This window comes from Mesorhizobium sp. M0968, assembly GCF_040319065.1.
Taxonomy (GTDB): Bacteria; Pseudomonadota; Alphaproteobacteria; order Rhizobiales; family Rhizobiaceae; genus Mesorhizobium.
Genome location: NZ_JAMYNL010000025.1, coordinates 1 through 54,230, shown reverse-complemented (window position 1 = coordinate 54,230; position 54,230 = coordinate 1). Strand labels below are relative to the sequence as shown.

At 63.1% G+C, this 54,230-nt stretch carries 59 protein-coding genes and 2 tRNA genes (1 of these 61 running past the window's edge); 29 read left to right on the top strand and 32 right to left on the bottom strand.

Annotation, left to right across the window (positions count from 1 at the left end; genetic code table 11):
* From NKH67_RS28155 to NKH67_RS28145, 3 genes are all read left to right on the top strand, one after another.
* Positions 1-384, top strand: partial view of a molybdenum cofactor biosynthesis protein MoaE gene (locus tag NKH67_RS28155; RefSeq protein WP_352501868.1) — the 3' portion only. Its footprint begins 96 nt before the window's first position; the window shows 384 of its 480 coding nt (coding positions 97-480); its start codon lies beyond the left edge, outside the window; its stop codon occupies positions 382-384.
* 65 nt (positions 385-449) lie between these two features.
* Positions 450-1,217, top strand: coding sequence for a YbaY family lipoprotein (locus NKH67_RS28150; RefSeq protein ID WP_352501869.1), 768 nt, complete (start codon positions 450-452; stop codon positions 1,215-1,217).
* A gap of 193 nt (positions 1,218-1,410) precedes the next feature.
* A complete protein-coding gene (locus NKH67_RS28145; protein ID WP_352501870.1) occupies positions 1,411-1,680 on the top strand; it encodes a hypothetical protein in 270 nt (89 codons plus the stop codon).
* 75 nt (positions 1,681-1,755) lie between these two features.
* On the opposite strand, the gene NKH67_RS28140 is transcribed toward NKH67_RS28145, so the two are convergent.
* The 5 genes from NKH67_RS28140 to NKH67_RS28120 form a co-directional block, all read right to left on the bottom strand.
* Positions 1,756-2,364: a class I SAM-dependent methyltransferase gene (locus tag NKH67_RS28140; protein ID WP_352472603.1), complete on the bottom strand. Its 609-nt coding sequence runs from the start codon at positions 2,362-2,364 to the stop codon at positions 1,756-1,758.
* A gap of 257 nt (positions 2,365-2,621) precedes the next feature.
* The gene (gene ndk / locus NKH67_RS28135) at positions 2,622-3,044 is read right to left on the bottom strand and encodes a nucleoside-diphosphate kinase (protein WP_023677669.1); all 423 of its coding nucleotides are present in this window, start codon (positions 3,042-3,044) and stop codon (positions 2,622-2,624) included.
* Between the two features lie 244 nt (positions 3,045-3,288).
* Positions 3,289-3,585, bottom strand: a complete 297-nt coding sequence (locus NKH67_RS28130; RefSeq protein ID WP_352472604.1) for a DUF1905 domain-containing protein — start codon at positions 3,583-3,585, stop codon at positions 3,289-3,291.
* 157 nt (positions 3,586-3,742) lie between these two features.
* Positions 3,743-4,378 carry a 5,6-dimethylbenzimidazole synthase gene (bluB, locus tag NKH67_RS28125; protein ID WP_352501871.1) on the bottom strand — a complete coding sequence of 212 codons (636 nt, stop codon included), beginning with the start codon at positions 4,376-4,378 and terminating at the stop codon, positions 3,743-3,745.
* Positions 4,379-4,690: 312 nt separating this feature from the next.
* Positions 4,691-5,401, bottom strand: coding sequence for a glutathione S-transferase family protein (locus NKH67_RS28120; protein WP_352501872.1), 711 nt, complete (start codon positions 5,399-5,401; stop codon positions 4,691-4,693).
* 73 nt (positions 5,402-5,474) lie between these two features.
* Between NKH67_RS28120 and NKH67_RS28115 the strand changes: the two genes are divergently transcribed.
* From NKH67_RS28115 to NKH67_RS28105, 3 genes are all read left to right on the top strand, one after another.
* Positions 5,475-5,987 carry a DinB family protein gene (locus NKH67_RS28115; protein WP_352472607.1) on the top strand — a complete coding sequence of 171 codons (513 nt, stop codon included), beginning with the start codon at positions 5,475-5,477 and terminating at the stop codon, positions 5,985-5,987.
* 14 nt (positions 5,988-6,001) lie between these two features.
* Positions 6,002-6,301 carry a hypothetical protein gene (locus tag NKH67_RS28110; RefSeq protein WP_352452962.1) on the top strand — a complete coding sequence of 100 codons (300 nt, stop codon included), beginning with the start codon at positions 6,002-6,004 and terminating at the stop codon, positions 6,299-6,301.
* Between the two features lie 130 nt (positions 6,302-6,431).
* Positions 6,432-7,220: a GGDEF domain-containing protein gene (locus tag NKH67_RS28105; protein ID WP_352501873.1), complete on the top strand. Its 789-nt coding sequence runs from the start codon at positions 6,432-6,434 to the stop codon at positions 7,218-7,220.
* A 12-nt stretch (positions 7,221-7,232) separates the two neighbouring features.
* Here the strand turns inward: NKH67_RS28105 and NKH67_RS28100 are convergent, their stop codons facing one another.
* From NKH67_RS28100 to NKH67_RS28090, 3 genes are all read right to left on the bottom strand, one after another.
* Positions 7,233-7,535 (bottom strand): DUF982 domain-containing protein, encoded by a 303-nt coding sequence (locus NKH67_RS28100; RefSeq protein ID WP_023677662.1) that lies wholly within the window; start codon positions 7,533-7,535, stop codon positions 7,233-7,235.
* 164 nt (positions 7,536-7,699) lie between these two features.
* Positions 7,700-9,781: an ATP-dependent helicase gene (locus tag NKH67_RS28095; protein ID WP_352501874.1), complete on the bottom strand. Its 2,082-nt coding sequence runs from the start codon at positions 9,779-9,781 to the stop codon at positions 7,700-7,702.
* Between the two features lie 94 nt (positions 9,782-9,875).
* Positions 9,876-10,049 carry a hypothetical protein gene (locus NKH67_RS28090; RefSeq protein ID WP_023677660.1) on the bottom strand — a complete coding sequence of 58 codons (174 nt, stop codon included), beginning with the start codon at positions 10,047-10,049 and terminating at the stop codon, positions 9,876-9,878.
* A 132-nt stretch (positions 10,050-10,181) separates the two neighbouring features.
* On the opposite strand from NKH67_RS28090, the gene NKH67_RS28085 reads away from it, so the two are divergent.
* From NKH67_RS28085 to NKH67_RS28050, 8 genes are all read left to right on the top strand, one after another.
* Positions 10,182-10,361 carry a hypothetical protein gene (locus NKH67_RS28085; RefSeq protein WP_023677659.1) on the top strand — a complete coding sequence of 60 codons (180 nt, stop codon included), beginning with the start codon at positions 10,182-10,184 and terminating at the stop codon, positions 10,359-10,361.
* A 454-nt stretch (positions 10,362-10,815) separates the two neighbouring features.
* Positions 10,816-12,693, top strand: a complete 1,878-nt coding sequence (locus tag NKH67_RS28080) for an ABC-F family ATP-binding cassette domain-containing protein (RefSeq protein WP_352501875.1) — start codon at positions 10,816-10,818, stop codon at positions 12,691-12,693.
* Between the two features lie 4 nt (positions 12,694-12,697).
* Entirely contained in the window at positions 12,698-12,895 is a 198-nt protein-coding gene (locus NKH67_RS28075; protein ID WP_352501876.1) for a hypothetical protein, read from the top strand.
* 42 nt (positions 12,896-12,937) lie between these two features.
* Entirely contained in the window at positions 12,938-15,046 is a 2,109-nt protein-coding gene (locus tag NKH67_RS28070) for a molybdopterin-containing oxidoreductase family protein (RefSeq protein WP_352501877.1), read from the top strand.
* A gap of 56 nt (positions 15,047-15,102) precedes the next feature.
* On the top strand, positions 15,103-15,801 hold the full coding sequence (locus NKH67_RS28065; protein WP_352472615.1) for a DUF2270 domain-containing protein: 699 nt from the start codon (positions 15,103-15,105) through the stop codon (positions 15,799-15,801).
* A gap of 190 nt (positions 15,802-15,991) precedes the next feature.
* Positions 15,992-18,214, top strand: coding sequence for a cation:proton antiporter domain-containing protein (locus NKH67_RS28060; protein WP_502893816.1), 2,223 nt, complete (start codon positions 15,992-15,994; stop codon positions 18,212-18,214).
* 378 nt (positions 18,215-18,592) lie between these two features.
* Complete coding sequence (locus tag NKH67_RS28055; protein WP_352472617.1) at positions 18,593-18,826, top strand: DUF680 domain-containing protein; 234 nt, start codon at positions 18,593-18,595, stop codon at positions 18,824-18,826.
* Between the two features lie 276 nt (positions 18,827-19,102).
* A complete protein-coding gene (locus NKH67_RS28050; RefSeq protein WP_353032246.1) occupies positions 19,103-19,375 on the top strand; it encodes a DUF680 domain-containing protein in 273 nt (90 codons plus the stop codon).
* 110 nt (positions 19,376-19,485) lie between these two features.
* Here NKH67_RS28050 and NKH67_RS28045 read toward each other — a convergent pair whose 3' ends face one another.
* The 8 genes from NKH67_RS28045 to NKH67_RS28010 all read right to left on the bottom strand — a co-directional run bounded on the left by NKH67_RS28045 (position 19,486) and on the right by NKH67_RS28010 (position 24,439).
* Entirely contained in the window at positions 19,486-20,001 is a 516-nt protein-coding gene (locus NKH67_RS28045) for a SixA phosphatase family protein (protein ID WP_352472619.1), read from the bottom strand.
* A gap of 4 nt (positions 20,002-20,005) precedes the next feature.
* A complete protein-coding gene (locus NKH67_RS28040; protein WP_352472620.1) occupies positions 20,006-20,299 on the bottom strand; it encodes a type II toxin-antitoxin system RelE/ParE family toxin in 294 nt (97 codons plus the stop codon).
* The gene (locus NKH67_RS28035) at positions 20,292-20,579 is read right to left on the bottom strand and encodes a type II toxin-antitoxin system ParD family antitoxin (RefSeq protein WP_352472621.1); all 288 of its coding nucleotides are present in this window, start codon (positions 20,577-20,579) and stop codon (positions 20,292-20,294) included. Before NKH67_RS28035 ends, NKH67_RS28040 begins: the two co-directional genes overlap by 8 nt.
* 59 nt (positions 20,580-20,638) lie before the next feature.
* Positions 20,639-21,343, bottom strand: coding sequence for a phosphoribosylglycinamide formyltransferase (gene purN / locus NKH67_RS28030; RefSeq protein ID WP_352501881.1), 705 nt, complete (start codon positions 21,341-21,343; stop codon positions 20,639-20,641).
* A complete protein-coding gene (gene purM, locus NKH67_RS28025; RefSeq protein WP_352501882.1) occupies positions 21,340-22,404 on the bottom strand; it encodes a phosphoribosylformylglycinamidine cyclo-ligase in 1,065 nt (354 codons plus the stop codon). Before purM ends, purN begins: the two co-directional genes overlap by 4 nt.
* Positions 22,405-22,515: 111 nt before the next feature.
* The gene (locus NKH67_RS28020) at positions 22,516-22,923 is read right to left on the bottom strand and encodes a hypothetical protein (protein ID WP_352472624.1); all 408 of its coding nucleotides are present in this window, start codon (positions 22,921-22,923) and stop codon (positions 22,516-22,518) included.
* Positions 22,924-23,016: 93 nt separating this feature from the next.
* Positions 23,017-23,682 (bottom strand): Imm52 family immunity protein, encoded by a 666-nt coding sequence (locus NKH67_RS28015; protein WP_352472625.1) that lies wholly within the window; start codon positions 23,680-23,682, stop codon positions 23,017-23,019.
* Between the two features lie 112 nt (positions 23,683-23,794).
* Positions 23,795-24,439, bottom strand: coding sequence for a glutathione S-transferase family protein (locus tag NKH67_RS28010; protein ID WP_352501883.1), 645 nt, complete (start codon positions 24,437-24,439; stop codon positions 23,795-23,797).
* 201 nt (positions 24,440-24,640) lie between these two features.
* Here NKH67_RS28010 and NKH67_RS28005 point away from each other — a divergent pair, with 201 nt between their 5' ends.
* The 3 genes from NKH67_RS28005 to hdaA are packed head-to-tail and all read left to right on the top strand — an operon-like array spanning position 24,641 to position 27,073.
* Positions 24,641-25,198, top strand: a complete 558-nt coding sequence (locus NKH67_RS28005) for a CDP-alcohol phosphatidyltransferase family protein (RefSeq protein ID WP_352469229.1) — start codon at positions 24,641-24,643, stop codon at positions 25,196-25,198.
* Positions 25,170-26,366 (top strand): AI-2E family transporter, encoded by a 1,197-nt coding sequence (locus NKH67_RS28000; protein WP_352501884.1) that lies wholly within the window; start codon positions 25,170-25,172, stop codon positions 26,364-26,366. Before NKH67_RS28005 ends, NKH67_RS28000 begins: the two co-directional genes overlap by 29 nt.
* Positions 26,367-26,371: 5 nt before the next feature.
* Positions 26,372-27,073 carry a DnaA regulatory inactivator HdaA gene (gene hdaA / locus NKH67_RS27995; RefSeq protein WP_352472673.1) on the top strand — a complete coding sequence of 234 codons (702 nt, stop codon included), beginning with the start codon at positions 26,372-26,374 and terminating at the stop codon, positions 27,071-27,073.
* A gap of 200 nt (positions 27,074-27,273) precedes the next feature.
* On the opposite strand, the gene NKH67_RS27990 is transcribed toward hdaA, so the two are convergent.
* Complete coding sequence (locus tag NKH67_RS27990; protein ID WP_352501885.1) at positions 27,274-28,275, bottom strand: GlxA family transcriptional regulator; 1,002 nt, start codon at positions 28,273-28,275, stop codon at positions 27,274-27,276.
* A gap of 130 nt (positions 28,276-28,405) precedes the next feature.
* Between NKH67_RS27990 and NKH67_RS27985 the strand changes: the two genes are divergently transcribed.
* Entirely contained in the window at positions 28,406-29,233 is an 828-nt protein-coding gene (locus NKH67_RS27985) for an alpha/beta fold hydrolase (protein ID WP_352501886.1), read from the top strand.
* A gap of 124 nt (positions 29,234-29,357) precedes the next feature.
* Here NKH67_RS27985 and NKH67_RS27980 read toward each other — a convergent pair.
* Positions 29,358-29,434 (bottom strand) — tRNA-Pro (locus NKH67_RS27980).
* A gap of 160 nt (positions 29,435-29,594) precedes the next feature.
* Between NKH67_RS27980 and NKH67_RS27975 the strand changes: the two genes are divergently transcribed.
* The 3 genes from NKH67_RS27975 (at position 29,595) to NKH67_RS27965 (ending at position 31,307) form a co-directional block, all read left to right on the top strand.
* Positions 29,595-29,900: an ETC complex I subunit gene (locus tag NKH67_RS27975; RefSeq protein WP_023677641.1), complete on the top strand. Its 306-nt coding sequence runs from the start codon at positions 29,595-29,597 to the stop codon at positions 29,898-29,900.
* Between the two features lie 50 nt (positions 29,901-29,950).
* A tRNA-Arg gene (locus NKH67_RS27970) sits at positions 29,951-30,027 on the top strand.
* 59 nt (positions 30,028-30,086) lie between these two features.
* Positions 30,087-31,307 (top strand): anion transporter, encoded by a 1,221-nt coding sequence (locus tag NKH67_RS27965; RefSeq protein WP_352501887.1) that lies wholly within the window; start codon positions 30,087-30,089, stop codon positions 31,305-31,307.
* A gap of 107 nt (positions 31,308-31,414) precedes the next feature.
* Here NKH67_RS27965 and NKH67_RS27960 read toward each other — a convergent pair whose 3' ends face one another.
* From NKH67_RS27960 to NKH67_RS27945, 4 genes are all read right to left on the bottom strand, one after another.
* Positions 31,415-31,729 (bottom strand): cupredoxin domain-containing protein, encoded by a 315-nt coding sequence (locus NKH67_RS27960; protein WP_352501888.1) that lies wholly within the window; start codon positions 31,727-31,729, stop codon positions 31,415-31,417.
* An 11-nt stretch (positions 31,730-31,740) separates the two neighbouring features.
* On the bottom strand, positions 31,741-32,265 hold the full coding sequence (locus NKH67_RS27955) for a DUF4142 domain-containing protein (protein WP_352501889.1): 525 nt from the start codon (positions 32,263-32,265) through the stop codon (positions 31,741-31,743).
* Positions 32,266-32,368: 103 nt separating this feature from the next.
* Positions 32,369-33,040: an RNA polymerase sigma factor gene (locus NKH67_RS27950; protein WP_352501890.1), complete on the bottom strand. Its 672-nt coding sequence runs from the start codon at positions 33,038-33,040 to the stop codon at positions 32,369-32,371.
* 253 nt (positions 33,041-33,293) lie between these two features.
* Positions 33,294-34,463 carry a cystathionine beta-lyase gene (locus tag NKH67_RS27945; protein ID WP_352501891.1) on the bottom strand — a complete coding sequence of 390 codons (1,170 nt, stop codon included), beginning with the start codon at positions 34,461-34,463 and terminating at the stop codon, positions 33,294-33,296.
* A 427-nt stretch (positions 34,464-34,890) separates the two neighbouring features.
* On the opposite strand from NKH67_RS27945, the gene NKH67_RS27940 reads away from it, so the two are divergent.
* From NKH67_RS27940 to NKH67_RS27920, 5 genes are all read left to right on the top strand, one after another.
* Entirely contained in the window at positions 34,891-35,919 is a 1,029-nt protein-coding gene (locus NKH67_RS27940) for an amino acid ABC transporter substrate-binding protein (RefSeq protein ID WP_254820740.1), read from the top strand.
* 63 nt (positions 35,920-35,982) lie between these two features.
* Positions 35,983-37,170 carry an amino acid ABC transporter permease gene (locus NKH67_RS27935; RefSeq protein ID WP_352501892.1) on the top strand — a complete coding sequence of 396 codons (1,188 nt, stop codon included), beginning with the start codon at positions 35,983-35,985 and terminating at the stop codon, positions 37,168-37,170.
* Between the two features lie 4 nt (positions 37,171-37,174).
* Complete coding sequence (locus NKH67_RS27930; protein WP_352820255.1) at positions 37,175-38,332, top strand: amino acid ABC transporter permease; 1,158 nt, start codon at positions 37,175-37,177, stop codon at positions 38,330-38,332.
* Positions 38,333-38,401: 69 nt separating this feature from the next.
* Complete coding sequence (locus NKH67_RS27925) at positions 38,402-39,151, top strand: amino acid ABC transporter ATP-binding protein (protein ID WP_031212005.1); 750 nt, start codon at positions 38,402-38,404, stop codon at positions 39,149-39,151.
* 255 nt (positions 39,152-39,406) lie between these two features.
* Positions 39,407-41,323, top strand: coding sequence for a multicopper oxidase domain-containing protein (locus NKH67_RS27920; RefSeq protein ID WP_352501894.1), 1,917 nt, complete (start codon positions 39,407-39,409; stop codon positions 41,321-41,323).
* Positions 41,324-41,397: 74 nt separating this feature from the next.
* Here the strand turns inward: NKH67_RS27920 and NKH67_RS27915 are convergent, their stop codons facing one another.
* Genes NKH67_RS27915 through NKH67_RS27905 form a run of 3 tightly spaced genes read right to left on the bottom strand, consistent with a single transcriptional unit; the run spans position 41,398 to position 43,424 of the window.
* Positions 41,398-42,111: a HoxN/HupN/NixA family nickel/cobalt transporter gene (locus NKH67_RS27915; RefSeq protein WP_352501895.1), complete on the bottom strand. Its 714-nt coding sequence runs from the start codon at positions 42,109-42,111 to the stop codon at positions 41,398-41,400.
* Positions 42,112-42,141: 30 nt separating this feature from the next.
* The gene (locus tag NKH67_RS27910) at positions 42,142-43,164 is read right to left on the bottom strand and encodes a cation diffusion facilitator family transporter (protein ID WP_502893815.1); all 1,023 of its coding nucleotides are present in this window, start codon (positions 43,162-43,164) and stop codon (positions 42,142-42,144) included.
* Positions 43,161-43,424: a metal-sensing transcriptional repressor gene (locus NKH67_RS27905; protein WP_352501896.1), complete on the bottom strand. Its 264-nt coding sequence runs from the start codon at positions 43,422-43,424 to the stop codon at positions 43,161-43,163. The genes NKH67_RS27910 and NKH67_RS27905 overlap by 4 nt, the downstream gene beginning before the upstream one ends.
* Positions 43,425-43,528: 104 nt before the next feature.
* Here NKH67_RS27905 and NKH67_RS27900 point away from each other — a divergent pair, with 104 nt between their 5' ends.
* A complete protein-coding gene (locus NKH67_RS27900) occupies positions 43,529-44,200 on the top strand; it encodes a TIGR02117 family protein (RefSeq protein ID WP_352501897.1) in 672 nt (223 codons plus the stop codon).
* 27 nt (positions 44,201-44,227) lie between these two features.
* On the opposite strand, the gene NKH67_RS27895 is transcribed toward NKH67_RS27900, so the two are convergent.
* Positions 44,228-45,442, bottom strand: coding sequence for an FAD-dependent monooxygenase (locus NKH67_RS27895; RefSeq protein ID WP_353032240.1), 1,215 nt, complete (start codon positions 45,440-45,442; stop codon positions 44,228-44,230).
* Positions 45,443-45,461: 19 nt separating this feature from the next.
* Positions 45,462-45,707, bottom strand: a complete 246-nt coding sequence (locus NKH67_RS27890; protein ID WP_352501899.1) for a zinc-finger domain-containing protein — start codon at positions 45,705-45,707, stop codon at positions 45,462-45,464.
* 149 nt (positions 45,708-45,856) lie between these two features.
* Between NKH67_RS27890 and NKH67_RS27885 the strand changes: the two genes are divergently transcribed.
* Positions 45,857-48,058: an RNA degradosome polyphosphate kinase gene (locus NKH67_RS27885; protein ID WP_352501900.1), complete on the top strand. Its 2,202-nt coding sequence runs from the start codon at positions 45,857-45,859 to the stop codon at positions 48,056-48,058.
* A complete protein-coding gene (gene ppx / locus NKH67_RS27880; RefSeq protein WP_352501901.1) occupies positions 48,058-49,590 on the top strand; it encodes an exopolyphosphatase in 1,533 nt (510 codons plus the stop codon). Before NKH67_RS27885 ends, ppx begins: the two co-directional genes overlap by 1 nt.
* 245 nt (positions 49,591-49,835) lie before the next feature.
* Here the strand turns inward: ppx and NKH67_RS27875 are convergent, their stop codons facing one another.
* From NKH67_RS27875 to betI, 5 genes are all read right to left on the bottom strand, one after another.
* Entirely contained in the window at positions 49,836-50,267 is a 432-nt protein-coding gene (locus tag NKH67_RS27875) for a DoxX family protein (protein ID WP_352472645.1), read from the bottom strand.
* Positions 50,268-50,407: 140 nt separating this feature from the next.
* Entirely contained in the window at positions 50,408-50,842 is a 435-nt protein-coding gene (locus NKH67_RS27870; RefSeq protein WP_352501902.1) for a DoxX family protein, read from the bottom strand.
* A gap of 159 nt (positions 50,843-51,001) precedes the next feature.
* Entirely contained in the window at positions 51,002-52,399 is a 1,398-nt protein-coding gene (gene fumC, locus NKH67_RS27865; protein WP_352501903.1) for a class II fumarate hydratase, read from the bottom strand.
* Between the two features lie 267 nt (positions 52,400-52,666).
* Positions 52,667-53,425: an SDR family NAD(P)-dependent oxidoreductase gene (locus NKH67_RS27860; protein WP_352472648.1), complete on the bottom strand. Its 759-nt coding sequence runs from the start codon at positions 53,423-53,425 to the stop codon at positions 52,667-52,669.
* A gap of 112 nt (positions 53,426-53,537) precedes the next feature.
* Positions 53,538-54,140 carry a choline-binding transcriptional repressor BetI gene (gene betI, locus NKH67_RS27855; RefSeq protein WP_352501904.1) on the bottom strand — a complete coding sequence of 201 codons (603 nt, stop codon included), beginning with the start codon at positions 54,138-54,140 and terminating at the stop codon, positions 53,538-53,540.
* Positions 54,141-54,230: the final 90 nt, after the last annotated feature.

Below are 54,230 nucleotides of genomic sequence, written 5' to 3'. Positions count from 1 at the left end.
GCTGTGGTGACCTTCTCCGGCCTTTGCCGCGACGAGCAAGGCAGGCTCTCGGCGCTCGAGCTCGAACATTATCCCGGCATGGCGGAAGCCGAGATATCCCGCATCGCCGGCGAGGCAATCGAGCGCTGGCCGCTGCAGGGGCTCACCGCGATCCATCGCCACGGCAAGATCGCGCCCGGCGAAAACATCGTGCTGGTAGTGGCGGCTTCCGCCCACCGGCAGGCGGCGTTCGAGGCCGCGAATTTCCTGATGGACTATTTGAAATCACGGGCGCCGTTCTGGAAAAAGGAACACCATAGCGACGGTTCCGAGGGCGGCTGGGTCGATGCCAAGGATGCCGACGACAAGGCGGCGAGCCGCTGGAAGCAGCCGCCGTCCGAATAAATCCCGCGACAGCCATTCATTGACCGTAATCCTGCGAGACCCTTTGCCGGAAGGGGAGCAGGATCATGCTGGACAGGATCGCCGAGTTCTTCATCTTCGGACTGGTGCCGCTGGCCGTCGGCATCCTGGCCGTCCCGGATCGTTCTGCGGCTGCCGAAAAGACCCTCAAGGGCGAGGTGATGTATCGCGAGCGCATCGCGCTGCCGCCCAATGCCGTGCTTTCCGTGCAGCTTGCCGACGTGTCGCTGGCCGACGCGCCGGTCGCAATCATCGGTGAGCGCAAGGTGGTGCCGGCCGGCCAGGTGCCGATCAAGTTCGAGATCAGCTTCGATCCGCGGGTGATCCGGCCTGATATGACCTACGCGCTGCAGGCGCGCATCACTGTCGATGACCGGCTGCTATTCGTCACCGATACGCGCCTCCAGGTCGACCCGCTCAGCGACGCGCTACAGACCATCATGCTGAAAATGGCGGCGCCGGGCGACGAGCCGGCGGCAGCCTCCGTGTTCGGCCAAAGTTGGCTGGTCGAATATATCGACGGCATCGGCGTGATTGCCGAGCCACGGGCGACATTCCGCATCAGCGAAGCCGGCAAGGCCGGCGGCAGCGGCCCTTGCAACGTCTATTTCGCCACCGCCAGGATAAACGGCTCGACGATCGCTGTCAGCGACATCGGCTCGACCTTCAAGGCCTGCGCGCCTCAGGTCATGGCCGAGGAAAAGGCGCTGTTCGAGGCGCTGGCCAAAGCAGCATCCTACCACGTCGACGCCGGCAAGCTTGTCATCGCCGACAGAGACGGCCGCGACATCCTGCGCTTCAACGCCGCGAGCTAGCGCTTAGTCCGCGCCGATTGGCCCGCGCGGCAGCCGCATGCCGATCACGTTGTGTTTCAGCGGGAATAGGCCGGGCAGGGGGCGCGTTAGTTCTTCATGAATGGCGGGTAAGGCAAAAGGGACGTTTGTCCCTTCGTTGAAGCCGCCAGAATGGCTGCGGCTCGTTCTGGCCTTAACTCAAAGGAGTCCAGACATGAAAACGCACACGCTTATCCTTGCCGCCACCGGTGCATCGCTCCTTGCCTTTACCGGCCTTGCCAAGGCGGACGACCATCTCGTCAATGCTCTTGACCACGGTCTCAAAGCGGACAGCCAACCGTTCCAGACCAACAAGGCCGGCCATAGCGGCGATCTCGCACCGGGGCAGGGCAGCCCGTTTTCAGGTGAAGAGACCAAGACCCCGTCCACCGACACGGCAGCGGCGAATGAACATGCGAACGTGAAGGAACGCGAGGCGAAATAGACTGGCAGAACCCGCCGCTAGGGGGCGGCGGGCGACATGTATCGGGCGACGATGCCGCATCTCATGCGATATTTCTCAATTCGTCGCGAGTTTGAATACCGCGCCATAGTGATAGGGCGGCACATCAACCAGCTCGGCGAGCTTGAACCCGCTCGCTTCCACCGACGCGGTGGTCTGTTCGGGTGACAGCCTCAGCTCGGTCTTTGGCCCGCGCGGCTCGCCCAGGACCGTGGTCTGCTCGCGCGGATACTGGTGCCAGTTGACGATGGCAAAACGACCGGCAGGGCCAAGCGTCGCGCGCACGGCGCGGGCAAGCCGCGGCCGATCCGGAACGCCGTGGAAAGCGTTGGCGATAAAGACGAAGTCGACGGTTTGAGGCACCAGCCTGGCAAGTTCATAGGCGTCGCCCGCCAAAAACTCGCAATTGCTCGCGCCTCCTTCGGCCAGCCGCCGCCTGGCGACTTCGAGCAGATCGGCATCGATGTCGATAGCGATTACATGACGGGCGACCCTGGCGATTGGCAGCGAGAACCAGCCGTCGCCGCAGCAGAGATCGACCACGTCCGTGCCGGGCTTCATGCCGACTGCCGCCAGGACACTGGCAGGCTCGGGCCACAGCGCTTCCCACCAGCCGCCGGTTGGCATTTCGGTGCCTTGGAAGAAACCGGGAATGGTGCTGGTCATGGCCTGGTCGGCTCCATTGTCGGGACCGCGTTTGATCCGCCCCTCCGAGCTTAACGCACCCGTGACCCGTCGAGGAGCCTGAAGCTGAAAATGTCCGCCACTGCATGTCGCGCAAAACTGTGCAGCGGTTTTGCGATAACGACATGCATCAAGACAAGAACCTGAAGCCCGTCGCATGAGACCGGTCGAACGCGACGCGCTTTAGCAAAAAAGGCCGGCGTTGCACCGGCCTCTTTGATGGGGTTCGGGATGCCGGCTCAGCCGACGATCTCGGTGTCCGAGAACCAGTATTTGATCTCCTGCGCGGCGGTTTCCGGCGCATCGGAACCGTGCACGGAATTCTCGCCGATCGACAGCGCGTGCAGCTTGCGGATGGTGCCTTCGGCTGCGCTTGCCGGATTGGTTGCGCCCATCACTTCGCGGTTCTTGGCAATGGCGTTCTCGCCTTCCAGTACCTGCACGACTGTCGGGCCCGACGACATGGACTCGACCAGCTCGCCGAAGAACGGACGCTCCTTGTGGACGGCATAGAAACCTTCCGCCTCGCGGCGGCTCATCCACACCCGGCGCGAAGCGACGACGCGCAGGCCGGCATCTTCCAGTATCTTGGTGATAGCGCCGGTGAGATTGCGACGGGTCGCATCGGGCTTGATCATGGAAAAGGTGCGTTCGAGCGCCATGGGATCGTCCTTGTGATGGAGAGTGCAATTGAGGGTGGCGGGCTCTATACAAGCCGCCCGCTGCCTTGCCAAGGGGAGGCCGGCCCGGCACGCATTTCTGCGCTGGGGCGGCGGACTTTCAAGTCGAACCATGCCGCCGCTCCATCTTTTTGCTGAGCATCGGATTTTCCAGAAACCGTACTCACTTTGGGTCCGATCGACTGGCCGCCCTATAGCGCGTCGTCGCCAGCCTGAGACTACGTCGTCATAACTGCATCTCGATCGTCAGGTTGGCCGTGTCGCCAGCCCCGAGGCCTTCGCGAACCCGCACCGCGGTCTTGATCGGCAAGAGCAGGCTGCCGGATTTCTTGTCGGGAAACAGCGATGTCCGCCATCTGGTCTGGCCGATGACGGCTTCCACGCCAAGCGAGCCCCAGGGCCTTGCCATCCCCACCGTCGCCGTCTTGATCCGGGCCCCACACTCCGGCGGCAGCGTCACGAAATGCCAGCCGCCCTTGCCCGGATAGACCCAGATCTCGGCCTGCATGTCGTAGCGAAACATTCTATGCCCTTCCTCAGGTCAAGCCCGTCACGACTGGCTTTGCCATGGTGTCTTGCTGGCAATGATGACGATCGGCGAAACCATCCATGACATCCACAGCCCTGCAGGGGGAGGAGTCATTCTTCAGCGCAAAGAGGATGGCAGCGCCGCCATTGCACTACCGCCTTATCACGATCGAAGCGCGCCGGACCTCCCAGCCTTCCCGTTCCAGTTCCGGCACGCTGTGGTTCTCGCTGGGGTAGCCGATGCAGAAGTAACCGATCAGTGTCCACTCAGGCGGCACGTCCAGGATCGTCGCCATCTCGGCCGGATCGAGGATCGAGACCCAGCCCATGCCTATTCCTTCGGCTCGCGCCGCCAGCCACATCGTGTGGACCGCCATGACAGCTGAATAGTCTATGGTGGCTGGCATAGTCAGGCGGCCAAGCCCATGCCCTTGCTCGGTTGCGCGGTCGGCGAAAACCGCAAGCTGGCAGGGCGCCTCATTCAGGCCGGCAAGCTTCAGGCGCGAATACAGGGCGGCGCGTTCACCGCAAAAGGTTTGGAGTGCCTCCGCGTTGCAGCGCTCGAAGCAGGCCCTGACGGCGGCGCGGCATGCTTCGCTCTCGGCGACGACGAAGCGCCAGGGCTGGCTCAGCCCGACGGACGGCGCGGCGCTGGCAAGCTCGAGCAGCCGCTCCAGCGCTCCATCGGGGAGCGGCGTCGGCTTGAACCGCCTGACGTCGCGCCGCCACAGGAAAAGGTTGGCGAGCGCAGCGCGAAAATCGGCCGGGAACTCTGGGTTTGCCGTCATGGCGCGTTGCCTTGTTGTGATTGCCCGGTTCGCCGGATGTTCGTCTTGTTTGCTTCGATCCAGGCGCTGATGAGGCGCTTCGAGCGACACTTCGTCTACCCGCATTGTCGCATTTCGCCGGCTGGCAACTTGCAGCTAAGGCCGGACGACATCCCTGCCGGCAACGCCGTTGGACCTCGATCGGCAAAACAAAACCCGCCTCGGCAGGCCGGGCGGGCGTCGGTGCGAATCATCACCATATCGAGATTAGTAGCATAGCTGCCGGCACAAAGCAAGAACAAAATGTGGCGCCTCCGATAAAAACTGCCGATTTCAACTCTCGAGCGGGGCGATCGCTGCGGCCGCAACCGTGCGGCCGAGGCCGCCATGCAGATCGAGGCATCGTTCGAACCATTGCGCCATGACATCGCTGTCGTCGAGCAGCCGGTAGGGCGTGGCGATGCGCGCCCATTGCAGCGCGCCGAAAACGATGTAGTCGGCAAATAGCGGCGACCGGCCGCCGATGAAGGGCTGATAGCCAAGCATCGAGCGCAGCGGCTCCAGCGAGGCGCGGAAGCCGGCGAGCCCGGCGTCGCGGGTGGCGTAAACCGCCTCCAGGGGCTTGCCGAAGCGCTGCTCGCGGTTCTGCCGGAAATAGGCGGCGTTCGCCTCGTCCTGCATGGCGTGCAGGTCCAGTATCGCAGCGGTGGTGACGTAGGGATGGATGGTCAGCTGCGACCAGCGTTCGATGAAGCGCGCCGTCGCCTTGCCGCCGTCGCCGGAAAACAATGTCGGCCGCTCGGGATAGGTCTCCTCGAGATAGAGCGCGATGGCGAAGGAATCGGCGACCACCGTCTCGCCGTCGCGGATCACCGGAACGAGCTTCGAGACGCCGCCTTCCACCTTCGGCACTTCAAGGAAACGGGTCGGCACGCTGGTGATGTCGAGCCCTTTGTGGGCCAGCGCCATCGCCGCCTTCCAGCAATGTGGGCTGAATGGGCGGGCGGCATCGCGTCCGACAAGGTCATAGAGCAGAATGGTCATTGGCGGCAGCGTCCTTGCAGTCTAACTATGCCCGAAACAGACCCGCGCAGGGGGTCTCGCAGGTCGGGAGAAAATGAAACAGCATTTCAGGATGTTTGCGGCCTACAATCAATGGGCCAACGGCCGCATCTACGATGCCGCCGCCGATCTCGACGAGGAAGAGTTCGACCGCAATGTCGGCGTCTTCTTCGGTTCTATGATGGGAACGCTCAACCACCTCCTGGCAGCCGACCGTATCTGGATGAAACGCTTCACCGGCGAGGGCGACGCGCCGGCAAGGCTCGACACGGTCCTGCACCGCGCCTTGCCAGGCTTGCGGCTGGCGCGCGAGGCCGAGGACAAACGGATCATCGACTGGGTCGACGGCCTGAGCGACAAGGCGCTGTCGGGCCGCTTCTCCTACATGACCGTCTCGGATATGCGCACCGTCTCGCAGCGGCTGGCGCCGGCGCTCGACCACTTCTTCAACCACCAGACCCACCACCGCGGCCAGGCGCATGCGATCCTGACCATTCTGGGCAAGCCAAGCCTCGGACTGGACCTGACGATGTTCCAGCGCAGCGAGGAGGGCAGGGCTTTCGCCTGAACCTGGGGCGGCTGGTGAAGCGGACGGTGGATAGAGGGCGATCTGCCGAGATTGCAAAACGCGCCAAAACATTTTATGGAGCGGATGGTCGTGAGGGCGGCCGCTTCAGCAGCATTCAGCAGCAACAGCGAGAATTGGCACGCATGCCCAATGAACCCTTGCGCCTCGTGGCGTTCTTCGCCGTGGTCCTGGCGCTTCTCAACTCCGGTTATTATTTCCACCAGGGCGACATTGTCGCGACCATCTATTTCATGATCGGCGCCATTCTTGTGACCGCGGTAACGCGGATGAGCATCAGACGGCAGCTGATTTAGGACCGATCTTCTTATCTGGCCGCCATCTCGACGGCTGGTTCGCTTCGACTGCGATCGAATTGAAAGCAAAGTCTTAGGACTTCGTTTGCGCTGTTGCTTCAAGGTAGCCTGCTGAAGCAGGAGCAAAAGCATGCAGATCGATTTGTCCCCAACGAGCTGGGGCAGGGTCGTGGCCGTTACCGTCGCGGGCACGGCGGTCTGCATTGCAGCCGCATTCCTCGTCGATTCCTTTAATTTCCCATATTTGTCGCCGGAAGCGCTGTGGCGGGCGCAGCTCACAGACCTGCTGCTGCCGCTTGTCCTGGCCAGCTCGTTCTTCTTCTTCCTCATGTGGAAAATGCGCCAGCTGGCGATCGCGCAGAAGGTACTGGCCGTCGTCGCGGCGACCGACAGCCTGACGGCGGTATTCAACCGGGGTGCATTTTCCATGCTCGTCGAGGCCTATCTCGAACAGGCCCGCAGCCATTCCGTCGTCAATGCCGGAGCCTTGCTGATCGTCGATGCCGATCATTTCAAATCCGTCAACGACCGCCTCGGCCACGACTGCGGAGACCAGGCGCTCAAGCTGATCGCCAAGACAATCCAGGGCCAGCTACGCGGCGCCGACATCGTCGGCCGGATCGGCGGCGAGGAATTTGCGGTCTTCCTTCCCGGCGCAGATCCTTCGCAGTCCTGGCTGGTGGCGGAGACAATTCGCCGGCGCGTCCGTGAGGCGGAGTTCTCGCCTGGCGGCCGGCCCTGTCCTCTCTCGGTCAGCATCGGCGGCGTCGCCTTCAGCGGGCCGACCACCTACGCCGAGATGTTCGTGGTGGCGGACAAGCACCTTTACAGGGCCAAATCGAACGGCCGCGATCAGGTCAGTTTCGAAACCGCGGCAGCGGGCGACCCGCCGGGCGGCGGCCCGATGACGGTCCATTGATGGTCGTTTCTGTCAGGCGGCGTAGCCGCCGAGGCCCCGGGCGACCGGCTTGACCGAGACCGCCGGCTGGGCGGCCGGCCAGAGGATGCCTGCCGTTACGGCAAAGGTGATCAGGGCGTCGCGTGCCGCTTCGGCCGAGATATCGCCGGCACGTGCCGCCTCGCAGGCCTTCACCGCGGCGCCATAGCTCAGCCGGCGGCGCGAAGGCGGGAACTCGGTCAGGAATTCGTGCATCTCGGAGAACGAAGCGATCGTACGCTTGTAGCCGGCGCCAACGGTTAGGGCGACCGGGGTGGAAAACGTCCTGTCGTGCATTCTGGCCTCTCGAATGGGCGGAGGTCACGGCGGACGCCGTTCTCCGGTCTGGGGGTCGGGCAGAAACGCGGATCACGGCGCGAGGTTCCATGTTGCCGGGATTGTTTTTTCGCCGGCTCCGGGAGCGGTCGCCGGGCGAGCAGCGCCGACGTCGAGGCAGGTGCCTATTTCCACATGCCGCGCATGCGGGCGCCGAGGTCGACACGTACCTGCGGCTGGCGGCGCGGATCGTCTCTGGCCTGGACGCTGGCCCAAGCCAGCTGTTCGAAGGCGCCTAGGATCGAGCGCGGGATGAAGCGCGTGCGCGAGGCATAGACATGGCGGTCGCCGCGCGCCGCCTGGCCGTGGACGAAAAAGCGATGCGGCATGACCATGTGCAGGCTGTCCTTGGCCCGCGTCATCGCCACGTAGAGCAGCCGCCGCTCCTCGTCGACGTCCTCCTTGCTGCCGACGCCGAGATCGATCGGGATGCAGCCGTCGACGGTGTTGAGCACGAAGACGTTCTTCCACTCCTGGCCCTTGGCCGAATGGATCGTCGACAGGATCAGATAATCCTCGTCGCGGTGCGGCGGGCCAGCCTCGTCGCTGGTCGCGTCCGGCGGATCGAGTGTCAGCTCGGTGAGGAAGCGCTCGCGCGACGCATAGCCGGAAGCGATCTGCTCGAGCTGCAGGAGATCGGCCCGGCGCGTCGTTGCATCCTCGTGGATACGTTCCAGATGCGGCTCGTACCAGAGCCTGACCTGTTCGATGTCGGCCGGCCATTTTTGCGCGCCGGCGCGCAGGCCGCTATAGAGCGCGACAAAACCCGGCCAGTCGTCGGCGGCACGCTGCGGCGGCCGATAGCGGGCAAGCCCCATCGTCTCGTCGAGCGAATTTGCCATGGTCTCGACGATCGCATTGGCGGCCGAAGGGCCGATGCCCGGCAGAAGTTGCAGCACGCGAAAGCCGGCGACGCGGTCGCGCGGGTTTTCGGCAAAGCGCAGCACGGCCAGCAAGTCCTTGACGTGAGCTGCATCGAGAAATTTCAGCCCGCCGAACTTGACGAAGGGGATGTTGCGGCGCGTCAGCTCGATCTCCAGCGGGCCGCTATGGTGCGAGGCGCGAAACAGCACCGCCTGTGATTTGAGAACAGTGCCGGCCTCGCGTTCGGTCAGTATCGCCTGGCAGACATAGCTCGCCTGCTCGGTCTCGTCGCGCACGCTGACCAGCTTCGGCTTTTCCGCCGATTTGCGCTCGGTCCAGAGATTTTTGGTGAAACGCTCCGACGCTTCGCCGATCACCGCATTGGCCGCCGCCAGGATCGTCTCGGTCGAACGGTAGTTGCGCTCCAGCATGACGACCTCGGCCGGCTGCGCGAACTGCTTCGGAAAATCCAGGATATTGCGCACTTCCGCGGCGCGGAACGAATAGATCGACTGCGCGTCGTCGCCGACCACCGTCAGCCCCGATCCGTCGGGCTTGAGGGCCGTCAGGATCGAGGCCTGCAGCCGGTTGGTGTCCTGGTATTCATCAACCAGCACATGGTCGAAACGTGCACCCAGATGCGCGGCGATTTCCGGCTCGCCGGCCATCTGCGCCCAGTAGAGCAGCAGGTCATCGTAATCGAGCACGTTCTGCGCCTGCTTGGCCTCGACATATCGGGCGAACAATTGCTTCAGCTGTTCGGCCCAGCCGGCGCACCACGGGAACACCGAACCCAGCACCTCGCCGAGCGGCGCCTGTGCGTTGACGGCGCGCGAATAGATCGCCAGGCAGGTGCCCTTGGTCGGGAAGCGGGCTTCGGTCTTCGAAAACCCAAGCTCGTGGCGGGCGAGGTTCATCAGGTCGGCGGAATCCTCGCGATCGTGGATGGTGAAGGCCGGATCGAGACCGATCTCCAGCGCATAATCGCGCAGCAGCCTGGCGCCGATGCCGTGGAACGTGCCGGCCCAGCTCAGCGCATCGGTGATCACCGAGGCATCGCGCCCCAGCACCTCGCCGGCGATGCGCTCGACCCGCTTGGCCATTTCCGCCGCGGCACGGCGCGAAAATGTCATCAAAAGGATGCGGCGCGGGTCGGCACCCCTGACGATCAGATGCGCGACCCGGTGCGCCAGCGTGTTGGTCTTGCCGGAGCCGGCGCCGGCAATCACCAGCAACGGCCCGGCGATCTTGCCGTCGCCATGTTCGACGGCAAGCCGCTGCTCGGCGTTGAGCTTCGCCAGATAGGCCGGCTGGAAGGACGAATCACGGGCGGCGAGGTTCATCGCCCATCAAGCATCGTTTCTGCTTTGTTCGCAACGGTTTGCGGAGCCGGAATAGGGCTCGTGAACGAAGAAGCCTTGCGGGCAGGCCTGTCGACTAACGCTCGGGCTCGACGCCCATCCTTGCCGATTGCCGCCGCAGCGCCTCGCGATCGTCCTGTGGCGGCGGCAGCAGCAGCGGATCAAAATCGTCGGGCACCTCGTCGATCACTTTCTTGGCGACGCGATAGGCGACATAGACGATTGCCCCGGCGATGAGCAGACGGATCATGCCTTCCTCCATTGATTGTGCAGCAACCGGAGACGCGGCATTTTGTTCCCGGGCCCCCTGGCGAATGCAGGAACGACACCGTCCGCGCAACCAAATCGCCGACGCCTCGTTGTCGGGCGAGAGGAGACTGCGATGAAAAAGCGCTCAATCCTGCTGCTTATGGCAGCTCTGACTGTTGCGGGTTGCGACAACAACATCCAGCCGACCAAGGCCCCTGGCGACACGGTCGATCAGAACCCGCAGGTCGACAAGAATCCGGTGCCGAAGTCGACGACCGGCGGCGATCAGCCCGGCACGCCGCCGAAACAATGACCGCCTCAAATGGCGTCGGCGCCGGTCAAGGAAGGTGGCCGGCGCCGCTTGGGAGGAAGCTGATGGCGCCGGCCAGGCGGAGATCAGGCCCGCCGCACATCCAAGGATAGCCGAGTCTTTCCGCAGCGTCATGGTCGATAGCGTACAGACGGCACGCCCCTGTGGACAAACCTGCCGGCCACAGCAGCGTTTGTTCATCACATAGTTCATTCTTCCCATGGAACAAACCAAGCTGCTGCGTGTTTGGATGTCGATCGGACGCTCCCAAGGCCGCCGTTCACGAAAGAGCCCGCTCTCCTTGTCCCCCCTCAGGATAGCGGGTTCTTTTTGCGTTTTGCGGGAAGTCGCGGCGCGCGGGGTCGACATCACCAGCTTTGTCGGTTTTCGCGGCTTATGCGGCGAACCGGGGCTCAAGCCCTTGCGAAGCATGGTTGTCCCGTGCAAAAGCCCGGCCATGCTGATCATCAACGACCTTTCGCTCCGCATGGCCGGACGCCTGCTTCTCGACCATGCCTCACTGACCTTGCCGGCCGGTAGCAAGGCTGGCCTTGTCGGCCGCAACGGCACCGGCAAGACGACCCTGTTCAAGGCGATCACCGGCGACCTCGCCTCCGAGACCGGCTCGATCAGCCTGCCCAAGAACACGCGCATCGGCCAGGTGGCGCAGGAAGCGCCGGGCACCGAGGAGCCGCTGATCGAGATCGTGCTCAAGGCCGACCTCGAACGGAGTGCGCTGCTCGAAGAGGAAAAGACGGCGGCCGACCCGCACCGCATCGCCGACATCCACATGCGGCTGGCCGATATCGATGCGCACTCGGCCGAGTCACGCGCGGCCACCATTCTCGCCGGCCTCGGCTTCGACGATGCCGCGCAGCGGCGCCCGGCCTCGTCCTTCTCCGGTGGCTGGCGCATGCGCGTCGCGCTGGCCGCCGTGTTGTTTGCCGAGCCCGATCTGCTGCTGCTCGACGAGCCGACCAATTATCTCGACCTCGAAGGCACGCTGTGGCTGGAAAACTACGTGTCGAAATATCCGCATACCGTGCTGCTGATTTCGCACGATCGCGACCTGCTCAACCGCGCCGTTAATTCGATCGTTCATCTCGACCAGAAGAAGCTGACCTTCTGGCGCGGCGGCTACGACCAGTTCGAGCGCCAATACACCGAGCAGCGCGAATTGCAGGAGAAGGGCCGCGTCAAGCAGGAAGCCGCGCGAAAGCACATGGAATCCTTTGTCGAGCGCTTCCGCGCCAAGGCATCGAAGGCGAGGCAGGCGCAGTCGCGCATCAAGGCGCTGGAGAAGATGAAGCCGATCGCCGCGATCGTGAACGACACGGTGCGGCCGTTCTCCTTTCCGGAGCCGGTGAAGACGGTGGCCTCGCCGATCATTGCGCTGAACAACGTCAATGTCGGCTACGTCGAGGGTGCGCCGATCCTGAAGAAGATGACGCTGCGCATCGATGCCGACGACCGCATCGCGCTGCTCGGCGCCAACGGCAACGGCAAGTCGACCTTCGCCAAGCTTTTGGCCGGCCGGCTGAAGCCGGAGACCGGCTCCATGACTGTGGCGCCCGGGCTGAAGGTGGCAATCTTCGCCCAGCACCAGCTCGACGACCTCAGGCCCGATGAAAACGCCTATGAACACGTCCGCCGGCTGATGCCGGACGCGCCAGAATCCAAGGTGCGCGGCCGCGTCGCCCAGTTCGGCCTGACCACCGAAAAGATGAATACCGCGGCCAAGGATCTGTCCGGCGGCGAGAAGGCGCGGCTCCTGATGGGCCTGTCGGCCTTCGAGGGGCCGAACCTTTTCATCCTCGACGAGCCGACCAACCATCTTGATATCGACAGCCGTGAATCGCTGATCCATGCGCTGAACGATTTTCCCGGCGCGGTCATCCTGATCTCGCACGACCGCCATCTGCTCGAAGCGACCGCCGATCGGCTTTGGCTGGTCAAGGACGGCGCGGTTAATCCGTATGACGGCGATCTCGAGGATTACAAGACACTGGTCACCGGCGTCTCCGGCGACCGCCGCGGCAAGCGCGAGGCGGACAAAGCGTCGAAGGCCGACCGCCGCCGCGATGCGGCCGCGCGCCGCGCCGCCTTCGAGCCGCTGGCCAAGGAAATCCGCGCCACCGAAGCGCTGATGGACCGCCTCCGCAAGCGCATCGACCTGATCGAGGACGAACTCGCCAACCCGGCCGTCTACGAAAAGGACCCGTCGACCGCGACAAGGCTGGCCAAGGAGCGCTCACAACTTGCGCAACAGCTGGCCGGCCATGAGGAAAAATGGCTGTCGATGTCGGCGGAGTACGAGGAAGGCACGGCGGAGTAGGACGATGTCGACAAAACTTTGGATCGAAGTTGCCAAGGTTTTGGTTGTCAATTCCGAAGCTGTCGCAAAATGCCCTGAGTGTGGAGACGGCAATCTGCTGGTCATCGACGCCGGAGCCGGATCATCGCATGTCGAGCGCCACATACATTGCCCGAAATGCGGCGCCTACAACGCCTTGCTCAAGCGCATTGATGGCGGGTAACTGGCCCTACACGCCGCCGCCATAAACGACTAGTTTGCTCCCATGAATCAGCACGCGAAGCTCAGAATCGGCCATTCGGCCTGTCCGCATGATTGCCCGTCGACCTGCGCGCTCGAGGTCGAGCTGCTCGATGAAAAGCGCATCGGTCGCGTCCATGGCGCCAAGGCCAACAGCTATACGGCCGGCGTCATCTGCGCCAAGGTCGCCCGTTACGCTGATCGCGTCCATCATCCCGACCGCCTGCTGAAGCCGCTGATCCGAGCCGGCGGCAAGGGCGAGGGCGCCTGGAAGGAATCCAGCTGGGAGGCGGCGCTCGACCTCGTCGCCGAAAGGTTCATAGCCGCCGAGGCAAAATATGGCTCGGAGACGGTCTGGCCCTATTACTATGCCGGCACGATGGGTCTGGTGCAGCGCGACGGCATCGAGCGGCTCAGGCACGCCAAGAAATATTCCGGCTTCTTCGGCTCGATCTGCACCAATCTGGCCTGGACCGGCTGGATGATGGGCGCCGGCGCGCTGCGCGGCCCCGACCCGCGCGAAATGGCAAAGTCCGACTGCGTGGTGATCTGGGGCACCAACGCCGTGGTCACGCAGGTCAACGTCATGACCCACGCCATCAAGGCGCGCAAGGAACGCGGCGCCAAGATCGTCGTCATCGACGTCTACGAAAATGCAACGATGAAGCAGGCCGATCTCGGCCTGGTGCTGAAGCCCGGCACCGACGGCGCGCTGGCCTGCGCGGTGATGCACGTGCTGTTCCGTGACGGCATGGCCGACCGCGCCTATCTGGAACAATACACCGACGATCCTCACGGTCTGGAAGCGCATCTCAGCACAAAGACGCCGCAATGGGCGGCTGATATCACCGGGCTTTCTGTCGACGAAATCGAGACCTTCGCCCGGCTCGTCGGCACGACGAAGAAGACCTACTTCCGCCTCGGCTACGGCTTTTCGCGGCAGCGCAACGGTTCGGTCAACATGCATGCCGCGGCCTCGATCGCCGCGGTTACCGGCTGCTGGCAATATGAGGGCGGCGGCGCCTTCCATTCCAATTCGGGCATCTTCAAGCTCAACCAGGAACTGCTCGAAGGCACACGGATGCGCGACCCCGCGATCCGTCATCTCGATCATTCGCGCATCGGCCCGGTGCTGACCGGGGCTGAGGATGCGCTCTATGGCGGCCCGCCGGTGACGGCGCTGCTGATCCAGAACACCAATCCGGTCAATGTCGCGCCGGAGCAGCGGCTGGTGAAGCAAGGTTTTCTGCGCGACGATCTGTTTTCCTGCGTGCACGAGCAGTTCATGACCGACACCGCCAAGCTCGCCGATGTCGTCCTGCCGGCGACGATGTTTCTCGAGCATGACGACGTCTACAAGGGCGGCGGCAACCAGCACATCACACTCGGGCCGAAGCTGATCGATCCGCCGGAAGGTCCGCGCACCAACCATTTCGTCATCGAGGAGCTCGGCAAAAGGCTCGGTATCGCCGATCGCCCTGGCTTCGGCATGACCGAGCAGCAGCATATCGACATCATCTTGGGCAAGCGCGGGCTGGGCAGCTTTTCGAGCCTGAAAGAGCAGAAATGGGTCGATTTGCAGCCGGATTTCGAGGCCGCACATTTCCTGGACGGCTTCGGCCATGCCGACAAGAAATTCCATTTCCGCGCCGACTGGACGGGCCAGGCCGCACCCAACCGGCCGCCGAAAAGCATGGGCCTGTTCGGACCGGTGGCGAACCTGCCGGAATTCCCCGACCACGTCGACCTGATCGAGGTGGCTGATGAGAAGCATCCGTTCCGGCTGACCACCTCGCCGGCGCGCAATTTCCTCAATTCGACCTTTGCCGAAACGCCGGTATCGCAGGCAAAGGAGCGCCGGCCGGAGTTGCTCCTGCATCCCGATGATGCGGCGGCACTCGGCGTCGCCGACGGCGGCCGTGTCGAGGTCGGCAACCAGCGTGGCGAGGTGGTGCTGCACGCAAAGCTGTTCGACGGCATTAAGCGCGGCGTCGTCGTCGCCGAAGGCATCTGGCCGAACAGCGCCCATGAGCGCGGCGAGGGCATCAACGTGCTGACCGGCGCCGATGCGCCGGCGCCCTATGGCGGCGCCGCCTTCCACGACAACAAGGTCTGGCTGCGCCCGGCGGATTGAGCGTCGGAACGATATCTCCATCCGGCCGTTTTCGCGTGGCGGGTGGAGGCATTGTCATGGCAGAAGTGTTGCCGGCGCCGGATCCCATCGGAAGGACACTGTCGTCCGGCGAACTCGTGACCACGATGTCCCACTTTCATCGCGCCGAGATTGCGCGCATGGCTGGGTGGCGTGACCGCCTGGACCGGACGAGCAACTGGGCGATAACCGTTGTCGCAGCAATGCTGTCCGTTTCGCTTTCGACAGCCAGCGCTCACCATGGCGTGCTGCTGTTTGCCATGCTGCTTGTTCTGCTGCTGCTGTGGATAGAGGCCCGCCGATATCGCTTCTTCGACTTCTACCGGGCTCGCGTGCGCCAGTTCGAACGGCACTATTTCGCGCAGATATTCTCGCCGCAGCCGGATTTCGCGTCCGATTGGCTGTTGATCGTCGGCGAGAGCCTGCGCGCGCCGAAATTCCTGATTTCGCAACGCATGGCTTTGGCGCGCCGCCTGCGTCGCAATTACATCTACATGCTGCTGATCCTGCTGCTGGCCTGGATCCTCAAACTGTCGACCCCCAGTCTTCTGACCGAAGGTGTCCGCATCGGCTTCGTCGGGTCGATGCGTGAGGCCGTCGCCAGTGCTGCCTTGGGTCCAATTCCGGGCGCCGTCATCGTCGTGCTGGTCGCCGTCCTCTATGCGGGCCTGCTGGTGACAGCATTTCTGACAGAGAGCGACGACGGCGAACTCTCCTTCGGTGACGTCCACGTCTAGCAACGCAACGCCCTGTCTAGCAACGCAACGCCCTGTCGCGCGTTGTTGGACACGTGCATTGGGCGATGGGGGTCTCATGGCTTGGCAGGCTCCGACACGTTCCAGCCTGGCGCTGCTGGTTTGCGCTTTCGTCCCCGCGGGGGCGGCCTGGGCAGCGCAGACGCTCGTTGCCGGTACCCGGGCCTCCGGCATGGGTGGTTCGGGCGAAGGCGCTTTCGTCGCCGAGATCGTGCTTCTGCTGCTTGTCGGGCGCGGCCTGGGCGAAGTGCTGCAGCGTTATGGCCAGCCGGCAATCATGGGCCAACTGATCGGCGGCATCCTGCTCGGTCCTTCGCTGTTCGGCTGGCTGTGGCCGTCGGCCCAGCACCTGATCTTTCCCAGTGATCCTGCGCAAAAGGGCATGATCGACGCCGTCTCGCAGCTCGGCATCCTGATGCTGCTTTTGCTGACCGGCATGGAGACGGACCTGCGGCTGGTGCGCCGGGTTGGCGCGGCCTGTTTTTCCATTTCGGCTACCGGCGTCGTGGTGCCCTTCATCTTCGGTTTTGCGCTGGCGCAGTTCCTGCCGGACGCATTGCTGGCTGACCCCACGCAGCGCACCGTCGCCGGGCTGTTCCTGGGCACGGCGCTGTCGATCTCGTCGGTCAAGGTCGTCGCCATGGTGGTGCGCGAGATGAACTTCATGCGCCGCAACCTCGGACAGGTGATTATTTCCTCGGCGATCATCGAGGACACGATCGGCTGGCTGGTCATCGCCGTAACCTTCGGCATCGCCACCAATGGCAAGCTACAGTTCGCGCCGCTGGTGACCACCATCGCCGCGGTGGCACTGTTCATGGTGTTCTCCTTCACCATTGGCCGCCGTCTTGTCTTCACCTTGATCCGCTGGACCAACGATCAATTCCGCAGCGAGTTTGCGGTGATCACCATGATCCTCATCATCATGGGAGCGATGGCGCTGATCACTAATCTGATAGGCGTCCATACCGTGCTGGGGGCGTTCGTTGCCGGCATCCTGGTCGGGGAATCGCCCATCCTCTCCAGCCATATCGAAGGCCAGCTTCGCGGCGTCATCACCGCGCTGTTTATGCCGATCTTCTTCGGCATGGCGGGGCTTTCCGCCGATCTCACCGTGCTCGCCGATCCAACCCTTGCCATGCTGACGGGCGCTCTCGTGGTCGTCGCCAGCATCGGCAAGTTTGGCGGCGCGTTCATCGGCGCCAAGCTCGCCGCCATGTCGTTCAAGGAAGCAATCGCCGTCGGCAGTGCCATGAACGCGCGCGGCTCGACCGAGGTGATCGTCGCCAGCATCGGCCTGTCGATGAACATCCTGTCGCACAATCTCTTCACCATGATCGTCACCATGGCCGTGATCACCACCTTGGCCATGCCGCCGATGCTGCGCTGGGCGCTCGGCCGGCTGCCGGTTGGGCACGACGAGCAGCAGCGTGTCGAGCGCGAGGCGTTGGACGAATACGGCTTCATTTCCAGGCTGGAGCGGCTGCTGGTGCTAGTCGACGACAGCAGGATCGGCAAGTTCACTGCATATCTCGCCGGACTGGTCGGCGGAGGCAGCGGCATGCCCACCACCTTGCTTCGCCTGCCCACCACCTTGCTTCAGCCGAAAGACGGCCGAGTTGACAGGCCGACCGACAGCAAGGGACAGGAGCGCGCCCTCCAGGAAATCAAAAAGGGCGCAAAAAAGAGCGCTCAGGCGGTGAAACGGACCGAAGATACGCTTGTCGACAAAGTCCATCTGACGGCCCGGACCGAATTGGAAGCCACGGGTGAGACGATCGCCGAAGAGGCCCGCAAGGGATACGGCCTGTTGCTGGTCGGCCTGGACAATGTGCTGACCGCCGATGGCGCCTTCGCGCCGGCCCTCAACGATATTGCCGCAGGATTTGACGGCCCGCTTTGCCTGGTCCTGAACGGCGGCAATGCTGGCGAAAAGATGCCGACGCTGAAGGCCGGCACCAGCATTCTCGTCCCCGTCAACGGTACCCAGGTGGCGCGTCGCGCCGCCGACCTGGCGCTGGCGCTGGCGCGTCCAAACCGGGCGCGGATCAAGGTTCTCTACGTCTCGCAAAAGGCAGCCAAGGGCCGCAGGTCGACATCGGTGTCACATAGCCGCGAAGAGGCCGTGCTGAAAGACATCGCCGATCTGGCGGGCCGCTACGGCCTGCATATCGACACAGCGTTCCATACCCGCGTCACACCCGACAAGGCGATCACCCGGGAGGCGGCCAAAGGAGCGGCGATCGTCGTGATGGGCGTCACCCAACGTCCGGGTGAGGACCTGTTCTTCGGTGAAACCGCCGGCGCTGTTTTAGCCGCCTGCAACTGCCCGGTCGTGCTTCTGGCCAGCGCGCGGCCCAAGCACGACACCGCCGGCGCTGAGCTGGCAGCGTGATTTTCACCGCGCATTGATCGGTCGGCAGGAATGTCGATCGAGTCTCTGAAAGCGCTGATCAGCCAAGCGTAAAAGAACTCGAACCGAACGGCTCGGTTCCGTTAGCAGAGAGTACAGGAAAGGGTGAACGCCGGCTCAAAGAATGTTCGCGCGGCAAATCACCACTGACCGCATAACTAATTGAAAAGAAATCAGAAGATTGTGGCAGAAGGGACCTTATGCCGGATTTTCAAGCGGCCAATTTGGCGCACCCGTACAAAATTTTCGTGATTGGAAACGACAGGCTTGCCGACCCATCTCGGGGTGGTCCGAGCGACGCGAATTCCTCCCGAGGCACGCCACTTGACGGACAGACCAAAGAACTACCGGAGTACCGAAATGACCAAGCTCGCTCTTACCGCCGCCGCCATCCTCGTTGCCACCGGCACTGCTTTTGCCGGCAGCGACCATTATGGCTCGGACAACGTCAACCAGCCGGCCGCTGCTGCTGCCAACGTCGACAACACCTTCACCGGTTCGATCCGCAAGCCAGTTACTTCCGAGCATACCGGTGCCAAGACAACCTCCGAGTCGGTGGCGCCTGAATCCGGCCAAGGCATCTGGGGCCGCTGATTATCACGGCCCGCAACACAAAGAGCGGCGGGCTTGGCCCGCTACTCTTGCTGTCGCGTATCAACGGGCGTGTGCGCCGAATAGCATCCTGCGCCAATCGAATACTTTGATTTGCAGGTTTCATCTGTAGCCACAATCTCGGTTGCTGAAATCGTCCAGCAACGTGCACATCGGAAAAAGCCGGGTGCGTATTCGTCGGCGCGGACAGCGCTCTCATCTCGAATGCGTCGAAAGCAACGACAACTCACGAATGACCAGTACATTGGAGTACCTGAAATGACCAAGACTGCTCTTACCGTCGCCACCATCGTCCTCGTCGCCACGGGCAGCGCCTTTGCAGGCAGCGATCACTATGGCTCGGACGGCGTCAACCAGCCGGCCGCGCCTGTTGGCAACGCGCCTGCCGGCAGCATCGACAGCGGGTTTACCGGTTCGATCCGCAAGCCGCTGACGGCCGAGCACAATGCCGTCGACACCGAGGCGACGACCCGGTTCGGCGCGGATCAACCCGTAGTGCCCCAATCTGGCCGGGGCAACTGGGGCCGATAGTTCCTCAAACCCTGGCGCACCAAGAGCGGCGGGCTGGGCCCGCCGCTTTTGTTTGCGCGAAGCCGGGTTTGGTCGAAAGGTCGGCGATCCCCCGGCCTGTCAGGCAGTCGCTAGCGAAGATCCTTCGGCCAAATGCAGTGCGTCAGTCGGGCGCTGCCGAAGGTGAGACCGGTCCAATCGCCGTCGACGTCGAACCGAGCCAGGCCCGCGGTGGGGTATTTTTCCGCCAGCTTCTTCAGCGCCGCTTGGTCCGATCCAGCCCCGGCAAGCCCGCGCGCGAACTCCTCCAGCCCGGGATTGTGGCCAAGCACCAGCAGCGTTCCAGTCCCCGCCTTTACTTGCCGCACCTTGGCGAGGATGTCCGCCGCCGCCGCCTCGTAGAGCGCCTGGGATAATTTGGCCTGCACCTTCGCCGGCAATTCCGCCGAGACCAGCCGCCACGTGTCGCGGGTGCGCAGCGCCGGCGACACCAGCGCCAGCTCCGGCAGCCAGCCGCGCCGGGCCAGTTCGCGCCCGACCAGTGGTGCTGCCTTCAGCCCGCGGGCGGACAGCGGCCGGTCGAAGTCGATGAGGTTGGGATCGTCCCAACTCGACTTGGCGTGACGCAGGAGCAGCAGTTGCTTCATGGATTCAAAATAAGGCCGAAGCGTCGCGTGCGCCATGCACGACGCGGACGATCTCGACGCGCTGTTCGGCCAGGCGATAAAGCACGAGATAGTTGCCGATCGTCAACGCCCGCACCTCGGCAGCGATGTCGGGCCTCTTGGGACCGGATTCCGGGAATGTGCCCAATTGCACGATGCGCTCGGCAATAGCATCCAAAAAGCGGTCCGCGGCAAGCGGGTTGTCCCTTGCAATGCCAAACCAAATATCGATCAGGTCGTCTTCTGCCGCCGGGCTGTGGACAATGCGGATGTCAGCCATTCCGCCGGTTTTTGCCGGTGTTGCCCAACCGGCCGCGGGCTTTCTGTTTTATGTCCTCGATGTCGAACGGCGCAAACGGACCGCTCTCCAGCCCTTCCGTCCAGACTTTCCGCAACCGCTCCGCTTCGGCCTCGCGCAAGGGCTGGCGAAGCCGCCATTCGCGCAGTGCCTCGCGGATCACTTCGCTTGCCGAACCGTACTGCCCGCTGGCCACCGCGCGTTTGACCATGTCCAGCAGTTCCGGGGAAAGCGCTACGCTGACTTTTTCGACTGTCGCCATCAAGCCGTCTCCTCGCGAAAACGGTAGCAAAATTTGCTACCAAATTCAAGAACTGACCCTCACGGCGTGATCCGCGCCAGGTGCTCGAGATCGGTCTCTTCGCGCAGCGGGTCGGGCGCGATCACCACCGACGTGGCGTTGTCGGCATCGTCGGCGAAGCGCGAAAACACCGTGCGGCCGCCTTCCATCCGCGCCTTGCCTTCGGCGACAAGGCCCAACGCCAGCGGATAAAGTTGGTGCTCGGCCTTGAGCACGCGCGCGGCTAGCGTGTCCTCATTGTCGCCGACCATCACCGGCACGGCGGCCTGGGCGATGATCGGCCCGTCATCCATGTCGAGCGTGACGAAATGCACCGTGCAGCCATGGATGCGCATGCCCGCGCGGAGGGCCCGCGCATGCGTATCCAGCCCCTTGAAGGCAGGCAGCAGGGCAGGGTGGATATTGATCATGCGGCCCTGCCACTTCTCTACGAAGCGCGCGCCGAGGATGCGCATATAGCCGGCCAGCGCGACGATCTCGGCGCCGAACGACAAGAGGGCCGCATCGATCGCCTCGTCATGCGCTTGCTTGCTGGCATGGTCGGAGCGCGAAATCACTCTGGTGGCGATGCCGCGCGCCGCGGCGATGCCAAGGCCGGCGGCATTGGCACGGTCGGAGATGACGCCGACGATCTCGGCCGGATAGGCTGGGTTGCTCGCCGCCGCAACCAGCGCCGTCATGTTGGAGCCGCGCCCCGAGATCAGTACGACCGTCCGTTTCCTCATAGGCCAATCGAGCCCCGATAGATGACGCCGGCATCGCGGCGCGGCACGATCTGGCCGATCGGCGTCACCGTCTCGCCGGCCTCCTGCAGAACGGCGGCGACCTGCGCCGCCTGGCCGGAGGCGACGACCAGGATCATGCCGATGCCGCAATTGAAGGTCCGCATCATCTCTTCCGGCGCGACGTCGCCGGTCTTGGCCAGCCATGAGAACACCGGCGGCACCTCGATGGCGCCGAGATCGAGCTCGGCCGAAAAATCCTTGGGCAGAACGCGCGGGATATTTTCGGGAAAGCCGCCGCCGGTGATATGGGCCAGCGCCTTGATGCCATGCGTGTTGCGAATCGCCTTGAGGATCGACTTGACGTAGATGCGCGTCGGCTCGAGCAGCGCCTCGGCCAGCGTCGCCTCGTCATTGAACGGCGCCGGATCGCCCCAGCCAAGGCCGCTTACCGCGACGATGCGGCGGACCAGCGAAAAGCCGTTCGAATGCAGGCCCGACGAGGCGAGGCCGAGCAGCACGTCGCCCTCGACGATGTCGTCGGTCGGCAACAGCTGGCCGCGTTCGGCGGCACCGACGGCAAAGCCGGCAAGGTCGTAATCCTTGTCGTGATACATGCCGGGCATTTCCGCCGTCTCGCCGCCGATCAGCGCGCAGCCGGCCTGCCGGCAGCCGGCAGCGATACCGCCGACGATCGAAGCACCCTGGTCGGGATCGAGCTTGCCGGTGGCGAAATAGTCGAGGAAGAACAGCGGCTCGGCGCCTTGCACGACGATGTCGTTGACGCACATGGCGACGAGATCGATGCCGATCGTGTCGTGCTTGCCGGCGTCGATGGCGATCTTCAGCTTGGTGCCGACGCCGTCATTGGCGGCCACCAGCACCGGATCGGTGAAGCCGGCGGCCTTGAGGTCGAACAAACCGCCGAAGCCGCCGATCTCGCCATCGGCGCCTGGCCGGCGGGTGGCGCGCACCAGCGGCTTGATCTTCTCGACCATGAGATTGCCGGCGTCGATGTCGACGCCCGCTTCGGCATAGGTGAGCCCGTTCTTGCGCTTGCTCATTTCCGGCGCCTGCTCATCTGTTGCGCTTGCCTGTCGCTGTTTTCACTCGCGTGCGGGCTCTTCGCATGAACGGTTTTGCCCCGCAAGGCAAGCGCGCGATTAATGGTGGTTTCAGTTGGATGCCGCGGGAACCGGGCGCGATACACTCCAACAATAAAAAGAAATCCCTGCCAGAATTGCGGCGAGGCCTCCGACGGTTGCAAGAGACCTGATCTCACCGTCGAAGGGCAGGGTCCCATACGAGAAGCCGGCGGCGATCAAAGCCGCCGCGGCAGCCCACAGACCTGGATTTGCAACGACTGATCTTGAGAAAACGAACGCGACGACAGCGGCGGTCAGCCAGAGGGGCCAAGAGACGACCACGCCCACGGCCAGCTCAAGAGCGAAGGCCCACAGGAGATCTTGCGTCGCCACCTTGCGGTGCGGGGCTCCGAAAAATGCGAAGACCAAAAGACTTTCTGTCAGTCCGGCCAGATAACAAAGCGTTACTCGCCAAGCGATTGTGATTCTCTGCGCCATCGTCATTCAGCAGTGGGGAAATAGGCTGTCGCTTCACGGGCTCTTCGCATGGGCAACAGCGTCTTGCAAGGACGGCAGCGGAATACCGGGCACTTACGTCTCTTCCAGGAAAGGCACTGCCGTTTCGTCCGTCCAGAGGCGACCGCCCTTGGGGAGGGTCTGCTGCTGTCCCATAAATCGTTCATCGTGCCCGCGTCCTCCCGGTGACTGGAAGAAGGCATATTGAACATGTCTTGGGTTCCAACGCGCCCCGGCTGGATGTCCCTCATGAACGTGCCGCCAGATCGAACCCCAACTGGGTTCCCAGATATCAATGAACTTGAGAAATAGGCCGAGCAAAACCTTTGTATTCACCGGTTCGGCTCCAGCTTTGTAGCTAAACTCCAGCGAAGCATTGTTCTGGCTGTCTTCCGACAGATATTTGGAAAAGGAACCGCAATGGACTGATGTGGACGCCTCTATATTTGCCTGGCGCTGGTTCCACAGCGACACATTGTATCCCAGTTCAGGAACGGGCTGTCTCGGAGGCATGTCCGTCTTGTTCCGGCCCTTTAACAGCCAGCGATGGAGAACCTCGCACGACGAGGTGTTGACCGGCTTGGAGGCGATTGCTTTTTTGAGCGATCTGCCGCGCGGGGCCCACCTCGCGAACCTGTCGTCGGCTTCGTCCAAGGCCCGGAAATGCGCCTGGAACTGCGGGACCAGCTCTTCGGCGTCCTTTCTCCTCGCCCCCCAGTAGACATAGATGTTGATCGACATGGCGTCCCCTCGAATACGGGAGACGTACCAGCTTTCTTGACTGGCGTCGCCAAAGGAGAGCGCGCGCGCTTCGGGCTCGCTTCCATTTGGTTAGTTCAATGCTGGCTAATCTTCACGCCCCCTCTGCGTTGATCGCAAATTGCGCGGCGAAAGCCCGGATATAAGCCGGCCGTGCTTCCCCGCGCGCTACATAGACAGCCAAGTTTTGATATTCGTCCAAAATGCCTGACATTCTCAGTCGCAGCAGCACTGACACCATCAATAAATCGCCTGCGCTGAACGTATCATCGAGCCAGTCGGCGACGCCCAAGTGGGCCGAGAGTTTGTCCAGCCGAGCGCGAACACGGTCCTTTACCAACGGCAAGCGCTCCTCGCTCCAAGGCTTGTCACGTTCGAATATTCTTGCCGTCGTTAATTCGAGGATCGGCGGCTCGACGGTGTTAAGTGCGGCAAACATCCACGTGATCGCATGCGCGCGGGCATTGCGGTCCTTCGGCAGCAGGCCCGCATGCTGCTCAGCAAGATGAAAGACGATCGAGCCGGTCTCGAACAGCGAGAGAGAACCTTCCTCATAGGTGGGGATCTGGCCGAAGGGATGGATGGCCAGATGGTCAGGCGCCTTCATCTCTGCGAAGGAAACAAGACGAACCTCATACGGCTGCCCCACTTCTTCGAGCGCCCAGCGAACGCGCGTATCACGCGCCAGTCCCTTGCCGCCATCGGGCGATCGTTCAAATGCTGTGATAGTGATTGTCATCGCGTCCGTTTCCTTGCCTGGGCAAATTTCCTTGGCTTCCTATCGTGAGACGAATGAGCCTCCCCGAAATCGACATCTGTCTTGACCTATTTCATTGCTGGCGCCCTCGTGGGGAGATTGGCAGCTTCTGTGTCGCTTCTCACTTGCCGTAACCCTCCATCTCCATCATGTATCGGCAAACAAGAGCGACGGGATATGCGTTTGACCATCCCCAACATGATCACGATCATGCGCTTCGTGCTGGTGCCGGCGGTGGTGCTGGCCATGCTGCAGGACCGCTGGGACTGGGCCTTTGCGGGCTTCCTCATTGCCGGCATTTCCGACGGCGTCGACGGCTTCATCGCCCGCCATTTCAATCAGTTTTCCAGGCTCGGCGCCTATCTCGATCCGATGGCCGACAAGCTGCTGCTGGTCTCGGTTTTCGTGGTCCTGGGCTTCAGCGGCGAACTGCCGCTGTGGCTGGTCGTTACCATGGTGTCGCGCGACGCACTGATCGTCTGCGCCGTGCTTTTATCCACCGTCATGGCGCATCCGGTCGAGATGAAGCCGCTCCTGGTGTCGAAGGCCAACACCGCGATCCAGATCGTGCTGGCGGCAGTGGTGTTGGGCGAACTCGCCTTCGACATCCGTCTCGATCCGCTGAGGCCGGCCCTCATATTGCTGTCCGGGGTCTTGACCGTGGCTTCGGCCGCGGCCTATCTCGTGGCTTGGCTGAGGCATATGAGCGGCTATGGCGAAGGCTCCACACCCGGCACCTGACGAACGGTCCATCGACGCTGAAGCTGAGGCTGCGGCAGCGGAAGCTGCGGCATCGGCGTCGTTTCGCCGCCAGATCCGCTTCTGGCTGGTCAGCGCCATCATCCTCGCCGTCTTCCTCTATGTCTTCAGCGGCATCCTTCTGCCGTTCGTCGCCGGCATGGTGCTCGCCTATTTCCTCGACCCTGTCGCCGACCGGCTGGAGCGGCTTGGCCTGTCCAGGCTGATGGCGACGGTGGTCATCCTCATCGCCTTTATCGTCGTCCTGGTACTGGCCTTCGTCATCCTGGTTCCGGTGCTCGCCTCGCAGATGGCTGATTTCGCCAGCAAGCTGCCGGACTATCTGACCCGGCTGCAGGGCCTGATCACCAGCTTCGACCCGAAATGGCTGGAAGAGAAATTCGGCGTCGACGCCAACGGCCTGCGCGAAGGCCTGAACTCGCTGCTGACCTCCGGCTTCGGCCTCCTGACCACCGTGTTCACCTCGATCTGGAGCTCCGGCGTGGCGCTGGTCTCGGTGGTCAGCCTGTTCGTCGTGACGCCGGTCGTCGCCTTCTACATGCTGCTCGACTGGGATCGCATGGTGACAATCGTCGACAGCTGGGTGCCGCGCGACTATGTCAAGACCGTCAGGACGATCGCCAGGGACATCAACACGGCGACCGCCGGCTTCGTGCGCGGCCAGGGCACGCTGTGCCTGGTGCTGGGCGCCATGTATGCCACCGGCCTGACACTGACGGGCCTGAATTTCGGCATCCTCATCGGTCTGTTCGCCGGACTGATCTCCTTCATCCCCTATGTCGGCTCGCTGACCGGCCTGGTGCTGGCCGTCGGCGTCGCCTTCGTCCAGTTCTGGCCGGACTGGACCATGATCGCAGCGGTGGCCGGTGTGTTCTTCGTCGGCCAGTTCATCGAGGGCAACATCCTGCAGCCAAGGCTGGTCGGCAAAAGCGTTGGCCTGCATCCGGTATGGCTGATGTTTGCGCTGTTTGCCTTCGGCGCGCTGTTCGGCTTCGTCGGCCTGCTGATCGCCGTTCCGGCTTCCGCCGCCGTTGCCGTTCTGGTGCGCTTCGCCATCGCCCGCTATCTCGAATCGCCGCTCTACAAGGGCCACGCCGACGAGCCGGTGCCGCCGCTGCAGGTGCGCCGCCGCGGGGGCGCGCGCGGTTGAGCCAGATGCCGGACAAGATCGATCCGCCGCGTCAATTGCCGCTCGATCTAGGCCACGGCACCGGCTATTCGCGCGACGAGCTCGTCGTCTCCAGCACCAACAGCCAGGCGGCGGCGCTTGTCGACCGCTGGCCGGACTGGCCGTCGCCGGTCGTTGTGCTGGCCGGGCCGGCCGGCTCGGGGAAAACCCATCTGGCCTCGATCTGGCGGACCCGCGCCGACGCGGTGAAAGTGGAGGCCGGCCGCATCGGCGACTGCATCGAAAATCTCGGCGCGCATCCGGCCCTGATCGACGATGTCGATGCCGGCCCGATCGATGAGCACGGCCTCTTCCACCTGATCAACGCGGTGCGCGGCGCCGGCTCGAGCTTGCTGTTGACGGCGCGGCGCTTCCCGTCCGCCTGGGGCGTCAGGCTGCCCGACCTGGCGTCGCGGCTGAAGGCGGCGGCGACCGTCGAGATCCACGAACCCGACGATCTTCTGCTGGCCGGCGTCATCACAAAGCTGTTCGCCGACCGCCAGGTCGAGGTCGAGCCGCATGTCGTGCAATATCTGGTGCGCCGCATCGAGCGCTCGCTGGCCACTGCCATGCGGGTGGTCGAACGGCTCGACCGCACCGCGCTCGAGCGCAAGACGCCGATCACCCGCGCGCTCGCCGCCGAGACCGTCAGCGCCATGGACGAAGGGCAGGGCGAGTTCGAGATTTGACGATTCCAGTGCCGCCACTGTCCCATTTCGGGAACAAAAGCTGGCATCTGTCTTGCAGCAAAGAGCTTGCCGGCTAATCCCGGTCCTGATTGCGTATCAAATCAGGTAGTAGGCTCGCCGGGAGATGGGTGGTTGGGGTTCTCGCCCGGCGAGCTTGCCTTTGGCAGCATCGAATCGATTGCGTCATTGCGCGGCTGGCCTCAGCTCTCTCCGCCTGCAATTACCGCTCGTTCCGTGCCAAAGCGCTTGCGATAGTCGCCGGGCACCAGGCCGGTTATCCTGGCGAATACCTTGCGGAACGAGCCGGGATCGTCATAGCCGACCTCCCAGGCGATCTGGTCGATCGATCGCATCGTGGTTTCCAGCATCTCGCGCGCCTTGCCGACGCGCAGGTGCTGGCAATATTCGGTCGGCCTGAGGCCGGTGGCGTTGCGGAAGCGTCGGAGAAAGGTCCGCTCCTCCAGCCCCGCATGCGCGGCCATGGCGCCGAGCGTCACGTCGCGCGCGCCGTTCGCCTGCAGCCAATGCTGCACCTTGAGGATCGCTTCGTCGTCATGGGTCAATCGCGGCGCGAACGGGCTGTAAAAACGTTGCTCGCGGCCCGGCGGATCGACCAGCATGAAACGCGCCGTGTCCATCATCACGGCTGACCCGAGCACCCGGTCCACCAGCTTCAGGCCGAGGTCGGTCCAGGCCATGTAGCCGCCTGCGGTGATGACGTCGCCATCGTCAATGACCAGCCTGTCGGCGTCGAGCAGGATGTCGGGAAAGCGTAGCGCCAGCGCGTCGCGATAGGCCCAGTGCGTTGTCGCGGCGCGACCGGACAACAGGCCGGTCTCGGCAAGCACGAAGGCGCCGGCGCAGACCGAGCCGAGGGTCGCGCCTGCCGCATGACGGTCCCTGAGCCAGCCGGCATAGGCCGCGGCTGCTTCCCGAGCGATCGGATCTCCCAAGGTTGGCGGGAGGATAACCATGGTTGGTTCATTGTCGGCGCCGGGGTCGCTGTCGAAGGTGCGGACTACGGTGTGGCCCGCGTCCTCCAATTGCCAATGACTGACGCGAAGCCTCGCCGCGTCCGGCGACCGCTCGACAGCCAGCCGGTTTGCCAGCATGAAAAGATCGGTAAGGCCGAGCACGGCCGCTTCCTGCACGCCGGGATACAAGACAAGGCCGATTTCGATCAGATCACGCGTAGCCGTCATTTGTCAGTTTTGCCACGTTGAATGTCCGTTTTGCCAATGCTCACCTTGGCCGCACTGTTATAATTTGTCCAGCTGAAGGGGCTAAAAGCTTCCCTGTTACCCCCCAACTTTTCCATCAAGGAGTAGGACGATGAGCACATTCACCACCCATGACGGCACCGAGATTTTCTACAAGGATTGGGGCAAGGGCCAGCCGATCGTGTTCCATCACGGCTGGCCGCTCAGCGGCGACGACTGGGACAACCAGATGCTGTTCTTCCTCGATAAGGGCTACCGCGTCGTCGCACATGACCGCCGCGGCCACGGCCGCTCGTCGCAGACCGCGACTGGCAATGAGATGGACACCTACGCCGCCGATGTTGCGGCGCTGGCGGTGCATCTCGATCTCAGGGATGCGATCCACATCGGCCACTCGACCGGTGGCGGCGAGGTAGCGCGTTACGTCGCGCTTTATGGCGGCGGCGGCCGTGTTGCCAAGGCGGTGCTGATCGGCGCCGTGCCGCCGATCATGGTCAAGACCGACAGCAACCCCGGCGGCTTGCCGATCGAAGTCTTCGACGGCTTTCGCGCTGCTCTGGCCGCTAACCGCGCCCAGTTCTACAGGGATGTGCCGGCCGGCCCGTTTTACGGTTTCAACCGCGACGGCGCCAAGGTCTCGCCAGGCGCTATCGATAATTGGTGGCGCCAAGGCATGATGGGTGGGGCCAAGGCCCATTACGACTGCATCAAGGCCTTTTCCGAGACCGACTTCACCGACGACCTCAAGCAGATCGACGTGCCCGTCCTGATCATGCACGGCGACGACGACCAGATCGTGCCTATCGCCGACTCCGCGCTGCTTGCGGCCAAGCTGGTGAAGCGCGGCACGCTCAAGGTCTACAAGGGCCTGCCGCACGGCATGTGCACCACCCACCCGGAGATCATCAATCCGGATCTGCTGGCCTTCATCCAGGGCTGACGGCTTGCATGTCGGACGGGCAGCGCGGGCTCATGCTGTCCGTCCGTCGCTTAAACATGACCGGCGACGGCAGACACACTCGAGCGTGATCCGCTTGCCCTGCCGACGAGATTCGCTTGATGAATGGTCGGAGTGGAGAGATTCGAACTCCCGACCCTCTGGTCCCAAACCAGATGCGCTACCAGGCTGCGCTACACTCCGAACGGTCTGTTGCCTAGTGATTTCAGCCCGCCAAAGCAAGCGTAAAAAGCCATCGGCCTTGCTGCCGGCGGCATTGCGCAGTAATGACGGGCTAGTGCATGGCCAGAGAACAGTAATCTGGTCTCGGGGTCGTGTGCTTGCAACAAGCAATGAGGTGGTCATGTCAGCCCGCATTTTCAGCCCAGCCAAAACCGCGATGCAGTCCGGCAAGGCCAAGACCGGCTATTGGGTGCTGGAATTCGATCCGGAGCAGCGCAAGAAGATCGATCCGCTGATGGGCTACACCACGTCCGGCGACATGCGCAGCCAGATCAGGCTGACCTTCGACACAAGAGAAGAGGCGGTCGCCTATGCCGAGAAGGAAGGGCTGGCTTTTCGGGTCGAGGAGCCGAAGGAAATCAAGCGCCGCCAGATTTCCTATGCGGAGAATTTCCGCTATGACCGCAGGACGCCCTGGACGCATTGATCCTATGCCGGCCCTGCCGGCACAATCCGCCGGTCATGCGGCCGGCCAGCGGTCCCGTAGCTCAGCTGGATAGAGCACCGGCCTTCTAAGCCGATGGTCACAGGTTCGAATCCTGTCGGGATCGCCAATATTTTCAGGGTCCATTCCGGACAGGTTCACTCGCCAGTCGCACAGGATTTCCAACACATGACAGCGATGGGCGCGGCGGCACTGCTGATCCTGGTCCTGACCTATGCCGGCGTCGCCATCGGCAGGATACCCGGGCTGCGCCTCGACCGGGCAGGGATCGCGCTGCTCGGCGGTGCGGCGATGATCGCCATCGGCGCGCTCGACATGGAGGACGCCTACCGCGCCATCAGCTTCGACACCATCACGCTTCTGCTCGGCATGATGATCGTCGTGGCGCATCTTAAAGTGTCGGGCGCCTTTCGCGCGCTCGGCGGGTTCGCCATCGAGCATGCGCATGCGCCGTTCATGCTGCTGGTGATGGTGACGCTGTTGACCGGCCTCCTGTCCGCATTCCTGGTCAACGACGCCATCTGCCTGGTCATGGCGCCGATCGTCGTCCATGTCACCCGCGTCATCAACCGCAACCCGGTTCCCTATCTGATCGCCACCGCCACCGCCTCGAATTGCGGCAGCGTCGCCACCATCACCGGCAACCCGCAGAACATGGTCATCGGCGCGCTGTCGGGGATTTCCTATCCGGCCTTCTCTGCGGCGCTGGCGCCGGTCGCGGCGTTCGGCCTCATCGCCGTCATCGTCATCATCCGCATCGTCTACCGCGCCGAATTTTCGCGCAAGGCCGAGCTCAGCCCCGAAGTCTACCGCGGCCGCATGCTGCCGGGGCAGGTGGTGAAGGCGGTGGTCGTCTGTGTCGGTTTGGCGATCGCCTTCTTCGCCGGCGTTCCAGTCGCCAAGGCAGCGCTGATCGGCGGTGCCATTCTTCTTTTGACCCGCGCCATCAAACCTGAGCGCATCTATCGCGAGATCGATGGGCCGCTGCTGTTCATGTTCGCCGGGCTGTTCATCGTCGTCGCCGGGGCGGAGAAGACGCTGCTGACGCCCGACATCGTCGCCTCGGCAAAGGACCTCGGACTGAATGATGTCTGGCGGCTGTCCGGCTTCACCGCGGTGCTGTCCAACATCATGAGCAATGTCCCGGCCGTGCTGGCGCTGAAGCCGTTCGTGCCCGGACTGGAAAACCCCGAGCGGGCCTGGCTGGTCGTCGCCATGAGCTCGACGCTGGCCGGCAATTTCACGCTGCTCGGCTCGGTCGCCAATCTGATCGTTGCCGAGCACGCGCGAATCTCCGGCAAACCGCTGGGCTTCATCGCCTTCTTCAAGGTCGGCCTGCCGTTGACGCTGATCACGCTGCTTGTAGGGACGGCATGGCTGGCAGCCTAAAAGCGCGTCGCACTAGACCGGCCTCGTGCGGCGCGCTTCAGGCTCTTTTTTATGCATGTCGTTATCGCAAAACCGCTGCACGCTTTTGCGCGACATGCATCAGCCAGTCAGGGCGATGTCACCGTCAGATGGCCTTTCATGTTGGGATGGAAGCGGCAGAAATAATCGACCGATTCCGCCTTCTTCACCGTCAGGCTCGCCGCCTTCTTCGGCGGGATCATCACTTCCCAGGCGCCGTTGACGGTTGCCGTGTGGGCGAACACGTCCTTGTTCACCCACCTGATCGTGTCGCCGACCTTCGCCTCGATCTTTGCCGGCGAAAACACAAGCTTCTCGATCGTCACCTCGATGGTGTCGGCCTTGGCCGGCTGGGCACCCATGGCCAATGCCAGCGCAACCCACAGATGCCGCCCCGACGCCATTGGCTCGATCCTCACTTCAGCATGCCGGCGACGTGTTCGGCGTGCTGTTCGTGGCCCTGGAATATTTTCAGACCGGTTTCCAGCAGGCTCTTCAGCTCGGCATTGCTGGCCGACGGGATCAGCAGAGTTTCGAGCGCGCCATTGACCTGCTTGTGGTAGGCCACCTCGTTGGCGACATAGGCCTTGTCGAACGCCGCGCCCTTGAGCTTGGCAAGCTTGGCTCGTTCCTCGGCCGCCGCCTTGGTCAGCGCCTTGCTGGTCGGATTGTCCTCAGGCGTGACCTTGAGCTTCTTGACCAGGTCGAGAGCCTGTTTGTTGACCGCCTCGTGATCTCGCACCATGTCCTTGGCGAAATCCACGACCTCCTTGTTCTTCGATTTCTTCAGCGCCTGCTTGGCCGCCTCGACGTCAAGCACGCCTGCTGTGTAGGCGATATGTGCGATCTGCGGATCGGTCGGTTTGTCGGCAGCTTGCGACAAGGGCGCTGCGCTAAGCAGGAAAAATGCGGCCAGTGCCATGGTCGATCGAATAAACATGATGCTCTCCTTCGCCCCGACGCGGAACTGCATCGGGCTTCGTTTCAGTGATGCTCATTGGATGCAGGTCGCCGCCAAACGTTCCCGCGAAAATCGGCGCGGCCTATCCGGAAAGACCGAGCCGCCGCATCACGGCATTGGTCAGCCGTTCGCAGCGCCGGCCCGCGAAGGGAAAGGCGTCGAGCAGCACCGGGCCGATCTGGTCGTCCAGCGCCTTGCGCACCAGCGCGCGGGCGCGGTGCAGCCGGGTCTTGATGGTTTCTGGTCGCACGCCAAGCAGTTCGGCGGTTTCTTCGATGCTCAATCCCTCGATGACGCGCGCCACGAACACCATCCGGTAGACATCGGGAAGACTGTCGGTTGCCCGTTCGACAAGCTCAAGGATCTGCCGTTGCGCCATCGTCCGCTCCGGATCGTCGCTCGGGTTGAGGGGAAACCGGATGATTTCGGCTTGCGGGCTTTCAGGCATCGCTACCATTCGCCGCCTTTTGCGCAAACGGCCGAGCGCTTCGTTGATGACGATACGCGATAGCCACGTGGCGAGCGAGGCATCGCCGCGAAAGGACTCGAGATGGGCAAAGGCACTGACATAGGCCTCCTGGACGATGTCCTCGGCCTCGCTGTCGTTACGCACGACGCCTCGGGCGATGCGGTAGAGCCTTTGGTTGTGCGTCTTGATGATGGTGCGGAATGCATCGCTATCACGTGCCAGCGCGCGGCCGACAAGCTGCATGTCGCCGGAAGCGGCGGGCGTTGCCGTCAACGCAGCAGGCATGGCCGATCTCCTGATAGGCTTCTCATCGGACATTGGATGAATCGGCCGACAAAAGGTTCCCGACCGATCCGCCGGCCGGCCTCGATCCGTTTCAAGCGCCGGCAGAGGCTATTCTAACGCCTCCACCACACCGGCGTCTCTATTTTGTAGACGCCGTGTCATCGGCTGATCGGTCGCCATGACATCACTCAGGATCGCAATTTTTCCAAGCTGTTACGCCGATTTCCTGACTCAGCCTGGAAAGGTGCTTGGCTCAGGCCTGTGCGGCCGCCGCCAGCCCGCGCGCCAGGTCGGCCCTCAAATCCTCGACATCCTCGAGCCCGATCTGCAACCGCACCAGCGGCCCGTCATACGGGCCCTTGGCGATTGTGCGGTCGCCAAGGAATACCGGCACGGCAAGGCTCTCATAGCCGCCCCAGGAATAGCCGAGGCCGAAAAACTTCAACGCGTCGAGGAAGGCGTGCTGCTGCTTCTGTCCGCCGCCCGCGAGAACGATCGAGAAGATGCCGCTCGATCCGCAAAAATCGCGCTTCCACATGGCGTGGTCGGGATGACTGGGCAGCCCGGGATGCAGCACCTGCGCTACGCCCGGCTGACCCTCGAGCCAGCCGGCGAGGGCAAGCGCGCTCTTTTGATGATGCTCCAGCCGCACACCCATCGTGCGCAGGCCGCGCAGCACCTGGTAGACGTCGTCCGGCCCCGCGCAGCAGCCCATCGTGTTGAACGTCTCGCAAAGCTGCTTCCAGCAGTCCGCATTGGCCGACACGGTGCCGAGCAGCACGTCGGAATGGCCGGCCGGGTATTTCGTCGCCGCGTGGATCGAGATGTCGACGCCATGGTCGAGCGGGCGAAAGTAGAGCGGCGTCGCCCAGGTGTTGTCCATCATGACGATGGCGCCGGCGGCGTGTGCTGCCTTGGCGATGGCCGGTATGTCCTGCACCTCGAAGGTGTTGGAGGCCGGCGATTCGGTGAGTACCACCTTGGTGTTGGGCCTGAGCAGCGCCGCAATGCCGGCGCCGACGCGGGGCTCGTAATATTCGACCTCGATGCCCAGCCGCTTCAGCATCGTGTCGGCGAAATTGCGGGTCGGATGATAGACGGAATCGACGATCAGCAGATGATCGCCGGCCGACAGGAAGGCGAGCAGCGGCAGCACCACGGCCGCCAGGCCGGACGGCACCGCGACCGTGCCGGCGGAGCCTTCCAGCGCATCGATGGCGCTGGTCAGCGCATCGGTGGTCGGGGTGCCGCGCGTGCCGTAGGTGTATTTCTGGCTGCGCGCCGCCATTGTCGCGGCATTGGGATAGAGCACGGTCGAGGCATGCACGACCGGCGGATTGACGAAGCCGAAATAGTCATGCGGGTTGTTGCCGGAATGGGCGAGCCGCGTATTGATGCCCATCTCGCTGCCGTCTTTTGCCATTGCTTTTCGTCCCATGGGTTGGTCGTTAGCCATAGTGCGGCGGCATTGGCCGCGCAACCGCACCGCACTCGCCAGGCCAAGGTCTTGAATATGCCAATTCAGCAACGAGCCGTGGACCTGCGGGAAGGCTGCCAAGTGCGCTTGGCAACTCACGGTCGGACTTTGCCGGCTTTATTGGCGCGCTGGCCGATTTGCGAGCGCGTTTGTCTGCAATTTCAGGCATTTCAGGCAGTTGGTTTTCAAAGTCTTTCGGATTTGGTCATTTCCCTTGACCTCACAGGAATAATCGCCTTCGATGTTGTTCGTGAATGGGAGGCAGCGCGTCGGTTACGATGCGGGATTCCGGTAATGGGCCGGGATACATAGCTGCGTTCACACGGGAAAAAGTCAGGTTCGCCTGGAAAAAACAGAAAAGGGTCTGTGGGTCATGAAACACATTGCAATCGGCGTTTTGGGCGCCGCCGCGTTTGGATTCGCGGCTTCGGCGGCTTCGGCGGCCACGCTCGACGATGTCAAAGCGAAGGGCTTCATCCAATGCGGCGTCTCGACCGGTCTGGCCGGCTTCTCGGCGCCGGACGACAAGGGTGAGTGGCAAGGCATCGACGCGGACTTCTGTCGCGCTGTGGCAGCCGCCGTGTTCGGCGATGGCACCAAGGTGAAGTTTACGCCGCTCAGCGCCAAGGAGCGGTTTACCGCTCTGCAGTCGGGCGAGATCGACATCCTGTCGCGCAATACCACCTGGACCATCAATCGCGACACCGCACTCGGCCTGAACTTCATCGGCACGACTTATTACGACGGCCAGGGCTTCATGATCAACGCCAAGAAGCTACCGGGCGTGAACTCGGCGCTGCAGCTTTCGGGCGCGGCGGTCTGCGTGCAGAGCGGCACCACGACCGAGCTCAACCTTGCCGACTATTTCAAGTCGAACAAGATGGAGTACAATCCTGTCGTCTTCGAAAAGCTGGAAGAGGTTAACGCCGCCTATGACGCCGGCCGCTGCGACGTATACACCACCGACCAGTCGGGCCTCTATGGCATCCGCCTGACGCTCGGTGCGCCGGCCGACCACGTCGTGTTGCCCGAGATCATCTCCAAGGAACCGCTTGGGCCGGCCGTACGCCAGGGCGACGACCAATGGTACCACATCGTCAAGTGGACCTATTTCGCGTTGCTCGACGCCGAGGAACTCGGCATCACCAAGGCCAATGTCGACGAGATGAAGAACTCGGACAGTCCAGAGATCAAGCGCGTGCTCGGCCAGGAAGCCGACACCAAGATCGGCACCGATCTCGGCGTCTCTAACGACTGGGTCGTCAACATCGTCAAGGCCGTCGGCAATTACGGCGAGATGTTCGAGCGTAATGTCGGCTCGGGCAGCCCGCTGAAGATCGCGCGCGGCATCAACGCGCTGTGGACCAAGGGTGGCCTGCAGTACGCTCCGCCGATCCGCTGATCGAAAATGGATCCGGAAGGCAGATCGTCTGCCTTCCGGTCTCTCTTTCCAGGGGACTGTCGAATGGCATCGCAGGAAGTTCTTCGCGAGGAGCCAAGCCGCGGTTCCTTCATCAATGATCCTCGTATCCGCGGAATATTCTTTCAAGCGCTGGTCCTCGTGCTGCTGGTAGCGGGGGTCTGGTGGGTTACCCACAACGTCATCGTCAATCTGACGCGCTTGCACATCGCTTCCGGCTTTGGCTTCCTCAGGGGCCGCGCCGGCTTCGACATCAGCGAAAGCGCGATCGCATATTCGTCGGATTCGACCTATTTCCGAGCCATCCTGGTTGGCTTTATCAACACCGTGATCGTTGCCGTCGTCGGCATCATCACCGCCACCATCATCGGTTTCATCGTCGGCATCGGCCGGCTTTCGCGCAACTGGCTGATCAGGAAGATCTGCACGGTCTATGTCGAGGTCTTCCGCAACATCCCGCCGCTGCTGGTCATCTTCTTCTGGTATTCCGGCGTGCTCGCCGTGCTGCCGCCGCCGCGCGAGAGCATCAATTTGCCGTTCGGCTCCTTTCTCAACCAGCGCGGCTTCTATTTTCCGCGCGCTGTCTGGGGCGAGGGCTCCTGGCTGATCCTGGTCGCCCTGCTCCTCGCCCTTGCCATGGCCTGGTTCGTCGCCCGCAAGGCGCGGCAGCGGCAGATGGCGACGGGTCAGCCGTTCCCGGTGCTCTGGACATCCATAGCGTTGATCGTCGGCCTGCCGCTGCTGGCCTACGCGCTGAGCGGCTTTCCTCTGACCTTCGAATTCCCGAAACAATCGACTTTCAACCTGGTCGGTGGCTTTCAGGTCAGACCAGAGTTCCTGTCACTCTATCTGGCGTTGTCCTGCTATACGGCCGCCTTCATCGCCGAGATCGTGCGCGCTGGCATCAGGGGCGTCAGCACGGGCCAGACCGAGGCGGCCGCGGCACTCGGGCTGCGCTCGGGATCGATCCTCAGGCTTGTCGTCGTGCCGCAGGCGATGCGCATCGTTATTCCGCCGCTGACCAGCCAGTATCTGAACTTGACCAAGAACTCTTCACTCGCCATCGCCATCGGCTATCCGGACCTGACGGCGACTGCCGGCACTGTCTTGAACCAGACCGGGCAGGCGGTTGAAGGCGTGGTGATCATGATGGCTGTCTATCTCGCGCTCAGCCTGATCACGTCGGCGATCATGAACGTCGTCAATGCCAGGATGGCGCTGGTGGAGAGGTAGAGCCATGCAGGAACACGACATGTCCTGGGTGCGGACGGAGATGGCGCTGGCCCAACCGGCGCCGTCGAGCGAGCGTGGCCTCACCGCCTGGATCCGCAAGAACCTGATTGCCACCACGGGCGACACCATTCTCACCATCGTTGGCATCGCGCTGGTCGCTGTGATCCTGCCCCAAATCATCAATTGGGCCTTCATCAACGCCCAGTGGACCGGACCGGACCGCTCGGTCTGCGCCACCGTGGCGCAAGGCGGCATCCAGCCGGATGGCTGGACCGGTGCTTGCTGGGCATTCGTCAACGCCAAGTTCGGCCAGTTCATGTTCGGCACCTATCCTATCGAGGAGCGTTGGCGGCCGATCGTGGTGGCCATCCTGTTCGTGGCACTGCTGGTGCCGTTGCTCATTCCGCGCGTGCCGCGCAAGGGGCTGAATGCCATTCTTCTCTTTTTTGTACTGCCGGTCGCCGCCTTCGTTCTGCTGGTCGGCGGCATGTTCGGCCTGCCGCATGTCGAGACGTCGCGTTGGGGTGGACTGCTGGTGACGCTCAGCCTGTCCTTCGTCGGCATTGCCGTGTCGCTGCCGATCGGCATCGTGCTGGCGCTCGGCCGGCGCTCGAACATGCCGATCGTCAAGCTGCTGTGCGTGATCTTCATCGAGACGGTACGCGGCATCCCGCTGATTACGGTGCTGTTCTTTGCCAGCGTGATGCTGCCGCTGTTCCTGCCGGCCGGCGTCAGCTTCGACAAGTTCCTGCGCGCGCTGATCGGCGTGTCGCTGTTTGCCGCCGCCTACATGGCCGAAGTGGTGCGCGGCGGCCTGCAGGCGATCCCCAAAGGCCAGTATGAGGGCGCCGATTCGCTCGGTCTCAGCTACTGGCAGAAGATGGGCCTAGTCGTCATGCCGCAGGCGCTGAAGCTGGTCATTCCCGGCATCGTCAACACCTTCATCGGCATGTTCAAGGACACCAGCCTGGTCATCGTCATCTCGATGTTCGACCTCCTCGGCATCGTCAAGCAGAACTTCTCCGACGCCAATTGGGCGACGCCACAGACGGCCAGATCCGGCCTGGTGTTCGCGGCGTTCATCTTCTGGCTGTTCTGCTTCGGCATGTCGCGCTATTCAATGTACACGGAACGCCGTCTCGACACCGGCCACAAACGCTAAAAAGGGGACCTTGTCATGGCCATAGAAAACGCCGTCAGCGCGGAAGAGATCAAGGTCAATGCCGCCAAGATGCACATTTCCACCACCGATGTCGCCATCGACATCATCGCCATGCACAAATGGTACGGCGAATTCCATGTGCTGAAGGACATCAATCTAAAGGTGATGCGCGGCGAGCGGATCGTCATCTGCGGCCCGTCGGGCTCCGGCAAATCGACGATGATCCGCTGCATCAACCGGCTGGAGGAACACCAGAAGGGCAAGATCATAGTCGACGGCAAGGAACTGACCAACGATCTGAAGAAGATCGACGAGGTGCGTCGCGAGGTCGGCATGGTGTTCCAGCACTTCAACCTGTTCCCGCATCTGACCATTCTGGAAAATTGCACGCTGGCGCCGATCTGGGTGCGCAAGATGCCGCGGAAACAGGCCGAGGAAATCGCCATGCATTTCCTCAAGCGCGTCAAGATCCCGGAACAGGCCAACAAATATCCCGGCCAGCTTTCCGGCGGGCAGCAACAGCGCGTGGCGATCGCCCGCTCGCTGTGCATGAACCCGCGCATCATGCTGTTCGATGAGCCGACCTCGGCTCTCGATCCGGAAATGATCAAGGAAGTGCTGGAGACGATGGTCGGGCTGGCCGAGGAAGGCATGACCATGCTCTGCGTCACCCACGAAATGGGCTTTGCGCGCAAAGTCGCCAATCGGGTGATCTTCATGGATCAGGGTCAGATCGTCGAGCAGAACACGCCGGCCGAGTTCTTCGACCACCCGCGCCATGAGCGCACGAAGCTGTTCCTGTCGCAGATCCTGCACTGATCCTTACTCCGGTTCGGGACAAGACCGGCGGATCACGCCTCTCTGTCTTGCTGGCTTCGCGCGTATTCGGCGAGCGCTGACCGTGCGCTACGCGAGAAGATAGCAAGCGTGCTTCAGGCCGTTCGAGTGGTCACGTTGCAACCTGGTAACTAGCGCCGGCACGGATCATAAGCGCGCCGGCTGCGTTCATTGCCATTGGGAGTTGTATAACGAGCCGCGTGGGCGCGTGCGGCGGCAGGTCACGGGTTCATCCTGATGCTCATCCAACCGATCGATTATTTCCTCGTCGTCTGGTTCGCGCTGGCGCTGGCTTCGACGCTTTACGTCGGCTTCGACCAATATCGCAACAATCCCGAGCCGGTGGTGATGAAATGGGGCTTCATCCTGGTCACCCTCTATATGGGTCCGCTCGGCTTGCTGCTCTACGTGCTCGCCGACAAGGAGCCCCGGCCGGGCGATCATGAACTCTTCACCCGGCCGCTCTGGAAGCAGGGCGTCGGCTCCACCATCCACTGCGTCGCCGGCGATGCCACCGGCATCATTCTTGCCGCCGCCGTCACGGCGGCGCTCGGCCTGCCGATGTGGATCGACCTGATCGTCGAATATCTCGCCGGCTTTGCCTTCGGCCTGTTCATCTTCCAGTCGCTGTTCATGAAATCGATGATGGGCGGCACCTATTGGGAAAACGTACGCAAGAGCTTCCTGCCCGAGTTCATCTCCATGAACTTCATGATGGCCGGCATGGCGCCGGTCATGAGTTTCCTGATGATGGGCCGCGACATGCGCGCGATGGAACCGACGGAGCTGCTGTTCTGGGGCGTGATGTCGATCGGCGTCATCGCCGGTTTTGCGCTTGCCTATCCGGCCAATGTCTGGCTGGTCGCCCGGGGGCTGAAGCATGGGCTGATGACGCAGCGTGCGCAGGCAGCCGGCATCGATGTCCGGGAGCAGCCTGCCACGAGGCAACATGCGCAGATACAAATGCAGCAGGCCGACGCCAGCGGCCATCGCGGGCAGCACCACGATATGGTTTCCCACAAAGGCAAAGGCGGCGGCCATCACATGGAGACGGATGCCACGACGCCGCAGGTCGCTGCCCTGGGTGCCGTCTCCCTGCTGGCGCTCGCCATCGGCATGGTCGCGCCGGCGAACTGGCTGAACCTGACGCTGTCGGCACGCGATGTCGGCGGGGTGATCATGCCGCGAGGCATGATCATGGATCGCGACACGCCAGCCGATACAATGCGCGACATGGCGGCTACCGATCCACGCCTCGTGGCCGCCTCTTATGGCCTGACGGCAAGGGGCGACCAGGAACTGCCGTTTCGGATGGAGAACGGCATCAAGGTGTTCGAGCTCAGGCCTTCAGTGGTCCGCTGGCAGATCCTGCCGGACGTCGCGGTCGACGCCTATGCCTATAACGGCCAGATTCCCGGTCCGCGAATTCATATTCGCCAGGGCGATCGGGTCAGGATCAACGTCACCAACGGCCTGCCTGAGGAAACGACGGTGCATTGGCATGGCTTGATCCTGCCGAACCAGATGGATGGGCCGGCCGAGATCACGCAGCCGCCGATCGAGCCCGGGCAATCCTATTCATACGAATTCACCGCGACCCAGCACGGAACCTATTTCTATCACCCCCATGCCAAGCCGGACCGGACCCAGGCGCTCGGCCTCTACGGTGCGCTGATCATCGATCCCGCCAATCCCGCCGACGAGGTCGCGGCCGACCATGATTACGTCATCGAGCTTCAGGAATGGCTGGTGCGGGAAGGGCTGACCTACCCGTCGATGCCGATGGATGGCGGCATGCCGAATTTCTTCACCATCAACGGCAAGGCCTATCCCTCGACCGAGACGATCCCGATGAAGGTCGGCGAGACGCTCAAGGTGCGGTTCATCGGCACCAACAACGGCTTCATCCATCCGATGCATATCCATGGCGGACCGTTCGAGGTCGTTGCCCGCGACGGCGAGACGGTCCCCGCTTCGGGTCGTTTCCTTGCCGACACGATCAACGTCGGGCCGGGTCAGCGCTACGACGTGATCTGGAAGGCGCAGCGTCCGGGCAAATGGCTGATCCATTGCCACATCCCGCATCACACCACGAACAACAATGTCGAGGAGAAGGGCGGCGGCGGACTGATGGTCGTGATCGATGTGACATGACCGGCGTCGCCTTGGCGCGTTCCATCCGCTGCACCGGCCCGGACGCCATGCAGTGGCTGGGGCCAAATTTTCTCTCAAGCTGAGGTGATCTGCCAGACAGCGACGCCGGCAAGGGCGAGACCGGCGGCGCCCTCGATGGCCCGGGAGATGGTTTCGAACAGCCGTGGCTGGCGCGCGAAAAACTGTACAAGCCGTTCCCGAAACACGATCGACAACACGGCGACGCAGGACAGCGTCAGCGCCACGCCGACCATCATGGTGATGGCAAACAGGACGCCCGCTGCCGGAACACCCCTGGACATCGCGAAAGTCATCGCGAAAAGCGTAAGCGGACATGGGATCAGGCCTGCCATGACGCCGACAGCCTCGCCCTCGTGCCTGTGGTGATGGCTGTGGCTCAAAGCGCGCCAGAGCATCCAGACGCCAATGAGGCCGAGCAGCCCGCGACTGATATGCTCCAGAAGCGGAGCGCGGCCGACGCTGCCCAATGCTATTGAGACCAGTGGCAGCGAGAGAGCCGCAATCAGAACGGCAATCGTCACATGCGTGAACGATAGCGTGATAGATACGAGCAGACCACGCGAGACCTTCGCATCCGAACCGGCAAGATAAGTCGCCAGGACGGCCTTGCTGTGCCCCGGCGTCAGCGCATGGGCAGCCCCGAACAGGACGCCCATCGGCAGGAAGGCCATGAACGCCAGCCAATTGCCTCCGGCCGCAAGCAGCTTGATCTGTTCGCCGAGCGTCAGATAGATCGTGCGCTGAAATTCGACGAGCGTCTGGAACATCGGGCGAGACTAGCAGAAAATCGGCGAGCGTCAGTGCATGTGGCCGTGGTCATGCGTGTGCTCGTGAGGATGGCCGTTCTCTCCACGTTCCGTTGAAAACCGCACATTCGCCTCAGCCAGGGCCGGCATATGCTGGGATAGTTCGTCCTTCAGCGCTGCGGCGATCTTGTTCGCCGCCGACAGCGGCAGGGTTTCGTCCGCGGCAATTGCGATGTCGGCGTGCAATCTATGACCGATCCAGCGCGCCTTGGCATCGACAATGCGCGCGCCCGGAACATGCTCGGCGGCATGTCGGATTTCGTCCATCACACCGGGTTCGATTCCATCCAGCATGCGGGTCAGCACCGAGCGGGCCGATTGCCAGACGATACCGAAGATCGCAATCGTGATCAGCAGGCCGACGATCGGATCGGCCAAGGAAAAGCCGAACCAAACGCCGATGGCTCCGATGACCACGGCAAGGCTGGTAAGTCCATCTGTGCGGGCGTGGTAGCCGTCGGCAATCAGTGCCGCGCTGTTGATTTCGCGACCGACGCGGATACGGAACACGGCAACCGCCTCGTTGCCGAGGAAGCCGACAATGCCCGCCGCCGTTAGCCAGCCCAGGTGTGTCACCACTTGTGGATTGATCAGCCTGTCGATGGCTTGGTAGGCGGCGACTACAGCGCTGAACAGGATGATGAGCACGATGATGATGCCGGCCAGATCCTCGACCCGGCCCAAGCCATACGTGAAGATCCGCGACGGCTTGCGCCGCGCCAGAACGAACGCAATCCAGAGCGGGATCGCCGTGGTCGCGTCGCCGATGTTATGGATCGTGTCGGCCAGCAATGCCACGCTCCCCGACAACGCAACCACGACCATCTGCAATGCCGCGGTGATGGCCAGGATCACGAACGACCATTTGATTGCCCAGATGCCCCGGTCGGTGGTGGCAATTGTCGCGTCGATGACGCCATGGCTGTGACCGTGCGGACCGTGATCGCCGTGATGATGTGCGGCGTGCGAGCCGAACCCGAGCCAGTCCAGAATGCGGGCTACGATGGCATTCATAGATACTTCGCCAGCTGCTTGAGTTCCGCCAGCGAGTTGCCGCCGGTTTCGACGCTGTCGGTCAGGCAATGCTCGATGTGATCGTTGATCAGCTCGCACTTGGCGCTGCTGATGGCCCTTTCGACGGCATGAAGCTGCTGCGCCAGGTCAACGCAAGGGCGATGCGCCTCGATCATCGCCAACACCGCCGCAAGGTGGCCCTGCGCGCGCTTCAGGCGCTTTATGATGGAAGGATGCGAGGCGTGGAGGTGATCTGACATGCCTCAGCGTATCCTCCCGGGGAGGATACGCGTCAAGCTCTAAGTCAGCTGTGCAACTTTCGGAGGGGCTTCACCTTGAGCATTGCTTGTTCTATGCCTTTCCCATGAAGAAGCTTGCCCGTTTTCTTGGCCTGCTGGTCGTTGCAGCAGTCCTTGCGGTGGCATTGGGCACACTGCTGCCGCGCCCGCTCTGGCCGGCGGCAGTTGCCGATCCGATCGGCTCAAGCCACCGCATCCTGGTGCTGAAAAATCCGATCCATACCGACATCGCCATCCCGGTCGACGACGATGTGCGCCGGCGCTTCCATTTCCTGGTCGATGCCGGCATTCCAGCAGACGTGGCGGAGGTCCGCTACATAGTCTTCGGCTGGGGCGGCCGCGCCTTCTATCTCGAGACGCCGACCTGGTCGGAACTGAAGGCAGTGCCGGTGATGAAGGCGCTGACCGTCGATGCCTCGGTGATGCATGTCGACATTTCAGGCGAAATCGCCGAGCCGCATCCCGACGTCACCGGCTTCGACATCGGCGAGGAGCGGTTTACGGCGCTGCTCGATTACATTGCGGGAAGCTTCCGGCAGGGACCGAGCGGGGCCATGCCGATCGAGAATGCGGCGTATTCCCGTTTCGATCGTTTCTTCGAAGGCAATGGCCGTTTCAACGCGCTGGTCGGCTGCAACACCTGGGCGGCGGCGGCACTGCGCACCGCCGGGCTGCGCACCGGCTGGTGGAACCCGCTGCCGGCATCGCTCGGCCTGTCGATGCGGCTTTACAATTGACCGGGCGACTTAGGACCGCCGAACGTCCTACGCCCGCCAGCCGTAGAGCCAGTCGAGATCGGCGGCGAGTTTTTCGGGCGAGCGCATCGCCAGGAACAGGTTGCGGGCCATCGCCACCGGCCCAGCCGCATGCCAGGCGAGGCGATTGACGGCGCCGCGGCGGGCGACCTGGGCGACGCGCGGCCGCCGCGCCTGTTCCCAGGCGGCAAGCGCCCCCTCAAGATCGGCTGTGGAGGCCGCAACGAAGCCGGCAAGCGTCGCCGCGTCCTCGATCGCCATCGCCGCGCCCTGTGCGGCAAACGGCGTCATCGCGTGCGCCGCATCGCCGATCAGCGCGATGCCTTGCGGCGTCGTCCACCGCCGCTGCTCGACTATGTGGATCGGCCATGCCGTCCACGGCGCCGCCTCGTTCGCCAGGCGGACCAGCGCCGGCGCGGTACCACGCATGGCGCTGGCGAGGCTGGCGGGGTCGGCATACCCCGACCAGCCTTCGGCGATGCGCTCGCCCTTGGTGAAGGCAGCGAGGTTGAAGGCAGTGCCACGGCTGACCGGATAGGCGACCATATGGAAGCCGGGATAGAGGAATGCAGTAACGCAATCGGGCGCACCGATCGCTGCTAAGGTTTGTCCGGCGGGGCTGTCGGCGGCCACCGTGGCGCGCCAGGCAAGCTCGCCCGAAAACCGGCTTCTCCGGAAATCGGCTGCGTTGCGGGCAAGCGTTTCTCGCACCGACGACCAGACGCCATCGGCGCCGATCAAAAGACAGCCAGCCTCGACCGTGTCGCCATCAGCCGATGCAGTGACGGTAACACCTTTCGATCCGGCTGCGATGTCGGTCACCCGCGCGCCGGCGATCAGATCGATACCGGGCTGCTCCGAAACTCGCTGCATCAGCGCTGACTGCAGATCCGCGCGGTGGGCAACGAGATAGGGCGCTCCCCAGCGCGTGTCGGCCGCCTGGCCAAGCGGTACGCGCGCCAGCTTGCGCAGCGTGGCGGCATCCTTGAGCACGACTGCCTCCGGCCGCACCGCCGTCGCCAGCAGCCGATCGAGTACGCCGAGCTGCCGTAGGATGCGCGTCGCGTTGGGCGAAAGCTGGATACCGGCGCCGGCAGCCTCGAGGTGCTGCGCCTGTTCGAACAGTTTTACCCGATAGCCGCGCTCGGCGAAGGCCAGTGCCGCGGTCAGCCCGGCGACGCCCGCCCCGGCGATGACCACCTGCCGGGACTGCGTTTCCTGCATCAGGCTTGTCGCGGAAGAATCAGGCGGCCTGGTCGATATAGAGGCAGCCCGGCGGCTGCGTTTCCAATGCCTTCAGTGTCGGCGAATAGCGATAGAGCGTCGAGCAATAGGGGCAGACCTTTTCATTGTCGTCGCCCATGTCGAGAAATACATGCGGATGGTCGAAAGGCGGATTGGCGCCGGTGCACATGAATTCCTTGACGCCGATGTCGATTGCCGGGTAGCCCGCATCGTTCTGGAAATGGGGAATGGAACCGCCTGCCATCGTCGTCTCCTGATCTCGTCGATTGCATCTGGATCATAACCCGTCTCTTTGCAAGATCGATGAAATGAAACTGTCGCAAAAGCCTGTCAGAGGATAAGTTAAGCCGGTTAAGGCTGTGCTCGTCGAACGGTGTGGGAAGAGCGGGAACCATGAACGAACTGAAGCCGGTGCAGAACGAATTCATCACCGTCGAGGCGGCGAGCCGCGAAGGCGGCAATCCCGATCGCTTCGTCAATCGCGAGTTTTCCTGGCTGCAATTCAACCGGCGCGTGCTCGAGGAATCGCTGAACGCCAATCACCCGCTGCTCGAGCGCGTTCGCTTCCTGTCGATATCGGCCGCCAACCTCGACGAGTTCTTCATGGTCCGCGTCGCTGGTCTTGCCGGCCAGGTGCGCGAAGGCATCGTGCTGAAGAGCCCGGATGGGCGCACTCCCGAGCAGCAGCTCGAACAATTGCTGCGCGAGGTCGAGCGCCTGCAGGAGGACCAGCAGAACAGCCTTTCGGCGCTGATGCTGCTGCTCGACAAACAAGGCATCGAAAGCATCACCCGCGATGCGCTGACCAAGGACGAGAAGACCTGGCTCGAGGACCATTTCCAGGAGCAGGTATTTCCGGTCCTGACGCCGCTGTCGATCGACCCGGCGCATCCGTTTCCGTTCATTCCCAATCTCGGTTTCTCGATGGCGCTGCAATTGCGCCATCGCAAGAACGGCGAGGAAATGAGCGCGCTTCTGCGCCTGCCGGTGGCGCTGAGGCGCTTCATCCGTTTGCCGGATCGCAAGCATCATGTCCGCTTCATTCCACTCGAAGAGGCGGTCAGTCTCTATATCGGCAAGCTGTTCCCCGGCTATGAGGTCAAGGGCTCCGGCACGTTCCGCATCATCCGCGACAGCGATATCGAGGTCGAGGAAGAATCAGAGGATCTGGTGCGGCTGTTCGAGACGGCGCTGAAGCGCCGACGCCGCGGCTCGGTCATCCGCATCGAGTTCGACCGGCTGATGCCGGCCGAATTGCGCGATTTCGTCGCCGGCGAGCTCGGCGTCTCGGCAAGCCGCATCAGCGTGCTCACCGGTCCGCTGGCGCTCAGCCAGATCTCGGAGATCGTCGCCGTCGCCCGCGACGATCTGAAATTCACCCCCTACAATCCCCGCTTTCCCGAGCGCATCCGCGAGCATGGCGGCGATTGTTTTGCCGCGATCCGCGAGAAGGACATCATCGTCCACCATCCTTACGAATCTTTCGACGTGGTGGTGCAGTTCCTGCGCCAGGCAATGGCCGACCCGGAAGTGGTGGCGATCAAGCAGACGCTCTACCGCACCTCCAACGACAGCCCGATCGTACGCGCTCTGGTCGACGCCGCCGAGGCCGGCAAGTCGGTGACCGCGCTGGTCGAGCTCAAGGCGCGTTTCGACGAGGAAGCCAACATCCGCTGGGCGCGCGACCTCGAGCGCGCCGGCGTTCAGGTCGTCTTCGGCTTTCTCGAACTGAAGACCCATGCGAAGATGTCGCTGGTGGTGCGCCGCGAGGATGGCAGGCTGCGCAATTACGTGCATCTGGGCACCGGCAACTACCACCCGGTCACGGCACGCATCTACACCGACCTGTCCTTCTTCACCACCGATCCGACGATCGCGCGCGATGTCGCCCAGCTGTTCAACTTCATCACCGGCTATGCCGAGCCGGCCGAGCAGATGCGGCTGGCCATCTCGCCGTTTACGCTGCGCGACCGCATCCTCCAGCACATTTCGGATGAGATCAGCCACGCGCTGGAGGGCAGGCCGGCCCGCATCTGGATGAAGATGAACGCCTTGGTCGACCCGATCGTCATCGATGCGCTCTACGATGCCAGCCGCGCCGGCGTCGAGATCGATCTCGTCGTGCGCGGCATCTGCTGCCTGAGACCGCAGGTGCCCGGCCTATCGGAGAACATTAGGGTGAAGTCGATCGTCGGCCGTTTCCTCGAGCACAGCCGCATCTATTGCTTCGGCAACGGCCACGGCCTGCCCTCGGACGGGGCGATCGTCTATATCTCCTCGGCCGATCTGATGCCGCGCAATCTCGACCGCCGCGTCGAGACCATGGTGCCGATCACCAATCCAACTGTGCATGAGCAGGTGCTCGGCCAGATCATGCTCGGCAACATCATGGACAACCAGCAAAGTTTCGACGTATTGGCTGACGGAACCTCCCGGCGCGTTGTGCTGGAGGAGGGCGAGGAACCGTTCAACGCGCAGGAATATTTCATGACCAATCCGAGCCTGTCCGGACGGGGCGATGCGTTGAAGTCGCATGCGCCCAAGCGCATCGCGCAGTTCAAGCGCCGCAAGAAACAGAACGCAGCGACGGGCTGATGATTTCAGCGTCCCAGGGCCGGCTTCAGGACCGCCGACCGCTGTCCATCATCGATATCGGATCGAACTCGATCCGTCTTGTCATCTATGAAGGACTGGCGCGCTCGCCGACCTTGCTGTTCAACGAAAAGATGCTGGCCGGCCTCGGCCGCGGCATCGTTTCGACCGGAAAGCTCGATCCCGAGGCGGTGACGCGCTCGATGGAAGAGTTCCGCCGCTTCCGCGCGCTCTCCGACCAGGCCGGCGCCGAGCGCATATATGTGCTGGCGACCGCCGCCGCTCGCGAGGCCGTCAACGGCCCCGACTTCATCCACCGCGCCGAGGATGTGCTCAAGACCGAGATCCAGGTGCTGAGCGGCCGCGAGGAAGCCCATTATTCGGCGCTCGGCGTCATTTCCGGTTTCCATCCGGCCAACGGCATTGCCGGCGACCTTGGCGGCGGCAGCCTCGAGCTGATCGATATTGACGGTGAGACGATCGGTGACGGCATCACGCTGCCGTTGGGCGGCTTGCGCCTGCAGGACATGGCGAAGAACTCGCTGACCCAGGCGGCAAGGATCACGCGCGAGCAACTGGCGCGGGCGAAATTGCTGAAGGGCGGGCAGGGCAGGGCGTTCTACACGGTCGGCGGCACCTGGCGAAACCTCGCCCGGCTGCACATGGAAATGACCAACTACCCGCTCGGCGTCATGCACCATTACGAGATCGGCATCGAAAGCGCCGCGAACTTCCTCCGGCAGGTCGCCAAAGCCGAGATCGACAAGATCAAAGGCATCGAGGGCATCTCCAAGAACCGCCGCTCGCTGCTGCCCTATGGCGCCATCGTGCTGCAGGGGATCATGGCGGCGATGCAGCCGTCGAAGATCATCGTCTCGGCGCTGGGCGTGCGCGAGGGCTTTCTCTACTCGCTGCTCGACGAGGCCGAGCAGAAGGCCGATCCGCTGATCTCGGCGGCGGAAGAGCTTGCCCGCCTGCGCTCGCGCTCGGTCGACCACGCGCATGAGCTTGTCGAGTGGACCGGCAAGGCCTTCTCTGCCTTCGGCATCGACGAAACCAGGGACGAGGCGCGCTACCGCCACGCCGCCTGCCTGCTCGCCGATATCGGCTGGCGTGCCCATCCCGAATATCGCGGCAAGCAATCGCTCAACATCATCGCCCACGCCTCGTTCATCGGCGTCGACCATCCCGGCCGCGCCTTCCTGGCGCTTGTCAGCCTGTTTCGCCACGAGGGCGTGTTCAATGAAGCCGCGCCGGAAATCCGCGGACTGGCGACGCCGCGCTATCTCGAGCGCGCCCGCGTCTTGGCGGCGTTGCTGCGCGTCGTCTATTTGCTGAGCGCGGCAATGCCCGGCGTCATGCCGCGGCTGAAATGGGAAAACCGCGGCAATGGCGTGCTGGCGCTGGTGCTGCCGGCAGCACTGGCCGATCTTTACGGCGAGCGGCCCGCCGGCCGGCTGGCACAACTGGCAAGGGTCACCAATCGCCGGCTGGTGCTGGCGGTCGAGGGCGGGCCTAGCATGTCGGTGAAGTAGTGTCTCAGCCAGGCAATCGCTTCAGGTCTGCGCCGCCCCTCATCTGCCTGCCGGCATCTTCTCCCCGTATAGTGACGGGGAGAAGGGCACCTTCGCAAAGGATTTCGCTCACCTCCAGCGTTGCAGTAACGGTGCCGAGATCTCGGCCAGCTTCCTTCTCCCCGTCACTATACGGGGAGAAGTGCCCGGCAGGGCGATGAGGGGCAGCGCCGACTTCGACAATTGGACGGTCGAGAAAGCTGGATCTAGACTGAAGCAATTCCTCTGGATCCCACCGCAGCCATCCGGCCGTCGGCCGACCATGCACCCGCGCCAGCCATCGCCAGCGCCAGAAAACCGCCTGATATCGCGATGTCCTTCATCAGCATCTGCGAATGCATGAAGGTCAGCGTCGGATCGCCGCCGCCCTGGCCATAGTGGCCGATGAACGCTGTCGCGACGCAAAAGGCGGCGAGCAGCAGCGCCACGATCGGCGTCTTGAAGCCGACGAGGATGAGCAGCCCGGCGATCAGTTCGAACAGCCCGGTGCCCCAGGCAGCCAGCGTCGGCAGCGGCAGGCCAAGGCCGGCGAAATAGCCGGTCGTGCCGGCAATGTCGGTCAGCGCGTGGAAGCCGGACGGCACGAACAGTGCGGCGAACAGCAGTCGGGAAAGCAAAAGCAGCGCATTGCGGGGCATGGTAACCTCCGTTGTCGGCCGGGTGGCCAAGAGCCCGATCCTAGCAGAATTCCGGTCAGCGGACCGACAGGCACAAACGACAACGAAAAAGGGGCGCGGAAAATTCCGCGCCCCTTTTGTTCAGGAAATGCTGGACTGCTTCAGCCGCGCTTGGCGTCGATCGAATACGCGCCTGGGCCCGAGGAGGCGAGCACGAGGAAGCCGCCGGCAATGCCGAGGTTCTTCATGAAATTGATCATCTGCATCTGATCGGCCCAGCCGGTGTGGGCGACCAGGGCGGTGGCGACGGTGAAAATCGCCATTACCCAGCCGACGATCCGGGTCTGGAAGCCGACGAGGATGGCCAGGCCGCCAAGCAGTTCGATAAGGCCGACGACAATGGCGGTCACCATCGGCAGCGGCAGGCCAAGGCTGCCGAAATAGCCGGCGGTGCCGGCAATCGCCGTCAGCTTGCCGAAACCCGAAAGCAGGAAGATGACCGAAAGCAGGATGCGGCCGAGCAGGATCGTGCCCGAGGCGCCGGCGGCGGTGCCGGAACCGGCAAACGAAGTATTGGCGGACGTGTTGGTGGACATGCGTAACTCTCCAGAAGGATTTGGCCAAACGGCTTGGGATACCCGTCTAGTTAGCGCAGGCCGACTGTTCACCAAAGATGCCAGATTGGTTACGGATTGTTCACCAAGGTAACGTTTTCGCGATCAACATGGGTGTTGAGATCCAGGCATATCAACGCCCTAGCCTGGATGCGTCATGTCCTCCGGCCGCACCAGCCGCTCATAATCGGCTTCGCTGACCAGCCCGGTGGCCAGCGCTTCCTGGCGCAGCGTGGTGCCGTTCTTGTGCGCCGCCTTGGCGATCTTGGCGGCGTTGTCGTAGCCGATCGTCGGCGCAAGCGCCGTCACCAGCATCAGCGAACGGTCGAGTGCTGCCTTGATGTTGTCTTCGCGGGCCTCGATGCCGACGACGCAATTGTCGGTGAACGACACGGAAGCGTCGGCCAGCAGCTGTACCGATTGCAGGAAACAATAGGCCATCAGCGGATTGTATACGTTGAGCTCGAAATGGCCCTGGCTGCCGGCGAAGCTGATCGCCGCATTGTTGCCGAACACCTGCACGCAAACCTGCGTCATCGCCTCGCATTGGGTCGGATTGACCTTGCCCGGCATGATCGAGGAGCCCGGTTCGTTTTCCGGCAGCGACAATTCGCCGAGGCCCGAACGCGGGCCGGAGCCGAGCAGGCGGATGTCGTTGGCGATCTTGAACAGCGCCGCCGCGCAGGCATTGATGGCGCCGTGCGAGAAGACCATGGAATCATGCGCGGCCAGCGCCTCGAACTTGTTCGGCGCGGTGACGAAATCGATGCCGGTGATCGCGGCGATGCGCGCCGCCACCTTTTCGGCAAAACCGACCGGCGCATTGAGGCCGGTGCCGACCGCGGTGCCGCCCTGCGCCAGCTCCTGCAGGCCGGGCAGGGTCATTTCGATGCGCTTGACCGACGAGGCGACCTGCGCCGCGTAGCCGGAGAATTCCTGGCCAAGCGTCAGCGGCGTCGCGTCCTGGGTGTGGGTGCGGCCGATCTTGACGATGTGGGCGAAAGCCCTGGTCTTGGCCTCGAGTGCCTTATGCAAATGTCTTAGCGCCGGCAGCAGGTCGTGAGTGATGCGCTCGGCGCAGGCGATGTGCATGGCCGTCGGATAGGTGTCGTTCGACGACTGGCTCATGTTGACGTGGTCGTTGGGATGCACCGGCTTCTTCGATCCCATGACGCCGCCCAAAAGCTCGATCGCCCGGTTGGAAATCACCTCATTGGCGTTCATGTTGGACTGGGTGCCTGAGCCGGTCTGCCAGACGACCAGCGGGAAATGCTCGTTCAGCTTGCCGTCGATGACCTCCTGCGAGGCCTCGATAATGGCCTTGCCGATCGCCGGATCGAGCCGCTTCAGCTCCATATTGGCCTCCGCTGCCGCCCGCTTGACGATGCCCAGCGCCCGCACGATCGAGGCCGGCTGTTTCTCCCAGCCGATCTTGAAATTGGCCAGCGAACGCTGCGCCTGCGCGCCCCAATAGCGGTCGGCGGCGACCTCGATGGGACCGAACGTGTCGGTTTCGGTTCTGGTCTCTGGCGCGCTCACGAAGTCTCTCCGGTTTGCAATTTGCAAACGGCGTATCGCGTTGCACAAATGCCTTCAAGCGGAGATTGCGGGTGACGGGAATGCAAATCGGTTGAAGGTGCTGGCAATCTCCCCACTTGAGGGGGAGATGTCGCCGAAGGCGACAGAGGGGGGCGGTAGGTCTTGACGCAACTCCCATAGCGGACGGAACAGGCTGGTGTTCCACGCGAGACGACCCCCTCTGGCCTGCCGGCCATCTCCCCCTCGAGGGGGGAGATCGCAACAACCTTACCCCGCCGTGTATCCTCCATCCACGGCGAAGATTCCGCCGCTGGTCCATGCCGCTTCGTCGCTGGCGAGATAGACCGCGATGCCGGCAAGGTCGCTGGTCCGGCCGATGCGGCCGAGCGGATAGCTGCGCTCGACATAGGCCTTGAGCTCGGCTTGCGCGGCCTCAGGCAGGTTTTCGATCGACCTGCGCCGCATCGCTGTGTCGACCGTGCCGGGCGCGATCGCGTTGACCCTTATGCCGCGCGGCCCGAGCTCGAAGGCGAGCGACTTGGTCAGCGAATTGAGCGCGCCCTTCGACAGCGAATAGAGGCTGGACGGCCGCTTCGGGATCATCTTGTGCGCGAAATAGGACGAGATGTTGATCACCGAAGCCGCACCCGGCGCGAGATGCGGCAACAGCCGTTGGGTGAGAAAGAATACCGCCGTGACGTTGAGCGCGAATGACTGCTGGAACTGGTCCTCGCTGACGGTCTCGAACGGCACAAGGAACGCTACGCCGGCATTGTTGACGAGGATATCGACAGGTGGGCCGCGCCTGGCATGCTCGACCACGGCATCGATGCCGGCGCTGGCCGACAGGTCGGCCGACAGCGTGTCGACATTATCCCCGAGCTGCTTGCGGGCGGCGTCGAGTTTTTTGCCGTCGCGGCCGACGATCAGCACGTCCGCGCCTTCGCGCAAGAAAGCCTCGGCGATTGCCAGCCCGATCCCGTCCGAGCCGCCGGTGACCAGTGCCCGTTTGCCGCCTAGTCTCATCCAACACTCCCGCGCATTGCCGTCTTGTCTGATAAGCAGAACAGCGCCGTTGCCAATTGTGGTCAAGCCGCCGGCCTATCCTACAATATGAACTTTCGGCTGATGCGCCTGTCTATTCGGCAGCGGCTGCACCGCGCCGAACAGCCAGCCGCGTAGCGACGAAATCCTTGACCTGATGAATGGCCTGTTCACGCGTGACGCTGCCTGGCTGCAGGCCAAGCCGCAACCACAGCCCGTCGATCAGGGCGGTGACGCCGAAAGCGATCTCGTCAGCATCGCGTGCCGGCGCCAGACCGCGCAGGCCAGATAGCAGGTTGGAGCGCATGCGCGCATGGATCACCTTCTGGATGCGGGCAAGCTTTTCGTCGCGCGGCACCTCCGCGCAAAGCGAAAGCCAAGCGTGGCAGAGGGACGGCTGGAAGAGATGCGGCTCGAAATTGCCTTCGATGATGGCCTCTATCCGTTGCATTGGCGTGCGCGCCTGTCTCAGCCGCTCGACCACCGCATGCCGCAGCACCAGGTTCGATTCGCGCATGGCATGCTCGAACAGCTCCCGCTTGCTGTTGAAATAGTGCAGCACGATGCCCTTCGACGCACCGGCCTGTGCCGCCACTTTTTCTATGGTCGCGCCAGCTATGCCTTCGCGCTGAAGCACGGCAAAGGCGGCTTGCCGCAGCTCCTTGCGGCGTATGTCGCTGAGACGCTTGAGTTTCACGGGCCAGGATCCATATGTGGACGGCGCCCTGCCTGCAACGGTTGTTTTGCGTCGTTTTCGATCGCTTGCGTCCATATGTCCGGCCTTTGA

Bases quoted from the DNA above. Each gene is read 5' to 3' on its own strand.
- NKH67_RS27925 (WP_031212005.1), top strand. From the start codon at position 38,402: ATGCACATTTCCACCACCGATGTCGCCATCGACATCATCGCCATGCAC.
- NKH67_RS27905 (WP_352501896.1), bottom strand. From the start codon at position 43,424: ATGTCAGATCACCTCCACGCCTCGCATCCTTCCATCATAAAGCGCCTG.
- NKH67_RS28055 (WP_352472617.1), top strand. From the start codon at position 18,593: ATGACCAAGCTCGCTCTTACCGCCGCCGCCATCCTCGTTGCCACCGGC.
- NKH67_RS27870 (WP_352501902.1), bottom strand. From the start codon at position 50,842: ATGTCCACCAACACGTCCGCCAATACTTCGTTTGCCGGTTCCGGCACC.
- NKH67_RS27885 (WP_352501900.1), top strand. From the start codon at position 45,857: ATGAACGAACTGAAGCCGGTGCAGAACGAATTCATCACCGTCGAGGCG.
- NKH67_RS27860 (WP_352472648.1), bottom strand. From the start codon at position 53,425: ATGAGACTAGGCGGCAAACGGGCACTGGTCACCGGCGGCTCGGACGGG.
- NKH67_RS28065 (WP_352472615.1), top strand. From the start codon at position 15,103: ATGGCAGAAGTGTTGCCGGCGCCGGATCCCATCGGAAGGACACTGTCG.
- NKH67_RS27940 (WP_254820740.1), top strand. From the start codon at position 34,891: ATGAAACACATTGCAATCGGCGTTTTGGGCGCCGCCGCGTTTGGATTC.
- NKH67_RS28050 (WP_353032246.1), top strand. From the start codon at position 19,103: ATGACCAAGACTGCTCTTACCGTCGCCACCATCGTCCTCGTCGCCACG.
- NKH67_RS28000 (WP_352501884.1), top strand. From the start codon at position 25,170: ATGGCGAAGGCTCCACACCCGGCACCTGACGAACGGTCCATCGACGCT.
- NKH67_RS28115 (WP_352472607.1), top strand. From the start codon at position 5,475: ATGAAACAGCATTTCAGGATGTTTGCGGCCTACAATCAATGGGCCAAC.
- bluB (WP_352501871.1), bottom strand. From the start codon at position 4,378: ATGACGGCAAACCCAGAGTTCCCGGCCGATTTTCGCGCTGCGCTCGCC.
- NKH67_RS28015 (WP_352472625.1), bottom strand. From the start codon at position 23,682: ATGTCGATCAACATCTATGTCTACTGGGGGGCGAGGAGAAAGGACGCC.
- NKH67_RS28105 (WP_352501873.1), top strand. From the start codon at position 6,432: ATGCAGATCGATTTGTCCCCAACGAGCTGGGGCAGGGTCGTGGCCGTT.
- purN (WP_352501881.1), bottom strand. From the start codon at position 21,343: ATGAGGAAACGGACGGTCGTACTGATCTCGGGGCGCGGCTCCAACATG.
- NKH67_RS27945 (WP_352501891.1), bottom strand. From the start codon at position 34,463: ATGGCAAAAGACGGCAGCGAGATGGGCATCAATACGCGGCTCGCCCAT.
- NKH67_RS27985 (WP_352501886.1), top strand. From the start codon at position 28,406: ATGAGCACATTCACCACCCATGACGGCACCGAGATTTTCTACAAGGAT.
- NKH67_RS27975 (WP_023677641.1), top strand. From the start codon at position 29,595: ATGTCAGCCCGCATTTTCAGCCCAGCCAAAACCGCGATGCAGTCCGGC.
- NKH67_RS27900 (WP_352501897.1), top strand. From the start codon at position 43,529: ATGAAGAAGCTTGCCCGTTTTCTTGGCCTGCTGGTCGTTGCAGCAGTC.
- NKH67_RS28150 (WP_352501869.1), top strand. From the start codon at position 450: ATGCTGGACAGGATCGCCGAGTTCTTCATCTTCGGACTGGTGCCGCTG.
- NKH67_RS27965 (WP_352501887.1), top strand. From the start codon at position 30,087: ATGACAGCGATGGGCGCGGCGGCACTGCTGATCCTGGTCCTGACCTAT.
- NKH67_RS27950 (WP_352501890.1), bottom strand. From the start codon at position 33,040: ATGCCTGCTGCGTTGACGGCAACGCCCGCCGCTTCCGGCGACATGCAG.
- NKH67_RS27875 (WP_352472645.1), bottom strand. From the start codon at position 50,267: ATGCCCCGCAATGCGCTGCTTTTGCTTTCCCGACTGCTGTTCGCCGCA.
- NKH67_RS28090 (WP_023677660.1), bottom strand. From the start codon at position 10,049: ATGATCCGTCTGCTCATCGCCGGGGCAATCGTCTATGTCGCCTATCGC.
- NKH67_RS28140 (WP_352472603.1), bottom strand. From the start codon at position 2,364: ATGACCAGCACCATTCCCGGTTTCTTCCAAGGCACCGAAATGCCAACC.
- NKH67_RS28010 (WP_352501883.1), bottom strand. From the start codon at position 24,439: ATGACAATCACTATCACAGCATTTGAACGATCGCCCGATGGCGGCAAG.
- NKH67_RS27890 (WP_352501899.1), bottom strand. From the start codon at position 45,707: ATGGCAGGCGGTTCCATTCCCCATTTCCAGAACGATGCGGGCTACCCG.
- NKH67_RS28045 (WP_352472619.1), bottom strand. From the start codon at position 20,001: ATGAAGCAACTGCTGCTCCTGCGTCACGCCAAGTCGAGTTGGGACGAT.
- ndk (WP_023677669.1), bottom strand. From the start codon at position 3,044: ATGGCGCTCGAACGCACCTTTTCCATGATCAAGCCCGATGCGACCCGT.
- hdaA (WP_352472673.1), top strand. From the start codon at position 26,372: ATGCCGGACAAGATCGATCCGCCGCGTCAATTGCCGCTCGATCTAGGC.
- NKH67_RS27935 (WP_352501892.1), top strand. From the start codon at position 35,983: ATGGCATCGCAGGAAGTTCTTCGCGAGGAGCCAAGCCGCGGTTCCTTC.
- NKH67_RS27930 (WP_352820255.1), top strand. From the start codon at position 37,175: ATGCAGGAACACGACATGTCCTGGGTGCGGACGGAGATGGCGCTGGCC.
- NKH67_RS28020 (WP_352472624.1), bottom strand. From the start codon at position 22,923: ATGGCGCAGAGAATCACAATCGCTTGGCGAGTAACGCTTTGTTATCTG.
- NKH67_RS28145 (WP_352501870.1), top strand. From the start codon at position 1,411: ATGAAAACGCACACGCTTATCCTTGCCGCCACCGGTGCATCGCTCCTT.
- NKH67_RS27960 (WP_352501888.1), bottom strand. From the start codon at position 31,729: ATGGCGTCGGGGCGGCATCTGTGGGTTGCGCTGGCATTGGCCATGGGT.
- NKH67_RS27895 (WP_353032240.1), bottom strand. From the start codon at position 45,442: ATGCAGGAAACGCAGTCCCGGCAGGTGGTCATCGCCGGGGCGGGCGTC.
- NKH67_RS28075 (WP_352501876.1), top strand. From the start codon at position 12,698: ATGTCGACAAAACTTTGGATCGAAGTTGCCAAGGTTTTGGTTGTCAAT.
- NKH67_RS27915 (WP_352501895.1), bottom strand. From the start codon at position 42,111: ATGTTCCAGACGCTCGTCGAATTTCAGCGCACGATCTATCTGACGCTC.
- NKH67_RS28060 (WP_502893816.1), top strand. From the start codon at position 15,992: ATGGGTGGTTCGGGCGAAGGCGCTTTCGTCGCCGAGATCGTGCTTCTG.
- NKH67_RS28130 (WP_352472604.1), bottom strand. From the start codon at position 3,585: ATGTTTCGCTACGACATGCAGGCCGAGATCTGGGTCTATCCGGGCAAG.
- NKH67_RS28120 (WP_352501872.1), bottom strand. From the start codon at position 5,401: ATGACCATTCTGCTCTATGACCTTGTCGGACGCGATGCCGCCCGCCCA.
- NKH67_RS27910 (WP_502893815.1), bottom strand. From the start codon at position 43,164: ATGAATGCCATCGTAGCCCGCATTCTGGACTGGCTCGGGTTCGGCTCG.
- NKH67_RS27920 (WP_352501894.1), top strand. From the start codon at position 39,407: ATGCTCATCCAACCGATCGATTATTTCCTCGTCGTCTGGTTCGCGCTG.
- NKH67_RS28070 (WP_352501877.1), top strand. From the start codon at position 12,938: ATGAATCAGCACGCGAAGCTCAGAATCGGCCATTCGGCCTGTCCGCAT.
- NKH67_RS28080 (WP_352501875.1), top strand. From the start codon at position 10,816: ATGCTGATCATCAACGACCTTTCGCTCCGCATGGCCGGACGCCTGCTT.
- NKH67_RS27990 (WP_352501885.1), bottom strand. From the start codon at position 28,275: ATGACGGCTACGCGTGATCTGATCGAAATCGGCCTTGTCTTGTATCCC.
- NKH67_RS28100 (WP_023677662.1), bottom strand. From the start codon at position 7,535: ATGCACGACAGGACGTTTTCCACCCCGGTCGCCCTAACCGTTGGCGCC.
- purM (WP_352501882.1), bottom strand. From the start codon at position 22,404: ATGAGCAAGCGCAAGAACGGGCTCACCTATGCCGAAGCGGGCGTCGAC.
- NKH67_RS28085 (WP_023677659.1), top strand. From the start codon at position 10,182: ATGAAAAAGCGCTCAATCCTGCTGCTTATGGCAGCTCTGACTGTTGCG.
- NKH67_RS27955 (WP_352501889.1), bottom strand. From the start codon at position 32,265: ATGTTTATTCGATCGACCATGGCACTGGCCGCATTTTTCCTGCTTAGC.
- NKH67_RS28035 (WP_352472621.1), bottom strand. From the start codon at position 20,579: ATGGCGACAGTCGAAAAAGTCAGCGTAGCGCTTTCCCCGGAACTGCTG.
- NKH67_RS28040 (WP_352472620.1), bottom strand. From the start codon at position 20,299: ATGGCTGACATCCGCATTGTCCACAGCCCGGCGGCAGAAGACGACCTG.
- ppx (WP_352501901.1), top strand. From the start codon at position 48,058: ATGATTTCAGCGTCCCAGGGCCGGCTTCAGGACCGCCGACCGCTGTCC.
- NKH67_RS28095 (WP_352501874.1), bottom strand. From the start codon at position 9,781: ATGAACCTCGCCGCCCGTGATTCGTCCTTCCAGCCGGCCTATCTGGCG.